This window comes from Nocardia sp. NPDC050793 (genome assembly GCF_040654065.1).
Lineage (GTDB): Bacteria > Actinomycetota > Actinomycetes > Mycobacteriales > Mycobacteriaceae > Nocardia.
Window position 1 is genome coordinate 631,388 of sequence record NZ_JBFAHG010000004.1, and the last position, 57,671, is coordinate 689,058.

Below are 57,671 nucleotides of genomic sequence, written 5' to 3' on the forward strand. Positions count from 1 at the left end.
CCGTCGAGTTCCTCGTCGTGGAACAGCGGATCGAAGCCGGGCGCGGATTCGCCCGCCGCCTCGACCATGCGCGGATTGGCGGCCACCGCTTCGGCGAGATCGGCCGCGGTGGCCACCCGGCCCGCGGACTGGAGCAGCACCTCGGCGCCGTGCTCGGCGAGCTCCGCGGCGGCGGGGGAGTCGCCTGCCAGCACGATGCCGCGCTGCTGCATGCGCGCGGCCAGCGTCTTGGCGGGGTTGTGGAAGACCTCGTTGTGCGGCCCGTCGCGTAGCGCCTCGGCGTCGAGTACGTCGGCCAGTTCGGTCAGGTCGGGCACGGCCGTGCCGGTGCGCGCGGGGTCGACGATGCGCAGCACGGCGATCCCGGCCGCGAGGAAACGCAGCAGGCGGTTGTGGTCGAGTACCGGAACCCGTGGCTCGAGCAACGCGGCACGGCCCGCGGCCGCCGCCCGCAGCGGTCCCTCGTGCGGTGCGGCGACGACCACCTCGGCGCCGCGGCGCAGCGCGCGGTCCACCGCGTCGATCAGGCGGGGATCGCCCGCGTCGTCGCCTGCGACCAGTACCACGTCCAGCGGCCCCACCCAGGGCGGCAGCGCGGCCGCTGGCACCACGGGCAGGCCTGCGCGGTCGCCGAGGGCGGCGACGAGCAGACTCGCGGCGCGGGCGGCGCGGCCGGACCCGGAGACCAGCACCACGCTGCGTGGGCGGAGATCGGCGAGCCGGGCCAGCGCGTGTTCGGCGATGGCCGCCGCGGTGGCGCGCACCTGAGCGCCACCCGAGGCGGCGGAGCGCAGGGCGCCGCCGCTGTCCGCCGCCTCGAGCGAAGCGGCATCATCGAGGTCGAGCACCGGTGTTCCAGCGATCATCGGGCGTCCCACCTCCCCTCATCGCGCTGCGTCCGGATCGTCCACTGAGCTTCCACTATTCCAGTCGGGAGTGGACGATGCTCGGGATCTCGCGTCGAGCAGAATCGTCTGCTTTTCCGGTCGAATCCTGAGCGTGTGATTCCATTCCGTCGTATCTCCACTATCCCAGTCAGGACCGGACGATGCTCAGAATCTCGGTTACGAGTGCGTCTACTTCCTCCGGCGATCGGGCCTCGACGTTCAGCCGCAGCAACGGCTCGGTGTTCGAGGCGCGCAGGTTGAACCAGGCGTTGTCGGCGAGCTGAACGGTCACCCCGTCGAGCCGGTCCACCGACTTGGCGCGATCCTCGAACGCCTCGACCACCGCCAGCATCCGATCCTTGGCGTCGGCCACCGTCGAATTGATCTCGCCCGAGGCGGCATACGTCTCGTACGACGACATCAGCTCGGAGATCGGCCGGTCCTTCTCGCCGAGCGCGGCCAGCACGTGCAGCGCCGCGAGCATGCCGGAGTCGGCGCCCCAGAAGTCGCGGAAGTAGTAGTGCGCGGAGTGCTCGCCGCCGAACACCGCCCCGGTGGCGGCCATCTGCTGCTTGATGAACGAGTGGCCGACCCTGGTGCGTACCGGGGTGCCGCCGAGCTCGTGCACCAGCTCGGGCACCGCACGCGAGGTGATCAGGTTGTGGATGATGGTCGCGCCCGGCTCCTTGGCGAGTTCGCGCTCGGCGACCAGCGCGGTGATGGCCGAGGGGGAGACCGGCTCGCCGTTCTCGTCCACCACGAAGCAGCGGTCGGCGTCGCCGTCGAAGGCGAGACCGATGTCGGCGCCGGAGGTGCGGACCAGCTGCTGGAGGTCGACCAGGTTCTTCGGATCGAGCGGGTTGGCCTCGTGGTTGGGGAACGAGCCGTCCAGCTCGAAGTAGAGCGGGACGACAGTCACTCCCGGCAGCGTGCCCAGCACCTCGGGCACGGTGTGCCCGCCCATGCCGTTGCCCGCGTCCACCGCGATGGTGAGCGGGCGGATGTTCTCCAGGTCGACCAGCCCGCGCAGGAACTTCGCGTAATCGGCGAGCAGGTCCACCTCGGTGGCGCTGCCGCGCGGTCCGTCGAATTCCGGCACGCCGGTGACGAGTTCGTCCTTGATGGCGCCGAGACCGGTGTCCTGGCCGACCGGCAGCGCGTTGGCGCGGCACAGCTTGATGCCGTTGTAGCGGGCGGGGTTGTGGCTCGCGGTGAACATGGCGCCGGGGCAGCCGAGGTGGCCGGAGGCGAAGTACAGCTGGTCGGTGGAGGCCAGGCCGATGTGCGTCACGTCGAGGCCCTGCGCCTGCACACCGTCGGCGAAGGCGGCGGCCAGCTCGGGGGAGGACTCGCGCATGTCGTGGCCGATGGCCACGCGGCTCGCGCCCTCGTCGCGCATCAGCCGCGCGAAGGAAGCGCCCACGTCCCTGACGAATTGCGCGTCGATCTGTTCACCGACCACACCGCGAACGTCGTAGGCCTTGATCACCGCGTTCACGAATTCGGCAGAGCGGGCGACTGTCATGGCCCCTACCCTAGTGGGCCCCGGCGCGACCGCGGGACCGCTCCCTACCCTCGGGCCCGATTTCCGCGCGTGGGCCCGGTACAGCGCGGTGGACGCCACGGCCGGCCACGGTCGGATCCTCGCCCCGGACAAACGGTTTCGTCGTGCCCGCGCGGCGGGATGGCCGCCCGATCGAGGACGCGTCCGGCAGTGGGTGAGCGTGAAGGCCGGCGGTGACCGATCCGAATGAGCCCGAAGCTCGGCTCCGGCGCGCGCTTGCGGCGGTTCGGAGCGAGTGCAACGCAGCCCGCCATGCTGACGCCGAGCGCGGCACGCTCCAGGTGGAACTCGGACCGGCCAGGCGTGATGATCGGCTCGCCGCCCGAGGCTGGTTCAGTTCGGCGGATCTGGCAGCACGCGCAGATGCCCGCGTCTGCCGGTGCGTGGGGTGCGCTGCGGCGCGGGCGCGTAGTCGCGGTAGCCGCGCTGCTCGGGTTCGGGGGGACGCCGCCGCAGACCGGCCTCGCGAACGGCTTCGGCCAGTGCGGTGAGATCGTCGTCGTCCGGTGTGGTGGAGAAGCCGCCTTCGTGGCGGACCAGCTCCCACCCCTTCGGCGCGGTGATCCGGGACGCATGGGTTTCACATAGGTCCCACGAGTGGGGCTCGGCCACCGTCGCGAGCGGACCGACCACCGCGGTGGAGTCGGAGTAGACATACGTGAGCGTCGCGACGGCCGGATTTTTGCAGCCGGGTCGGCAGCAACGACGCATGGGGATCACGCCGATGAGAGTAACCCCCCTGGCCTCCGGATGTGGATAGACACGCGCTAAGAGTCACGGCTCACACGCGCGTATCTCCGCCGCCTTCGCTCCGGCCATGCGCGGTCTTCGGGCGGACTTCGTCCGGCCGCGACTGGTCGGGCGGATCGCCCTTACTCCTCCTCCGCCTCCGGATCGATGACATCGGGGTCGACGCCGAGATAGGTGGCGATCTGCTGCACGAGCACCTCGCGGAGCAGATCCACGAGATCGTCGGGATCGCTCGCGCGGAGCTCGAGCGGTTTGCGGAACAGGACGACCCGCGCGCGGGTCGCCTGCCCGTGCCGGTCCACGCCCGCGGGGATCAGCCGGGAGAGCGGGACCGGTCCGTCGGCCACCACCTCGTCCGGCCAGGTGACCGAATCGGGGTGCAGCGGACGGATTTTCGGTACATCGTCGACGGCGATGTCGAGTTTGGTGAGCCGATCGTGCCAGCGGCTGTCGAGCGGGGCGAACGCCTCGAGCACGAGCCGGTCGAACTGCTGGCCCCTGGTGCGCCACGCGGGCACCGTCGGCGGCAGCATCGGCCCGCGCACCCCGCGGCCGCGTCGGATCACCGACCTGGCAGTGGGCGGGCGTCGATGGCGTGAACGGGACATACTCAAAATCTAGGTGAACTCGCACCGACCTCGTGCATCGAGGTCGGTGCGACACACCTACGTGTCAGCCGATGCCGCGCTTGAGGCGCCGGCGCTCCCGCTCGGAGAGACCGCCCCAGATGCCGAAGCGCTCATCGTGCGCGAGCGCGTACTCCAGGCACTCGTCGCGCACCTCGCAGCCCATGCAGATACGTTTCGCCTCGCGGGTCGAGCCGCCCTTCTCGGGGAAGAACGCCTCCGGATCGGTCTGCGCGCACAGGGCGCGCTCCTGCCACTGCTCTTCGATGGATTCGAACATCTCGTCGAAGCCCGTCACAACCAGGCTGAGCCGGGGTGTCGACACCGCGTCACCGCCGTCTTGCTCGCTCCGGCCGATGTCTGCGCAGACGCCACGTGCTGCGCCTGCTGTGGAATCGGGTTGCGAGACCATATCGTTGGCCATCGCTCCGCCTCCTCACTGTGTGTTAGCGCAGAATGATTCTTTCCGTCGGACCAACACGCACACCGACGGCCGTACCCCGCGACGTTGTCCCGCGGACATCCCCGAGCCCGTCACCCCGGCTCGAACATCTGTTCGAAAAGCTGTCCGCGCCTTGCACTCTCGCGCGAACCCGGAATGACACGACTGTGATTAGACACGCCGGACGCGTCGATGGTCAAGCCGTCGTCGCTATTCCGTTACTATCCGCGACGGTTTTCCGTGCTGATCTTGGTGTATGGCGTAGCAAATGATCAGCAAATACAGCCCCGGCACCGCTCTGTTCGGCAGCGCATAGGCTGTGCGGATGTGACTGGACAACAAGCGGACATCGCGCCCGCGAAGGGACCCAAGATCGCCGTCCTGGTCGGTGGAGTCGGCGGCGCGCGCTTCCTGCAGGGCGTGCGGGAACTGCTGCCGGAAGCCGACGTTTCCGCGATCGTGAACGTCGGCGACGACGTCTGGATGCACGGCCTCCGCATCTGCCCCGACCTCGATACCTGCATGTACACCCTCGGTGGAGGGATCGACACCGATCGCGGCTGGGGCCGGGTCGGCGAGACCTGGCACGCCAAGGAAGAGCTCGCGAAATATCACGCGCAGCCGGACTGGTTCGGCTTGGGTGATCGCGATATCGCGACGCACTTGATTCGCACCGAAATGTTGCGTGCCGGGTATCCGCTCTCCGCGGTCACCGAAGCGCTCTGCAACCGGTGGCAACCGGGTGTGAAACTCATCCCGGCAACCGACGATCGGTGTGAAACGCATGTGGTTGTCAGTGATGCTGAGAACCCTGGCGAACGCCGCGCGATCCATTTCCAAGAGTGGTGGGTTCGATACCGCGCGAACATCGACACCCATGGATTCGCCACAATCGGTGCGGATGAAGCCAAACCGGCCCCAAATGTGACCGATATCATAACGTCCGCCGACGCGGTGCTGCTGGCCCCGTCCAACCCCGTGGTGAGCATCGGCGCCATCCTCGCGGTGCCCGGCATTCGCGGCGCGTTGCGCACGACCGAGGCGAAGGTGATCGGCGTGTCCGGCGTCATCGACGGAAAACCGTTGCGCGGCATGGCCGACGAGTGCCTCTCGGTGATCGGCGTCGAGACCACCGCCGAGGCGGTCGGCCGCTACTACGGTGCGCGCTCGGCCACCGGCATCCTGGACGGCTGGCTCATCCACACCACCGACACCGCCGACGTGCCCGGCGTCGAGGTGCGCAGCGTGCCGCTGCTCATGACCGACCCGCCGACGACCGCCGAAATCGTGCGCGAGGCACTGGATCTCGCGGGGGTGAAGCCGTGACCTCGATCGACCACGCCGCGGGCGAGCTGAGCATCCTGCCCGTCACCGGCCTGCCGGAATTCCGTCCCGGCGACGACCTCGCCGAGCAGATCGCCGCCCGCGCGCCTTGGCTGGCCGACGGCGACATCCTCGTGGTGACGAGCAAGATCGTCGCCAAAGCCGAGGGCCGGATCGTCGCCGCGCCATCGGATCCCGAGGAGCGCGACACCGTGCGCCGTGCGCTGGTCGACCAGGAGGCCGTGCGGGTGCTGGCCCGCAAGGGCCGCACGCTGATCACCGAGAACAAGCTCGGCATCGTCCAGGCCGCCTCCGGCGTGGACGGCTCGAATGTCGAGCAGGGCGAGCTGGTGCTGTTGCCCGCCGATCCCGACGGCAGCGCCAAGGCGCTGCGGTCCGCGCTGGCCGAGCGGCTCGGCGTGACCGTCGCCGTCGTCATCACCGACACCATGGGCAGGGCATGGCGCAACGGCCAGACCGACGCCGCGATCGGCGCGGCCGGGCTGCGGGTACTGCACGACTACGCGGGTTCGGTGGACGGGCAGGGCAACGAACTGCACGTCACCCAGGTGGCCGTCGCCGACGAGCTGGCCGCCGCGGCGGATCTGGTGAAGGGCAAGCTGGGCGGTGTCCCGGTCGCGGTGGTGCGCGGGCTGCCGGTCGTCGACGACGGTTCGGGCGCAACGGATCTGCTGCGCCGCGGCGCCGACGACCTGTTCTGGCTCGGCACCGCGGAAGCCATCGAGCGCGGGCGGCGCGAGGCCGTGCTGCTGCGGCGATCGGTGCGCCGATTCGCCGACACCCCGGTCGATCCGGAGCGCATCCGCGCGGCCGTCGCCGTCGCGCTGACCGCGCCCGCGCCGCACCACACTCGGCCGGTCCGGTTCGTCTGGGTGCGCAAGCGGGGCCTGCGGGACCAGCTGCTCGAGGCGATGGCCGACAAGTGGCGCGCCGACCTCGCCGCCGACGGGCTCGACCACGAGCGGGTGGAGCGACGGGTGGCGCGCGGCCGGATCCTCTTCGACGCCCCCGAGGTGATCATCCCGTTCTGCGTGCCCGACGGCGCGCACGACTATCCGGACGAGCGCCGTCGCGCCGCCGAGCGGACCATGTTCACCGTGGCGGTGGGCGCGGCGGTGCAGGGCCTGCTCGTCGCGCTGGCCACCGACGGGATCGGCAGCTGCTGGATCGGCTCGACCATCTTCGCCCCGGAGATAGCCAGAGACGTGCTCGGCCTGGAGGCGGACTGGAATCCGTTGGGCGCCATCGCCATCGGTCATCCGCTGGAGGAGCCGAGCCCGCGTCCGGTGGCGGGTCCAGGGGCCGGGCTGGTCGAACTGTGACCGCCGAGTCGCTGCACGCGTCGGCCACCGAGCTGCTCCGGACCTGGACTCCCGCGGCCGATCACGATCGGTCGCTGCGCGAGGCCATGCTCGCGTTCCTCGGTTCGGCGCCGCGCGGCTGTCTGCGCGAGCACGCCGCGGGACACATCACCGCCTCGGCGGTGGTGTTCTCGCACGACGCGGGCGAGGTGCTGCTGACCCTGCATCCGAAGGTGGGGCGCTGGATTCAGCTCGGCGGACACTGCGAGGAGGGCGACGAGACGGTCGCCGATGCCGCGCTGCGTGAGGCGACCGAGGAGTCGGGCATTCCGGGGCTGCGGATCGAGCCGGGCCTCTACGGCGCGCAGGCGCATCCGATCACCTGTTCGCTCGGCGTGCCGACCCGGCATCTGGATCTGTTGTTCCGCATCACCGCGCCCGTGGGCGCGGTTCCGGTGCGCAGCGTGGAGTCGACCGACCTGCGATGGTGGCCGGTGGACGCGCTGCCGGAGGATGCCGAGGTCCTGCTGTACTGAAGGCACTTCACGACTGACGCCTTTCACGAAAGGCGGCTCATGACAACAAGACGCCCGGTCGGCGCTTCGTTCCGACCGGGCGTCTTTTTGTTATGACGTAACATCTTTACAAATCATCTGTTTTGTATAGACACGAGACAGTTATCGTTCTACTGTCCACATCAGAAGTACTGTGCGTCACACCCCGGTGTGCGCCGCGCTGATGGGAGACATCGATGTCCACTGATGCCCACGCGCCGCAGCGCCCGGTCGAGGCTCCGGCCTGGCGGGATCGCAAGCGTTATCTCTGGCTCTGGGGGCTGTTCGCGCCGACCGGCTTGTTCACGATCGGGCTCCCGCTGATCTGGGCGTTCAACGAACTCGGCTGGCATCGCCTCGCGCAGGTGCCGTTCTGGCTCGGCCCGATCCTGGTCTACCTGGTGATCCCGCTGGCCGACATCTTCTTCGGACCGGACGGTGAGAACCCGCCCGACGACGTGATGGAGTACCTGGAGAACGACAGGTACTACCGCTACCTGACCTACCTGTACCTGCCGTTCCAGTACGCCTCGCTGATCATGGCCTGCTACCTGATCAGCGCCGACGACGTGAGCTGGCTCGGCATCGACGGCGGGCTGGGCGTCGTCGACAAGATCGGCCTGGCCATCACGGTCGGCATCATCGGCGGCATCGGGATCAACACCGCGCACGAACTCGGCCACAAGAAGGTCGATCTGGAGCGCTGGCTCTCCCGCATCGCGCTGGCCCAGTCGTTCTACGGTCACTTCTACATCGAGCACAACCGCGGCCATCACGTCCGCGTCGCCACGCCGGAGGATCCCGCGAGTTCCCGTGTGGGCGAGACGTTCTGGGGCTTCTGGCCGCGCACCGTGTTGGGCGGCCTGAAGTCCTCGTGGCGGCTGGAGAAGGTGCGGCTGGGGAGGCTCGGCAAGAAGCCATGGTCGCTGCGCAACGAGGTGCTCTCGGCCTGGCTGATGTCGGTGGTGTTGTACGCGGCGCTGGTCGCGGTGTTCGGTCCCGGCGTGCTGCCGTATCTGGCACTGCAGGCATTGATCGGCTTCAGCCTGCTGGAGGCGGTCAACTACCTCGAGCACTACGGTCTGGTCAGGCAGCGCACCGCCACCGGTCGCTACGAGCGGCCCGCCCCGGTGCACAGCTGGAACAGCGACCACATCGTCACCAACATCTTCCTGTACCACCTGCAGCGGCACAGCGATCATCACGCCTATCCGACCCGCCGCTACCAGACGCTGCGCAGCTGGGACGGCGCGCCGAACCTGCCGAGCGGTTACGCGAGCATGATCCTGCTCGCCTACTTCCCTCCGCTGTGGCGCAAGGTGATGGACAAGCGGGTGCTCGCGCACTACGGCGGCGACATCACGCGCGCCAACATCCACCCGGGCAAGCGGGACCGGGTGCTCGCGCGGTATGGGGCGGAGGCGCGGGCATGAGCGAACGCAGTGAGCGAATCGTGTGCCAGCGCGCTTCGCGCATGCCGGAGCCGAGCGTCAGCGAGGCGCAGGCATGAGCGCGTATCGCTGTCCGGTCTGTGATTACATCTTCGATGAGACCAAAGGCGCTCCGCACGAAGGCTTTCCGGCCGGCACCGCGTGGACCGACGTGCCCGACGACTGGTGTTGCCCGGACTGCGGCGTGCGCGAAAAGATCGACTTCGAACCGTTAGAGGTGACCAGGTGACCGAATACAAGCTGTACCAGTGCATCCAGTGTGGCTTCGAATACGACGAGGCCAAGGGGTGGCCGGAGGACGGCATCGCGCCCGGCACCCGATGGGACGACATCCCGGACAACTGGACCTGCCCGGACTGCGGCGCGGCCAAGGCCGACTTCTTCATGGTCGAGATCGAGCGGTCGTGAGATTTTGACTGCGGCGGACGCCCGTGACAACCTCGCGGGTATGCCGCGCAATGGACCGAGGGTTCCGTATCAGGAGGCGGCGCGGGAACTCCTGCGCACCTCCGTCCTCGACGCCATGCGCGAACTGCTGACCGAGCGGGACTGGTCCAAGATCACGCTCGGCGACGTCGCCGGCAGGGCCGGGGTGAGCAGGCAGACGCTCTACAACGAGTTCGGTTCGCGCGCGGGCTTGGCGCAGGCGTACGCGCTGCGCCTGGCGGACGACCTGGTCGACCACGTCCGCAGCGCCATCGCGGGCAACGAGGGTGACGTCCGCGCCGCCTTCCGGGAAGCGCTGTCCGGCTTCTTCCTCGACGCGGCCGCCGATCCGCTGGTGCAGTCGCTGCTCGCGGGCGAGGTGAAGCTGGATCTGTTGCGCCTGATCACCCTGGACGCCGCGCCGCTCGTCGAACACGCCACCGAGCGGCTCGCCTCGGTGTTCCAGCACAGCTGGGTGGACGCGACGGAGGAGGAGTCGGTGGTGCTGGCGGCCGCGTTGGTCCGCATCGCGCTCAGCTACATTCCGACACCACCCGCGCCGGGTCGCGACGCGCCCGCCGATCTCGCCCAACTCCTCGGTCCCTATGCCGAGGCGATCTTGGCCGCCCGTGAATTGGGCTGAACGGCTGCCTCGGATTCGCTCGGATAGGGGATCGCGCCCAGGGGGATGGGGGCTTCGGCCGTCCTGGTTAGGGGATCCTTAGGGGCGTATCCCCGATTTGCGGAATGTATGCCGTGACTGGTATCACATGAGAAGACGCTGAAAAACCGACCGCCACGCTTGTAACGGTCGACACGTTTGGTCCACGAACATCGGTGTAACGAGCGTCATCTCTGTAAGTATTCTCATTCATCGGAGTCAGGATTTTTATTTAGCGGGGCAAACGTGCAATCGGTTGGCAAACCGTCGGGATCCGCCGATCCCAAACGCCATCTGTGGGTTCTCGGCCTGATCGCGCCGGCCTCCGCGTTGCTGCCCTCGCAACTCGTATTGCATACGGGCGCCGCGGTGTTCTGGTGGATCGGACCGATCATCGTGCTGGTGATCATCCCGGTACTGGATTGGGCGGTCGGCGACGACGGCAGCAATCCGCGCGACGAGGACTACGAACTGCTGTCCAACGATCGCTACTACCGGTGGTGCACCTACCTGTTCCTGCCTATCCAGCTGATCGGCTTGATCATCGCCGCCCACATGTGGGCGGGCGACGAACTCGGCCTGCTCGACAAGCTCGGCCTGGCCGCCACCCTCGGCTTCGTCAGCGGCATCGGCATCAACGCCGCGCACGAGCTCGGCCACCGCGTCGAGCACATGGAGCGCTGGCTGGCCAAGATCGCGCTCGCACAGTCCGGGTACGGGCACTTCTTCGTCGAACACAACCGCGGCCACCACGTGCGCGTCGCGACACCGGACGACCCGGCGAGCGCGCGACTAGGGGAGTCGCTGTGGGAATTCCTGCCGCGCAGTGTCGCGGGCGGTTTCCGTTCCGCGCTGGCGCTGGAAAAGGAACGGCTGGCGCGCAAAGGCCTGCCCTGGTGGACCGTGCACAACCACGTGCTGCAGGCGTGGGCGATGACGCTGGCGCTGTTCGGCACGCTGATCGCCGCCTTCGGCATCGCGGTGCTGCCTTGGCTGCTGTTGCAGGCCGTGATCGGCGCGGCCCTGCTGGAGACGGTCAACTACGTCGAGCACTACGGTCTGCTGCGCGAACGCAGGCCGAACGGCAGCTGGGCCCGCTGCTCGCCGCGCGACAGCTGGAACAGCGACCGGCTCGTCACCAACATCTTCCTGTTCCACCTGCAGCGGCACAGCGACCATCACGCCAATCCGGGACGGCGGTACCAGACCCTGCGCAGCTCGGAGCACGCGCCGCAGCTGCCCGCCGGCTACGCGAGCATGATCGTCTTCGCGGCCATCCCGCCACTGTGGCGCTCGATCATGGACCACCGGGTGCTCGCCCACTACGACGGCGACATCACCCGCGCGAACATCCAGCCGCGCAAGCGCACGCGGATCCTCGCGATCTACCGGGCGACCGCCTGAGGCGGGCGCCGCGAGGCCGGGACGGGCGCGCGGTGCGTTTCCCTGCGCTCAGCGACTAGCCTGGCACCGGTACAGCCGACCATGGAGAGGCAGATGACGACCTCAGAACTTCCCGCACGCACGTCCCTTACCCCCGATGTCCGCAACGGCGTCGACTACAAGGTGGCGGACCTGTCGCTGGCCGAGTTCGGCCGCAAGGAGATCCGCCTCGCCGAGCACGAGATGCCGGGTCTGATGGCGCTGCGCCGCGAATACCACGACGTGCAGCCGCTGAAGGGCGCGCGCATCTCCGGCTCGCTGCACATGACGGTGCAGACCGCCGTGCTGATCGAGACCCTCACCGCGCTCGGCGCGCAGGTGCGCTGGGCCTCCTGCAACATCTTCTCCACCCAGGACCACGCCGCGGCCGCGGTCGTCGTCGGCCCGCACGGCACGATCGACGAGCCCAAGGGCACCCCGGTCTTCGCCTGGAAGGGCGAGACCCTGGAGGAGTACTGGTGGGCGGCCGAGCAGATGCTGACCTGGCCGGGCGAGCCGGCCAACATGATCCTCGACGACGGTGGCGACGCCACCATGCTGGTGCTGCGCGGCGCGCAGTTCGAGAAGGCCGGCGTCGTGCCGCCCGCCGACGAGGACCACTCCGCGGAGTACACGGTCTTCCTGAACCTGCTGCGCGAGCGCTTCGAGACCGACAAGGGCAAGTGGAGCGCGATCGCCGAGAGCGTCAAGGGCGTCACCGAGGAGACCACCACCGGCGTGCTTCGCCTGTACCAGTTCGCCGCCGCGGGCGAGCTGGTGTTCCCGGCGATCAACGTCAACGACTCGGTGACCAAGTCGAAGTTCGACAACAAGTACGGCACCAGGCACTCGCTCATCGACGGCATCAACCGCGGCACCGATGTGCTCATCGGCGGCAAGAAGGTGTTGATCTGCGGCTACGGTGATGTGGGCAAGGGTTGCGCGGAATCGCTTGCCGGGCAGGGCGCTCGGGTGCAGGTCACCGAGATCGATCCGATCAACGCGTTGCAGGCGCTGATGGACGGCTACGACGTGGTGACCGTCGAGCAGGCGATCGGCAACGCCGACATCGTGATCACCTCGACCGGCAACAAGGACATCATCACCCTCGAGCACATGAAGGCGATGAAGGACCAGGCGATCCTCGGCAACATCGGTCATTTCGACAACGAGATCGACATGGCGGCGCTGGAGCGTTCGGGCGCAACGAGGTTGAACATCAAGCCGCAGGTCGATCAGTGGACCTTCGGTGAGAGCGGCAAGTCGATCCTGGTGCTCTCGGAGGGGCGTCTGCTGAATCTGGGCAATGCGACCGGACATCCGTCGTTCGTGATGTCGAACAGCTTCTCCAACCAGGTGATCGCGCAGATCGAGCTGTGGACCAAGCCGGAGGAGTACGACAACGAGGTCTACCGCCTGCCCAAGCACCTGGACGAGAAGGTCGCCCGCATCCACGTCGAGGCGCTCGGCGGCACGCTGACCAAGCTCACCAAGGACCAGGCCGAGTACATCGGCGTCGACGTCGAAGGCCCCTACAAGCCGGACCACTACCGGTACTGAGCCTTCGCTCGGCCAGAGTGGCCCGGCAACCCGCGCGGTTGCCGGGCCGCTCGTCGTAAGCCCTTGTCGCGCAAGCACGCCGACGCGCACGGTGCGGTCCGGCGATCGGCGGCAGAACCGGCGGGCGAGCCAGCCGTCCCCGGCGCTCGCGTACCCCGTGTGCGCACCACCGGTGGCGGTGGACGCGGCCAAGCCCGCGATCGGTACTGTGACCTGCCATGGGTGCCCTGATCGCGGTGGAAGGTCTGGACGGCGCCGGGAAGCGCACGCTGACCGACGCCGTGATCGCCGCGCTCGCCGAGCGCGGGCTGCGGACGGCCACGTTGGCGTTCCCGCGCTACGGGCGATCGGTGCACGCCGATCTCGCCGCGGAGGCGCTGCGCGGCGCGCACGGTGACCTCGCCGACTCGGTGTACGCGATGGCCTTGCTCTTCGCGCTGGATCGCGCCGAGGCGCGCGCGGAGCTGGCGAAGCTCTTGGCGGACAACGACATCCTCATCCTCGACCGATACGTCGCCTCCAACGCCGCCTACAACGCGGCCCGCCTGCACCAGTCCGCGGAGGGTGAGATCGCCCGCTGGACAGCCGATTTGGAGTTCGGCCGGTTCGGTCTGCCGAAGCCGGACGTGCAGGTGTTGCTGGACGTCTCCACCGAGGTCGCCGCCGAACGTGCGCGCCTGCGCGGCGAACTCGACGAGTCACGGGCGCTCGACGCATACGAACGCGACGGCGAGCTTCAGCGCCGCACCCTCGAGGTGTACCGTGAGCTGGCCGAACGGAACTGGCACGGCCGGTGGTGGACGTTCCGATCCGGTGACGATCCGGCATCGCTGGCCGCGCGCATCGCCGAAATTGTTGCCGGATAGGGTTGGATGTGCGGCGGGTTCGCACCAGTGTTGGCGTGGCGGCCCGATCCTGGCCTGGGAGATGACAACATAGTAATTATGAAGCCGAAGATTCTGGTCGTCGACGACGATATGGCACTCGCTGAGATGCTCACGATCGTCCTGCGCGGGGAAGGGTTCGACCCGCATGTGGTCGGCGACGGTACGCAGGCACTGGCGGCGGTTCGCGAGATCCGCCCCGATCTGGTGTTGCTGGACCTGATGCTGCCCGGCATGAACGGCATCGATGTGTGCCGTGTGCTGCGGGCCGATTCCGGAGTCCCGATCGTCATGCTCACGGCGAAGACCGACACGGTCGACGTCGTGCTCGGTCTGGAGTCCGGTGCCGACGATTACATCGTCAAGCCGTTCAAGCCGAAGGAGTTGGTCGCCCGGGTGCGCGCCCGCCTGCGCCGCACCGAGGAAGAACCCGCGGAGCTGCTGTCGATCGCGGACATCGTCATCGACGTGCCCGCGCACAAGGTGAGCAGGGGCGGTCAGCAGATCTCGCTGACCCCGCTCGAGTTCGATCTGCTGGTGGCGCTGGCCCGCAAGCCGCGCCAGGTGTTCACTCGAGAGGTGTTGCTCGAACAGGTATGGGGCTACCGCCACGCGGCCGACACCCGCCTGGTGAACGTGCACGTGCAGCGGCTGCGCGCCAAGGTCGAGAAGGATCCGGAGAATCCCGAGATCGTGCTCACCGTCCGAGGCGTCGGCTACAAGGCCGGACCGCCGTGACCGAAGGCGATGCCGCGCCTCCGGACGCTCAGCGCCCGCAAGACGATGCGCCTGCCGCGGGTGACCGCGCGGGCGCATTGCGCGCGATGTTGGCACGTCTGGAGCGCACGCTCGCCCCGGTGATTGCCTGGTTCAAGGAGGCAGGCACCGCTCTCGGTCATATCTGGCGACGGTCGCTGCAGCTGCGCGTCATCGTCTCCACGCTGACGCTCTCGCTGATCGTGATCACGATCCTCGGCGTTGTGCTGACCAGTCAGATCACCGACCGGCTGCTCGACGCGAAGATCAACGCCGCGGTCGAGGAGATGGATCGCGCCCGCAACACGGTGGAGAGCCAGCTGGCGGGCGTGCAGGACATGGGCACCCAGGAGCAGCGTCTCATCGACGCGCGCAACGCCCTGTCCAACCGCGGCGGCACCGGCCAATCCACCGGCGCCGCAGGCAGTTTCGATTCCGCGCTGACCGTCGTCGGCGGCATGCCGCAGCAGCAGATCGCGACCGGCCCGATCGCGGAGGTGCCGGAGGAACTGCGCCGGTTCGTGCAGCGCAACCAGGTCAGCTACCAGTTCGCCACGGTCGAGGACCCGGACGGCTACCAGGGCCGCGCGCTGGTCATCGGCAGCCCGAGCGCCGAGGTGCCGACCCTGGAGATGTACCTGATTTTCCCGTTGGCCAACGAGGAGCGCAGCCTGGCGCTGATGCGCGGCACCATGATGATCGGCGGCCTGGTGCTGCTGGTCCTGCTCGCGGCGATCACCGCGCTGGTCACCAGGCAGGTGGTGCTGCCGATCCGCTCCGCGGCGCGGATCGCGAGCCGCTTCGCCGACGGTCGCCTCAAGGAGCGCATGCTGGTGCGCGGCGAGGACGACATGGCGCGGCTGGCGCAGGCGTTCAACGAGATGGCCGAGAGCCTGTCCAACCAGATCACCCAGCTCGAGGAGTTCGGCAATCTGCAGCGGCGCTTCACCTCGGACGTGAGCCACGAGCTGCGCACGCCGCTCACCACCGTGCGCATGGCCGCCGACCTGATCCACGGCAGCAGCGAAGACCTGGATCCCGCGCTGGCGCGCAGCGCCGAGCTGCTGGTCACCGAGCTGGACCGGTTCGAGGGTCTGCTCAACGACCTGCTGGAGATCAGCCGCCACGACGCGGGCGTCGCCGAACTCCAGGTCGAGTCGCTGGACGTGCGGATGTGCGCGCGAGCCGCCATCTCGACCGTGCGGCACCTGGCCAAGGAGTCCGGCGTCGAGGTCGTCATCGACCTGCCGGAGGACCCGCTGGTCGCCGAGGTCGACCCGCGCCGCGTCGAGCGCGTGCTGCGCAACCTGCTCGCGAACGCCATCGACCACAGCGAGGGCAAGCCGGTGCTGATCCGCATGCGCGGCGACGCCGAGGCCAATGCCGTCGCCGTCGTGGTGCGCGACCAGGGCGTCGGCCTGCGGCCCGGCGAGGAGAAGCTGGTCTTCAACCGGTTCTGGCGTTCGGACCCGTCGCGCATGCGGCGTTCCGGCGGCACCGGTCTCGGCCTTTCGATCAGCGTCGAGGACGCCAATCTGCACGAGGGCAGGCTGGACGCGTGGGGCGAGGTCGGCGTCGGCGCCAGCTTCCGCCTGACCCTGCCTCTGGTGCGCGGCCGCAAGCTGGGCCCGAGCCCGCTGCCGCTGGAACCCGCGTTGCGCAGGACCCCGCAGCGTCCGCCCGAGCCCGACGAGTCGCCGACGGTGCCGTTCCCGCACGGCGATCCGAGCGCGCTCGGCGAATCGGTCGGTGCGGCATTTAACGGGACGGCGTCGCCGGGCGCCACGGCCATCGGGACCGCGAACGGTGTGGTCGAGAACGCGGAAGCCGCCGACGGCTCCGCTGAGCGCGCCGCGGCGACGGACGGTACCGGAGAGCCCACCGTGGCGCGCAATGGCGTCAGCGAGGCCGAGAAGGGGTCGGACGCGGCCGGTGCGGACGGGTCCGGGAGGGTGCTCACCGAGCGCGGAGACGTACAGTCATGAGCATGCGGGCTGCCAGATCCTCCCGACTCGCCGCGATGGGCGCGGTGCTGGTCACGGCACTGCTGGCGATCAGCGGATGCGCGAGCCTGCCGGAATCGTCGGCCCCGCAGGCGCTGGGCACGCTCAATCAGGAGCCCACCACCGAAGGTCCACCGCCGCCCATTCAGGGCCGTGATCCCGATCTGCTGCTGCGGGACTTCCTGCAGGCAACGGCTGACCCCGCGAACCGGCACCTGGCCGCCCGCCAGTTCATGACGCCGTCGGCCTCGGCGCAGTGGGAGGACGGTGCGAGCACGACGATCGTCGAGAAGCCGGACACCCTGCGCGAATCCCGTATCGGCGACAAGGCCACCTATGTGATCCGGGCGCAGAAGGTCGGCGAGCTCGCGCCGGACGGCGGTTACCGCGCGGTCGAGGGGATCGTCGAGAACAAGATCGAGATGAGCCGGGTCGACGGCGAGTGGCGCATCGAGGAGCTACCGGACGGCGTCGTCATGGACCGGTCGGCGTTCACCAAGTCCTACCGTCGCCACGTGCTCTACTTCGCCGAGCCGGGCGGCTCCTCGGTAGTGCCGGATATGCGGTGGATCTCGGTGTCCAAGAACCAGCTCGCCCAGCGTTTGCTCACCCTGCTCACCGAGGGCGCCCAGCCCGAGCTCGCCTCGGTGGTGCGCAACCAGCTGGCGCAGCCGGTCTCGCTGCGCGGCCCGATCACCAAGGCCAATGGCGATCCCGAGGAGGTCGGCGTCGGGCTCGGCGGCGTGCGCATCGACTTCTCCGGCGCCTCCGGTCTCAACCCGCGCGACCGCGAGCTGCTCGCCGCGCAGGTGGTGCTGACCTTCGCAGGCGCCGACGTCCTCGGCCCGTACATGCTGCTCGCCGACGGCAAACCGCTGGACGACCGATTCGCCGCGAACGGCTGGTCGGTCGCCGACGTGGAACAGCTCAGCCCCGCGCTGTACGCCCAGAACCGGATCGGACTGCACGCCCTGCGCGGCGGTGCGCTGGCCCAGGTGAGCGACAACGGCGTGTCTAACGCGCCCGGCTACTTCGGGTCGGTGAACAACCTGCAGTCGGTGGGGCTCTCACCCGATGGGCAGCTGGTCGCCGCAGTCGCCGCCAACGGACGGCCCGCGCCCGAGCCGCCGCGCACCCTGATGGTCGGCACCTACGGCGGCAACGCTTTCCCGGTCGCCGAGGGCGAAACGATCAGCAGGCCCTCCTGGACGGCCGACGGCAGCGCGGCATGGGCCGTGGTCGACGGCGACCGGGTGATCCGGGCGGTCAACGATCGCGGCACCGGCAACGTCTCGGTGCAGGACGTGGACACCTCGGCGTTGCACGAGTCGTGGTCCGGTCCCGCCTTCCGCGGTCCGATCACCGAACTGCGCGTCTCCCGCACCGGCGTGCGTGCCGCCCTCATCGCCGACGGCAAGGTGTACGTGGCGGTGGTGGAGCGGCGGCCGGACGGCAAATACGCGCTCACCTCGCCGTTGCCGCTGGCGGTCGACCTGAGCACCCGCGCGCTGTCGCTGGACTGGCTCGGCGGCGACGCGATCATCGTGGCGCGCGAGGGCAACGTCGACCCGGTGCTCACCGTGGCCATCGACGGTTCCGATCAGTTTCCGCTGACCTCGCAGAACCTCACGGCCCCCGTGCGCGTGGTGTCCGCCTCCCCGACCACGCAGTACGTGGCCGACTCGCGGGGAGTGCTCGAGCTGACCAGCAAACCGACCAGCGAACTCCGCTACTGGACCGAGATTCCCGGCCTCGGCTCCGACACCGCGCCGGTGCTGCCCGGCTGATCCGAGCGTCGAATGTCGGTGGCCCGGTGCACACTTCGGCCATGGGAGCCGCCGAGCACATCGCCGCCCTGCTGGACTTGGTGCTGCCCGCCGCGTGCGCGGGCTGCGGTGCGGCGGGCGTCGGATGGTGCCCCGGCTGCGCCGCGGCGCTGACTGACGGTCCGACGCGGGTGCGCCCGCGCACCGATCCCGGCGTGCCGTGCTGGGCGCTCGCGCCATACGCCGGTCCGGCGCGCCGCGCGGTGCTCGCGGTCAAGGAACGCGGCAGGCGCGATCTGTCCGAACCGCTCGGGCTGGCGATGGCGCGCGGTCTGGCTCGTTTGCGTACGCCGGGCCGTCCCCTGATGCTGGTCCCCGCGCCCAGTCGCGGCGGCTCCGCGCGGCGGCGCGGCGGTGACCCGGTGCTGCGGACGGCGCGGGCCGCCGCGGGATGGCTACCGGATTGCCAGATGGTGCCGATGTTGCGGGTGTGGTGGGGTGTGCGCGATTCGGTGGGCTTGACACCCGGTGAGCGCCAACACAATCTGCGGGGCAGGATATCGGTGCGGCACGGGCCACTCGTGCGGCTGGGCGGCCAGGGGAACGCCGAGGTCGTCGTGGTCGACGACGTGCTGACGACCGGCGCGACGGCCCGCGAATCGGTGCGGGCACTAGGCCTGGTCGGAGTCGAAACAAGTGCCGTCCTGGTGACGTGTTCGGCTTGACTCCGGGAAATTTGCGTGAACACTGGCGGACCGCCCGTTGGCGTACTACCGTCGCGATCACACACCCGAACCGAGAGTTTGGAGGTGGCGCCTCGGACAACTTCGTGTCGCGCGATTCCCCGGTGTGAGCCAAGCCCGAAGGCGTCAGCCTGTCTGACAACGAACGGGCTCTCGCGCACCCTCGACCCCGGATTTCGCACGGCGCGGCTCAATCCCGCCGCACGGGAAATCGGTCCGTGCGGCCAGATCCGGGAGGTACGCGTGACGACTTCTTCACGTCCTTCAGTGAAAGACGCAGATCCTTCGGTGCTGGATGCCGGCGCCTTGGATGCGACAGAGCAACCCGCAGCGGACGAACCACGGGCCACTCGCGCCGACATCGTGGTGAAAGGCCGCAACGTCGAGGTTCCCGATCACTATCGAATCTATGTCGCGGACAAACTCTCCCGTCTCGAACGCTTCGATCCGTCGATCTTCCTCTTCGACGTCGAGCTGTTCCACGAACGCAACCGTCGTCAGCGCAAAGCCTGTCAGCGCGTCGAGATCACCGCGCGCGGCAAGGGCCCGATCGTCCGGGCGGAGGCCTGCGCGGACAGCTTCTACGCCGCCTTCGAGTCGGTGACCGCCAAGCTGGAGAGCCGACTGCGCCGCACCAAGGATCGGCGCCGGGTCCACTACGGGGAGAAGACCCCCGTCTCGGTCGCCGAGGCCACGGCCGACTTGGTCGACGATTCGCTGTTCACTTTGACGAACGGCGTCTCCGCGGTGCACGAGCACCCCGGTGAGCGCGGCGAACAGGAGCCCGAGTACGAGGCCGGTCCTGGCCACATCGTGCGGACCAAGGTGCACACCGCGACCCCGATGACCGTCGACGACGCCCTGTACCAGATGGAGCTCGTCGGTCACGACTTCTTTCTGTTCCAAGACAAAGAGACCGATCGACCGTCGGTCGTCTATCGTCGTCACGCTTTCGACTATGGCCTGATCAGGCTCGCATAGCCAAGCGCCGAAACCATCCGGCCGACGCCCAGGAGGGCGTCGGCCGATTCGTCTCGGCGTCGACCGCGGCCCGCGCGGCAGGCCACACGCGGGCCAGCTCCAGCAGCTGTCGCAGCTCGGAATCGAGGTCGCGGGACTCGGGCGTGCCGGTACGGGGCGCGGCGTGCACGGGACCGCGGCCCTCGGCCTTGGCGTGGATCGCGTACGCGATCCGCATCGCGTAGCTCTGCACCGGTCCGGCCGCAGCCGGTATCGGAAGGTCGTGTGGCGCATACCTGTTCAGATGCAGCAGAGCGTCGCGGATCTCGACGGTCATCCGGATCAGCCGGACCTCCGGCTCGTCGCGTCCGGTCGACGCGGGATCGAGCACGATCTCCGGCACCGCGCCCGTCACGTCCGTCCAGAGCGGGGCGAGCCGACGACAACAGCGCCGGGACCGATCCCAGCCCGCGCGCGTCGCCAGCACGCCGAACAGCGGCACGGCGAGCAAAGCGGCGGTGAGCACGATGACGGTGCAGTTCGGCCATGCCCAGCGGATCAGGTCCGGATCCTCGATGTGCACCCAGCCGCCGAACAGCAGCGCCGAGAACGGCAAGCTGCTCGCGCCGACGGCCAACGCCGTGAGCAGCGCGCCGTAGACGAGTCGCTCCCGGCGGGTGGTGTTCGCGTCGACCAGTTCGCGGTACAGCACCTGTGCCATCCGGCGGCCGCACGCGATCGCGGGCAGGCAGAACGCCAGCGCGGAGGCCGCCGACCAGATGTCCGGCGCCTCGCCGAGCAGCGTGCCTTGCTCCCTGGCAGGCGTGCCGACGATCAGGATGACGACGCTGCAGGCGGCGGCGATCAGGTCGTAGCGGCGCTGGCGCACCCGCGCGCCGTTCGGGTCGGCGCCCGCCCACAGCGTGGCCGCACCGTAGGCGCTCATGATCGCGAAGAGCATGCACCCCATGGAGAGTTGGTGCATCAGGCTGCCGAACTGCGGCGCGATCCCGCGCTCCAGCAGCAGCATCCCGGCGCCCGCCCACGCCAGCGCCCGGTTGAGCAGCCGATCGGTGACGGTCTGGTGCAGCAGCGCCCACCGCCCGAGCGTCACGATGGCGACGAACCCGATCAGCGGCGCCGCGACGACGCCGGGGACGGGCGAGTTCACCTGCGTCGGTCGCGGAAGAACGTGCGGTGCAACAGGGAATCGCGGCGCGGCGGGCGCATCGCCTGCAGCATCACCATGTCGGCGAAGGTCTCGGCGTCGCGTTCTCTGCTGGTGCCGTAGTCGGTGCGACCGAGCACGTGCGCAATGGATTCCGGTGAGATCGATGGCAGCAGCTCGGCCACGGCGGCGTGGGTGTGCGCGGTCCGGTCGCTCGGTGCCGGCTCCGATTCCGGGCCGTGCCCGAGCAGCATGTGCCCGAGTTCGTGAGCGATGATGTGCTCGGCGTGCCATTCGGTGGTGTCGGCGCCGTACACGATGACATCGCTGTCCCGCTTGGCGATCCACAGTCCGCTGCCGGTGCCGCAGCCCGCGCCCGCGAGCACCGCGGTGTCCACCGGCTGCAGGGTGATCGGGCGGTCACGGAACTCGGCGACGGAGTCGAGATAGGTAGTCAGATTCCACGGATGCGGTATCGGTACGTTTCGGGAAAGTTCCCGGAACCGGGTGTCCATACCGGCCATGCGATGCGCTCTCCTACAGCAAGTTCCGCGGTCCCGCCCCGTGTAGCTGACGATGGTACCCAGGATGGTGCGCCGTGGGCGACCCCGCGGTCGGCGCCTGCTTTCCGATGACGGATCAGCGCGGCAGGTCGCTCGATTCGGCGGCAGCGTCGTCGGTGCCGCGGATCAGCCGGGCGAGCATGGCCCGGTCCACGTCGGAGCCGCGCAGCGCGATGCTGGCGACATTGGCGTCGCGCATGGTGGCCAGCAATTCGAGTTCCCTGTCGATGCTCGCGGCGGCCTGCCCCGTGGTGGTCAGGTACCGCGGCGCGACGCCGAAGCAGGAGGCGATCGCCGCCAGCAGTTCGAATTCGACTGCCGCGGCGTCGTGTTCGTCGTCGAAGCGACCGTCGCGCAGCTGCTCGAGGTAGCTGGCGGCCACCGCCCGCCGCAGCTGGCCGCTGACCTGTTCGGCAACGGATTCGGTGCTGCGTTCCGGCGCGGAGCGCGGGTGCATCACCGCGAAGAGTCTGTTGATCTTGTGGCTCAGCGGTAGGCGGGTGGCCTCGGTCATGTCGATCACCTCAGTGCTTGCCGTTGCGATTCGGCGCGGTTGTGCTGTTGGCGGCCAGCCACCTGGCCCGGAACTGAGCCTCGGTCCCGGGGCTCACGTTCTCGGTGCGGCCGGCCAGCCAGCGTCGATAGCGGCGTTCCTCGAGTTCGGTCGCGTCGTCGGTGTCGGCGGGGACCTCGAGCAGGTGCGCGAACGCCATCTCCACCAGTGGGTGCAGCTGGCGGCCCGGTCCGCCGTTGCGCTCCAGCATGACGGTCGCGTACCGGGCGGAGAGCCGGGACACCACGCGGTTCAGGTCCGAGATCGCCTCCACCACCGAGGATTCGGTGGTCTGGCCGCGTTCGACGGCGTCGGTCAGCCGGCCGGTGGCGGCGAGTAGTCCGGTGAGGTCGGAGATGTCGAACCGGATCGAGGTCGGGCCCGCCACGATCGACTCGTCGCCCGCGTGTTCACCCCCTGTTTCCTTCGGCGCGGGCGAGCCGCCGGCGTAGGTGCGCGCCGCACTGCCCGGCAGCCAGCGCAGCGGGGCGTCCAGCTTGTTCAGCGTGTGGGTGCTGATCGCGGCGTCGCCGTCCTCGATCTTCCGGATCGTCGGCGCGGAGGGCCCACCCAGATCGCCGATCTGCAGCTGCGTGAGGCCGAGCTCGTCTCGGCGTTCCTTGATGATTCGGCCGAAGCGCTTCTGCCGCGACAGCTCCGAAGGGCTTCTCATAGTGGGGGTCATCGTATGCCGAACTCCGGCCGGATGACAACTTCATAGAAAAGATTTGAAAAATCAGTGGAAAGAACGCTACTGTTCTTTCTGTGCCGGATGCGCGGTGCTGGCACTCGAAGCGGTTCCGGGACGAGCAGGGGCGTTCGACGGAACGGGCGCCCCAGCCTGCGGCGCAACGGCGCGCCGCAGGCCGGCTCAGCGGCATCTGGAGGGGATCGCTGAGCCGCCTGGGGCTCGCGCCGTTCGTCGTGCGGGACCGAACCGGGGTCGTGGGGGACGGAAAGCCTGCCCGCCCGGTGGGGTGCGGGGAGGCGCTTCCCCGTCCGTTGGCGTGGACCGAAAACTTACTTCGGAGTAAGTTTGTGTTCTACGTCTCTGGAAAGGAATTCGCATGGCTACCGACGCCGCTCGCCGTGCCGTTGTCGTGTCCGGTGCGCGCACCCCGTTCGTGCGGGCGTTCACCGACTTCACCCGGATGGACTCCATCGCGCTGGCCGACGCCGCCGTCCGAGGTCTGCTGGAGCGCACCGGGCTGCCTGGCGCGCAGGTGCAGGCCATCGTCTGGGGCGGGGTGATCCTGCCGAGCGCCGCACCCAACATCGCCAGGGAGATCGCCCTCGACCTGCGCCTCGACCACGGCTGCGAGGGCTACACCGTCACCAGGGCGTGCGCGTCCGGTCTGCAGGCGGTGACCGCCGCCGCGGCCGCGATCGAGCGCGGCGAATACGACATCATGATCGCGGGCGGCAGCGATTCCACCAGCAACGCCGAGGTGAAGCTGCCGCAGAAGCTGGTGCACGCGGGCGCCCCACTCGCACTCGGCAAGCCGAAGCTGAAGGACTACCTTTCGGCGGCAGCGCAATTGGCGCCGTTCACCGACATCCTGCCGAGCAGGCCGAAGATCGCCGAGCGCACCACCGGTGAGGTGATGGGCGAGTCGGCGGAGAAAATGGCTCGCATCCACGGTGTCGGCCGGGCCGAGCAGGACGAGTTCGCGGCCCGCTCGCATCAGCGCGCGGCGGCGGCCATCGCGTCCGGGCGCTTCGACGACGAGGTGCTGCGGGTACGCACGCCCGACGGCGCGGACATCGAGCGCGATGGACTGGTCCGCGCCGACACCAGCGTCGCGAAACTGGCCAAGCTCAAGCCGGTGTTCGCCGAGGAAGGCACCGTCACCGCGGGCAACGCCAGCCCGCTCACCGATGGCGCCTCGGCGGTGCTGTTGATGAGCGAGCAGAAGGCGCGCGAGCTCGGCTACCGGCCGCTGGCCGCGTTCCGATCCTGGAGCTACGTCAGCGTCGACCCCACCGACCAGGTGCTCATCGGCCCCGCCATCTCCATGCCGCGCGCGCTCGACAAGGCCGGAATGTCGTTGTCGGACATCGACTTCGTCGACATCCACGAGGCCTTCGCCGCCCAAACCCTGTCGGTGCTCAGCGCGCTCGCCAGCGATGAATGGGCCAAGACTCGACTGGACCGCGACACGGCCGTCGGCACCGTGGACATCGACAAGCTCAACGTGCACGGCGGTTCGGTCTCCCTCGGCCACCCCTTCGGCGCCACCGGCGCCCGCATGGTCACCACGATGGCCAACGAGCTGGCGCGCACGGGGAAGAACGCGGCGCTGCTCGGCATCTGCGCGGCGGGCGGCATCGGCGCGTCGGCGGTGCTCGAGCGGGTCTGAGCGGGTCGCCGGTGTGGACGGCTGATCCGTACCGGCGACCCTCCGCCCTTCGCGGCGCCCGCCGATCGTGTTTTCCCGCAACGAAATCGGGATGTCGCAGTCGGCAGGGCACGACGTGGTGTCCGTGCGGACTGCCCGGTCATGCTTCGCGGCAACGGTTTCAGGATGCGTCGGCCGTCAGGTGCGTGGCGGTGGTACCACTCGCGCATTCGTCGTCGACGGTTCGGCGTTGAAGCCGGTCTCGCCGAACGTTTCCCGGTGCACTGCCTCCGACAGCGGGCGTCCGGTGCGCCACCCGAAGCGTTCCAGGTCCGGGACCGTTTGGAATTCGCGCACCGGTCCGACGCACAGCCACGCGATGGGCCGGATACCGGTCGGCAGTCCGACCAGCTCGGCGAGGAACTCCGGATCGTAGAACGACACCCAACCGACGCCGACGCCCTCGGCGGTGGCGGCCAGCCACAGGTTCTGGATCGCGAGAACCGCTGAGTAGACGCCCGTTTCGGGGACGGTGGCGCGGCCGAGCACCTGCGGCCCGCCGCGGTCGTGGTCGTAGCCGACGACGATGCCGGTGCCGCTCTCCACGATGCCCTCGATCTTGATCGGCTCGAACGTCGCGGCCCGCTCGGGCGGCAGCGCGTCACGAAACTCGACGCGCTTGCCCGCCACATGATCGGCGAAGCGGCGCAGCGTCACCGGATCGCGCACCACAACGAAATCCCACGGCTGCGAATTGCCCACACTGGGCGCCCGATGCGCGGCATCCAGAATCCGCCACAGCGTGTCCTCGTCGACGGGCGCCCCGGTGAACTCGGCGCGCACGTCGCGGCGCAGCCGGATGGCCTCGTAGACACTCAGGCGATCAGCACTCACCCGGCCAGTCAACCAAAGCGGACCGGCGGGTCTACACCCGCCGGTCCGCTTCGAAGGTTCGCTAGTGCGCCGCCTCGATCGCTCGCGCACGCACCGCGTTGTCGTTTCGCGCGCTCATCGAACCAGCTGGAGTGCGGGCTCCTGCCGCGCCGCGCGCCGCGCAAACCGCCGCTTACCTTCGGCCAGCGCCGTGCGCAGACCGCGGCGCTTGCCGGTGACCGGGTCGATGGTGGTGACGGCGTTGCCGCCGAACCTGCGCTCGGAGGAGGTCTCGGGGGCGTCGTCGGCCGTGTGCCGCAGGTACTTGTTCGGCAGTGCGAGTTTGAGGATGGTGCGCCACGCCTTGAAGTACTGCACCGGCAGCGAGCCCGTGGTGTAGGGCAGGTCGTACTTGTCGCACAGCGCGCGCACTCGCACCGCGATGTCGGCGTAGCGGTTGCTCGGCAGATCGGGGAACAGGTGGTGTTCGATCTGGTGGCTCAGGTTGCCGGTCATGAAATGCATGACAGGACCGCCGGAGATGTTCGCGCTGCCGAGCATCTGGCGCAGGTACCACTGGGCCTGGGTCTCGCCGTCGATGTCGGCCTTGGTGAACTTCTCCGCGCCGTCGGGGAAGTGGCCGCAGAAGATCACCGCGTTGGACCACACGTTGCGGATCATATTGGCGGCCAGGTTCGCGGTGAGCGTGGAGAAGAACAGGGGACCGGTGAGCGCGGGGAAGACCACGTAGTCCTTGAGCGCCTGCTTGCCGACCTTGTTCAGCACCTCGCTGCGCTTGCGCTCGAACTCGGCGCGCTCGGGGCTGCCCGGCTTGTATCGGCCCGCGGCCAGCTTGCCGAGCTCGAGGTGCTGGATCGCCACGCCGTACTCGAAGAAAAGCTGCAGCAGCAGGTTGTAGACCGGGTTGCCCAGGTTGAACGGCTTCCAGCGCTGGTCGCGGGTGACCCGCAGCAGGCCGTAGCCGATGTCGTCGTCCATGCCGAGGACGTTGGTGTACTTGTGATGCAGGTAGTTGTGGGTGTGCTTCCAGTGCTTGGACGGGCCGGTGTTGTCCCACTCCCACGAGCTGGAGTGGACCTCTGGATCGTTCATCCAGTCCCACTGCCCGTGCATGACGTTGTGCCCGATCTCCATGTTCTCGATGATCTTGGCGGTGCCGAGCAGGGCGACGCCCGCGAGCCAGGCGGGCGGCAGGAAACCGGCGTAGAGCACCGCGCGCCCGCTGATCTCCAGCGCGCGCTGCAGCCTGATGACATTGCGGATGTACCGCGCATCCGATTCACCGCGCGAGGATTCGATTTCCCGCCGGATCGCGTCGAATTCCGCGCCGAGCGCCTCCACATCGGCGGCGGTGAGGTGCGCGTACTCCTTGACATCCGAGATCGCCATGCGGTTACAGTACCGTAAGTTACGACACCGTAGGTTATGTGATTCGAGTCCTCGCTGTGGCAAATCCCGCATTGCCAGCGTGGCCGCCGAATGTTATATCAGGCGCGCCGCCAGCGTGCGCGGAAGCCCTTCTCCCACACGCTCTTCCGCCGCAGTGCCGCCCGCTCGGCGCGGGCCTTCTCCTGCAGGGTGAGCTTGGCCTCGCGCAGCAGCTCCTTCTCCTGCGCGGCCTTCTCCTTCAGCGTCCGCTTGGCCTCACGCAACACCTCTTTCTCGTGCCGCGCCTTCTCCTCCAGCACCACCTTCGCCTCGTGCAGTGCCGAGCGCAGGCCGCGCCGCTGCCCGGTCTCCGGATCGGTCAGCAGCCAGTTGTTGTCGGCCCAGCGCTCGGTGCTCGGCAGCGTGATGCCGGCGAACTTGCGCTCCGAGGAGGTCTCGGGGGCATCGTCGGCGGTGCGCTTGAGGAACCGGTCCGGCAGCGCCAGCTTGTGGATGGTGCGGAAGGCGAGCAGGTACTGCTTGGCCAGCGAGCCCGTGGTGTAGGGCAGGTCGTACTTGTCACAGAGTTCGCGCACCCGCGCGGCGATCTCCGGGTACCGGTTGCTCGGCAGGTCGGGAAACAGGTGGTGCTCGATCTGGTAGCAGAGGTTGCCGCTCATGAAGGCCATCGCGGGCCCGGCCTTGAAGTTCGCGCTCCCGAGCATCTGGCGCAGGTACCACTCCGCGCCGGTCTCGTCCTCGAGCTGCTCGATGGTGAACTTCTCCGCGCCGTCGGGGAAGTGGCCGCAGAAGATCACCGCGTAGGCCCACAGGTTGCGCACCAGGTTGGCGGTGGCGTTGGCCTTCAGCGTCGACTTCCACGCGGGCCCGGTCAGCGCGGGATAGATCAGGAAGTCCTTGGCGACCTGGCGCGCGATCTTGCGGGCGAACTCCCGGTTCGGCGCCGACCGCAGCTCCCGCCTCGGAGTGTCCGTCAACTCCTTCTCGATGCTCCAGTCGTGCAGCGCGATGCCCCACTCGAAGGTGGCGGCCAGCAGCAGGTTGGCCAGCGGCTGCACCAGGTGGATCGGGCGCCACTCCTCGTCGCGGGTCATCCGCAGGATGCCGAAGCCGAGATCCTCGTCCTTGCCGAGGACGTTGGTGTAGGTGTGATGGGAGTAGTTGTGCGCGCGCCGCCACTGCGACGACGGCCCGGTCATATCCCACTCCCAGGTGCTGGAGTGGATCTCCGGATCGTTCATCCAGTCCCACTGCCCGTGGCTGACGTTGTGCCCGAGCTCCATGTTCTCGATGATCTTGGCGACCGAGAGCAGCGCGGTGCCCGCGAGCCAGGCCCAGCGGTTGCGGCTGCCGAACAGCACCGCGCGCCCGGCGACCTCGAGGCCGCGCTGGGCCGCGATGGTGCGGCGGATGTATTTCGCGTCGCGTTCGCCGCGGGAAAGTTCCACGGACCGCCGGATGCTGTCGAGTTCCTGCCCCAGGGTCTCGATATCGGCGGCCGTGAGGTGGGAGAACGTCTGGATATCGGTGATGGCCACCGGAGTCCCTTCTCTGCTCGACTTATGCGGTCGAGGGTACCTGCGTCTCAGGCGGTATGGATGCTGTCTTCGACGGGCCCGGCGCCGTCACGCTGCGCTACCGCCTCCGGGCCTGACCGTCTCAGCGGTGTCGGATTGTGTCCGAGGCAGGGCCCTGCGTGGTTACGCTGCGCTGCCTCCTCCGGGCCTGACCGCCTCAGACATCGAGGGTGCAATCACCGGCGGCGGCCGAAATGCAGGTCTGCACCTTGTCGCCCTCGCGGCGCTCCTCGCCGTTGCGGAGGTCCCTGGCGTGTCCGGAACTCAATGTCACCACACAGGTCTGGCAGATGCCCATCCGGCAGCCGAACGGCATCTGAATCCCGGCCGACTCGCCCGCCTCCAGCAGACTGGTCGCGCCGTCGACCTCGACGCTGCGGCCGGACTTGCCGAAGCTGACGGTGCCGCCCTCGCCGATCGCCGAGCGTTCGATCTCGAACCGCTCCACGTGCAGCCGGTCGGCGATGCCCGCCGCGCGCCAGTGCTGTTCGATCTCGTCGAGCATGGCGGCGGGGCCGCAGGCCCAGGTGTCGCGTTCGCGCCAGTCCGGGAACTTCGCGTCCAGGTCGGCGAGGGCGAACTTGCCCTGCTCGCCGGTCAGGTGCAGGTGCGACTGGAAGCTCGGCTGCCGGTCGTGCAGTGCGCGCAGCTCCTCGCCGAACATCACGTCCTCGGCGGTGCGCGCCGAATGCAGATGCACCACGTCGGACACCACGCCGCGCCGGTCCATCGCCCGCAGCATCGACATCACCGGGGTGATGCCGCTGCCCGCGGTGAGGAACAGCACCTTGGCGGGCGGCGGATAGGGCAGCACGAAACCGCCCTGCGGCGCCTGCAACCGGACGATCGTGCCCGGCTTCACGCCTCCGACGATGTGACTGGACAGGAAGCCCTCCGGCATCGCCTTCACGGCGATCGAGATGACACGTTTGCCGCCGTGCTCGGGGGCGCTCCAGTCCGGCGGGCAGGTCAGCGAGTACGAACGCCAGTGCCAGCGGCCGTCGACCAGCAGGCCGATGCCGATGTACTGGCCCGGCTGGAACTTGAAGTCGAAACCCCACCCCGGCTTGATCACCAGGGTCGCCGAATCCGCGGTCTCCTCGCGCACGTCGATGATCCGCCCGCGCAGTTCGCGCGCCGACCACAGCGGGTTGGCCAGGTGCAGGTAGTCGTCGGGCAGCAGCGGCGTGGTCACCCGGGCGACGGCCCCGCGCAACACGTTGAGCCGACCACCGCGATCGGCGACGCTCGCCGCGGGCGCTTCGAGCCAGTCGCGGACATTTTTGAAGACCATCGGTGCCGTTCGTCTTTCTGTAAGAGGTGGCGACCGCCGTCGGGGCCGCTCTCGGCTAGGTTACGGCATCGTAGGTTAGCGGGCATCGGCGACCGCGCGCCGCTTTCCCGCCCGCGGCCTCGAAGCGGTTCCGGCCCAGCGTGATTCGGCCCTGAGCGATTCGACTCGGTGCCTTCGGCCTCAGCGCCGTTCAGCGCAGTCGCATTCGATTCGATCGCCGATCGAACTCAGCGCGAAAACGAGCTCAGAGCAGTTCGAGCAGGAACGGCAGTTCCTGCGCGGCGTACCAGGCGAGCTGGTGGTCCTCGGCGTCGCCGAGCACGAATTCGGCGTCGGCGTCACCGAGATCGGCCGCGTCGATGACGTCCACCGCCTTGGCCACCTCCGGCTCGGCCTCGGCCAGGTCGACGTGGATCGAGGCGATCCGCGCGTAGCCGATCGGCCCCGCGAGCTTGACCACCGCGTCGTCGAGATCGGGCCGCAGCTTGGCGCCCGCGACGTCCGCGGCGATCACGGCCCGCCGGTACACCGGACCGCCGGATGGCCGCGCGGCCGCGGGTTCCCCGTCCTCGATGTCCTCGATGATGGCCTCACGTTCGGCGGCGAGCAGGCGCAGCGAGGCGCGGGCCGCTTCCAGCATCGCGACCTCTGCCAGCTCCTCGTCGTCGCCGGACGCGTAGGCCTCGCGCAGCGCGGGCGTGACCGCGAAAGCCGTGCCGCCGATCGGGAGGATCTCCCGCTCCTCGACCAGTGCGCGCAGCATCGGCACCGTCGCGGGCACATACACCCGCAGGATGTTCTTCTGATCAGGCGCAGGCACCGAGCATCTCCTCCATGGACTCGTGCACCGCGGCGGCCAGCACCTCGATGTCGGCCATCGCGTCGCGGTCGGCGTTGAGTCCGTAGAAGACGCGTCCGTCGTAGGACGTGATCCCGATGCTCGAGGCCTGATTGCGCAGCAGCGGCGACACCGGATACATCTCCAGCATCCGCGCGCCGCCGATGTACATCGGCGTCTGCGGACCCGGCGCGTTGGTGATCACCAAGTTGAACGTGTGCTCTGCGAACGTACTCGCCGCCCGCACGCTCATCGCATGCAGGCTGGCCGGAGCGAACCCGGCCATGTGCACCAGCGTGCGCGCACGCACCCCGCGCCTCGCCTTGCTGTTGGCCTCGGTGGCGTGCGCGATGTGCGAGAGCCGCATCACCGGGTTGGGTTCGCCGACCGGCAGATCCAGCAGGAACGAGGACACCTCGCTCGCGGGCTCGAGCCGATCCCGGTCCGGGCCTTCGACGTACACCGACATCGGCACCACCGCGCGCAGCGTGGTCGACTCGATCAGCGCCTCGCCCCGGGAGAGCAGCCAGTTGCGCAGCGCCCCGGTGACGACGGCGAGGATCGCGTCGTTGGTCGCGCAGTCGAAGCGGTGGCGGATCTTGCGGTAGTCCTCCAGGTCGGTGCGCACCACGTCGAAGCGGCGGCTGCGCGAGGTGCGCGCGTTGAGCGGACTGTCCGGCGCGCCGATGGCGGCGGTGCGCACTGCCGAGACGACCGAGTCGACCGCGCGGCCCGCAGCGCCGATCATCGCGAAGGCGTCCGCGCTCGCGTCGCGGGCCACCTCCAGCGCCTCGCGTGGCTGGGCGGCCAGATGGGTGAGCGCGCCGACCAGCAGCTCCACGTCGGTGGGTTCGCGCGGCGCCACCCAGGCGTCGTCGGCGAGACCGCGCGGCGACGGGCTCGCGTCCAGGATGACGTGCCCGATCTCCAGCGCGCCGACACCGTCCACCAGCGCCGAATGGGTCTTGGTGAAGATGGCGCTGCGGCCCTCGGTGAGCCCTTCGATCAGGTACATCTCCCACAGCGGCTTGCTCTGGTCGAGTGGCCGCGAGGCCAGCCGCGCGACCAGGTCGTGCAGCTGTTCGTCGGTGCCGGGACTCGGCAGCGCGGAGCGGCGAATGTGATAGGTGATATCGAAGCGGCTGTCCTCCACCCACACAGGCCTGCCGAGCGCGAACGGGATCTCGCGCACTTTGCGCCGGTAGCGCGGGACAAGGGAGAGCCTGCTCTCCACCAGATCGACGAGCCGGTCGTAGTCGAGGGGCGATTCGCCGTCGAGGAGGCCTTCGCCGGTGTTGCGGACGATCGCGAGCGAGCCTATGTGGATCGGGTTGCTGCTCGACTCGAGCCGATAGAACGCCGCGTCCTGCGGCGTCAAACGCGTGATCACGCTGCCCGGTGCTCCTTCCGATGCCGTGTCCCCGCCTCATTGTCGTTCGCGACAAGGAAAAGGTGGTGGATCCTGTGGCATATCCAGCGAAATCGGTACAGATATTTACCCGTGAGAGCCCGCGTGGCAGGGTTGTCCGCGCTCGTTCGAGCGGGGTGGGCTTTGAAGAGGGGTAGGGACTGCACAGTCGGCGACCGTCGCTTTCGCTCGCTCCGCATCAGGGAATCACGAGCCGCACTGCCCTTGCCGTCCCGCGCGTATGCCGCTGCCACCGGCGCGTCGGACCCCTGCCATCGTATGGCACCGGCCTGCGAAGCGGCTCGGCTCGCGCGTGATTCGCCCCCGGTTTGCGGCGCGACCGACCGACGCAGAGGCGCTGACCCGCGGATTCACGCCCGCCGCGGCCGTCGCGCGCACGGCGAGGCGAGTACGGTGATAAGCGACGCCCCGCGGCCGCCGCGGCGATGGCGCCGAGTAAACACAGCCGGACGCGGTGCGTTCCGAGCCCGCGCCCACGGCCAGGGCGAACGCGGACGTCGCTAGCATGGTTGCAGCATTACCATGAGGCGTGCTGCGGATTCCGCCGTGCCCGGCGGAAGATGTGGGGGCCCGACATTTGACACACCGACCAGAGGACTGACGAGACCCGTGCCTGCGCTGACACTGACGAGGTTGCTACGGATCGGTGAGGGTCGCACCGTCAAGCGGCTCGCTCATCTGGCCGACGAGGTCCTCGCGCTCGACGCGGAGCACGAGCAGCTCACCGACGCCGAGCTGCGCGCGAAGACCGACGAGTTCAAGCAGCGCTACGCCGACGGCGAGAGCCTCGACGACCTGCTGCTCGAGGCGTTCGCGGTGGCGCGCGAGGCGTCTTGGCGGGTGCTCAACCAGAAGCACTACAAGGTCCAGGTGATGGGCGGCGCCGCGCTGCACCTCGGCAACATCGCCGAGATGAAGACCGGTGAGGGCAAGACCCTGACCTGTGTGCTCCCCGCCTACCTCAACGCGCTGTCCGGCGACGGCGTGCACGTCGTCACCGTCAACGACTACCTGGCGAAGCGCGACGCCGAGTGGATGGGCCGCGTGCACCGCTTCCTCGGCCTCGAGGTCGGCGTCATCCTCGGCGGAATGAGCCCGGCCCAGCGCCGCGTCGCCTACAACGCCGACATCACCTACGGCACCAACAACGAGTTCGGCTTCGACTACCTGCGCGACAACATGACGCACTCGCTGGACGACTTGGTGCAGCGCGGGCACAACTTCGCCGTGGTCGACGAGGTCGACTCCATCCTGATCGACGAGGCCCGCACCCCGCTGATCATCTCCGGCCCGGCCGACGCCTCCTCGAAGTGGTACGCCGAGTTCGCGCGCATCGCGCCGCTGCTGAAGAAGGACCTGCACTACGAGGTCGACATCAAGAAGCGCACCATCGGCGTGCACGAGGCGGGCGTGGAGTTCGTCGAGGACCAGCTCGGCATCGACAACCTGTACGAGGCCGCCAACTCGCCGCTGGTCAGCTACCTGAACAACGCCATCAAGGCCAAGGAGCTCTACCAGCGCGACAAGGACTACATCGTCCGCGACGGCGAGGTCATCATCGTCGACGAGTTCACCGGGCGCATCCTGGTCGGCCGCCGCTACAACGAGGGCATGCACCAGGCGATCGAGGCGAAGGAAGGCGTCGAGATCCAGCCGGAGAACCAGACGCTGGCCACTATCACGCTGCAGAACTACTTCCGCCTCTACGACAAGCTCTCCGGCATGACGGGTACCGCCGAGACCGAGGCGGCCGAGCTGCACCAGATCTACGGGCTCGGGGTCGTGCCGATCCCGACGAACCGGCCGATGGTGCGCGCCGACCAGTCGGACCTGATCTACAAGACCGAAGAGGCCAAGTTCTCCGCCGTGGTCGACGACGTCACCGAGCGGCACGAAAAGGGCCAGCCGGTGCTGATCGGCACCACCAGCGTCGAGCGCTCGGAGTACCTGTCCAAGCAGTTCACCAGGCGTGGCATCCCGCACAACGTGCTGAACGCGAAGTTCCACGAGAAGGAAGCCGAGATCATCGCCGAGGCGGGCAGGCCGGGCGCGGTCACGGTCGCCACCAACATGGCGGGCCGCGGTACCGACATCGTGCTCGGCGGCAACCCGGACATCATCGCCGACATCCTGCTGCGCAAGCAGGGCCTCGACCCGGTCGAGACGCAGGAGGAGTACGAGGCCGCATGGCATCCGGCCCTGGAGCAGGTCAAGCAGCAGACCGAGGAGGACGCGGAAGCGGTTCGCGAGGCGGGCGGTCTGTACGTGCTCGGCACCGAGCGGCACGAGTCCCGGCGTATCGACAACCAGCTGCGCGGTCGCTCCGGCCGCCAGGGCGATCCTGGTGAGTCCCGCTTCTACCTGTCGCTGGGCGACGAGCTGATGCGGCGCTTCAACGGCGCGGCGCTCGAGGCGATCATGACCCGGCTCAACCTGCCCGACGACGTGCCGATCGAGGCGAAGATGGTCTCCAAGGCGATCAAGAGCGCGCAGACCCAGGTCGAGCAGCAGAACTTCGAGATCCGCAAGAACGTCCTCAAGTACGACGAGGTGATGAACCAGCAGCGCACCGTCATCTACGGCGAGCGCAACCGGATCCTGCGCGGTGAGGACATGGAGGGCCAGGTCCAGAACATGATCACCGACGTGATCACCGCCTACGTGGACGGCGCCACCGCCGAGGGCTACGTGGAGGACTGGGATCTGGACAAGCTGTGGACCGCGCTGAAGACCCTCTACCCGGTCGGCGTGGACCACAAGGAGCTGACCGGTGAGACCGGCATCGGCGAGGCGGGCGATCTGACTCGCGACGAGCTGCTCGACGCCCTGCTCGACGATTCGCACGACGCGTACGACAAGCGCGAGCAGGAGATCGACGGCCTGGCCGGCGAGGGCTCCATGCGCAATCTCGAACGGCAGGTGCTGCTTTCGGTGCTGGACCGCAAGTGGCGCGAGCACCTCTACGAGATGGACTACCTCAAGGAGGGCATCGGCCTGCGCGCTATGGCGCAGCGGGATCCGCTGGTCGAGTACCAGCGCGAGGGCTTCGACATGTTCGCGGCGATGCTCGAGGGCCTGAAGGAGGAGTCGGTCGGCTTCCTGTTCAACCTCCAGGTCGAGGTGCAGCAGCCGCAGCCCGCCGGCGTCGCCGTCGACCCCGGCCTGCGCTCCCCGGTCGGTGCCATGTCCGGCGCCCCCGCCCCGCTGCCCACCCAGGAAGCGCCCGCCGCCAACGGCGCCCCGGCCGCCCTGCGCGCCAAGGGCATCGACGAGCGCACCACCCGCGGCTTCAGCTACTCGGGGCCGGGCGAGCGCGGTGGCGCCGAAGTCCACAGCGACGCCGAGGAGTACGGCTCCGAATCCGGCGCCCACACCACGCGTCGCGAACGCCGCGAAGCGGCGCGCGCGGAGAGCAAGGGCAAGCGCGCTCCGAAGTCGCGTCGTCGGCACTGATCGACCCGAACATCGAAGGCGCCCAGGGTTTCCCTGGGCGCCTTCGGCGTTATCTGGCTCGAAGTGCTCATTCGACTCGGATTCGCGTGATCAGGGAGGAACTGCCTTCGGTGCCGTTAGTCAGGGCTCACAAGTAGTGTGTGCTGGTCGAGCCGCGAGAGAGGAGACTCCAGCGGCCAGGAGGGGAAGGACTTGCAGTGCGTTACTTCAATACCACGGGGCCCTGCGACCCGAAACGGCATTACATGCTTCCGGCCGCCGAGCGGCTGACCGATGCCCGCCAGCACATCGACCGTGGGCAATACTTCGTCCTGCACGCGCCGCGACAGTCGGGGAAGACGACGAGTATGGCGGACCTGGCGCGGGAGTTGACCGAAGAGGGGAAGTACCTTGCGCTGCGCTTCTCTTGCGAGTCCGCCGAACCCTTCGGCGACGACGTCGACGTCGTAGAGCAAGTCTTGCTGGATGTGATACGTAAGCGAGCTATAGCGCGTGGGTTCGCTCCCGAGTTGTTGCCCCCCGACCCGTGGCCTGAGGCGAAGCTGGGCAACCGCCTCACTTCCGCACTCACCGCGTGGACCGTCCGTTGTCCTCGGCCGCTGGTTTTATTCTTCGACGAGATCGACGCTATCCGGGGCGAGAGCCTGCGCAGCGTGCTACGGCAACTCCGGGACGGCTACACCGATGAACCGGACGAATTCGTGCACGCGGTCGTGCTGTGCGGGCTGCGCGATGTCCGAGACTACAAGGTGGCTTCCGGAGGCGACCCATCGCGGCTCGGATCCGCCAGCCCGTTCAACATCAAGGTCGAGTCGGTGCGGCTCGGCGACTTCACCCATGCCGAGGTGGCCGAGCTGTATGCGCAGCACACCAAGGAAACCGGGCAGGAATTCACCTCCCGCGCAGTTGATCTCGCCTATTTCTACACCCAAGGCCAGCCCTGGCTCGTCAACGCCCTTGCGGCCGAGGTCATCGACAAGATGCGGGTGCGAACCACGATCACCGACGACCACATCGACGAAGCCAAGGAACGGTTGATCGTCGCGCGCGCCACCCACTTGGATTCGCTGGTCTCGAAGCTGAGTGAGGAGCGTGTGCGGATGGTCATCGAACCGCTGATTGCGGGCACGCTACTGGATGCGGATCTGACCTTCAACGATGCTGTCGCGTATGTCCGGGATCTCGGCCTGATCGCCGACGATCGAACGGTCCGGATCGCGAACCCGATCTACAAGGAGGTCATCCTCCGGGTACTGGGTTCGGCGATCGAGAACAACGTGCTCCTCGAGCCGAGCAGCTTCCGGCTTACGGACGGGCGCCTCGACTTCCCCCGTCTACTCACCGAATTCGCCGCGTTCTGGAAACTGAACGGCGAGGTCCTCGCCGCCCAGCAGGGCTACCACGAGGCGGCCGCGCAACTGGTGATGATGGCGTTCCTGCACCGAATCGTCAACGGCGGCGGCTATATCGACCGAGAATACGGAGTCGGTCGCGGCCGTATCGATCTGCTTGTCCGCCAGCCCTACACAGACGCCGACGGCCGCCGAGCGTGGCAGCGCGAGGCATTGGAGCTGAAAGTCTGGCGGGACAGGGAAGCCGATCCGCTCCCCGTCGGACTCGGCCAACTCGACGGCTACCTGGACCGGTTCGAATTGAGCACCGGAGTACTGGTGATCTTCGACCGCCGCTCCGGAGCCGAGCCGATCGACCGGCGTACCGCGTTCTCCGAGGCGACCACACCGGCTGGCCGAACGGTCACCGTCCTACGCGCCTGAGTTTCCAGCCCCCCACCAGTGCTGTGTTGAGGTCCAACTCGGCCGCGGTGTCGTCTGTGTAGAGACGTCCTTGGTCGTGCACCAGTTCCTGGTCGTCGCCGAAGTAGGTCTGCGCCCGCGCTTCGACAATCCGATTTCGGGCTGGCACCAGGACGTCGCCGAAAGCCGCGCAGCGCTTCGCGTAAATCCGGCGGTCCTCGGAGTACGGTGCGGGGCATGGATCGCGATACGGTTCGCGCATGGGTGACGGCCTACGAACGGGCCTGGCGCACGCCCGGCACCGACGCGCTCGCCGAACTGTTCGCCGCCGACACCCGCTATGTGGTGTCCCCCTGGGCGAACCCGATCGTCGGCCGCACCGCGCTGGCCGAGTTCTGGGAAGCAGGTCGGGACGGACCGGACGAGCCGTTCACCATGACTTCCGACCTCGTCGCGGTGGACGGCGACACCGCGGTGGTCCGGGTCCAGGTCGAATACGAGCGCGACGATCCCGCCCGCTGGCGCGACCTGTGGATCATCCGCTTCGACGATTCCGGCCGCTGCGTCCACTTCGAGGAGTGGCCGTTCGCGCCGGGGCAACCCGACGGTCACTGACAGCGTCTACGAGCCAGTCGGTTTCGATCCGAACAACCGCTTCGGTTTCAGCGCGCGATTCACGCGCTGTACTGGAGTATTTCGCCGACGAGCGCGGCCGCGGTCGCGTGCGCCTGCGGTAACCGGTCGGCCCACGCGTCCTCCGCGTCCCCGAGGTAGACCGCGCGGGCGTGCGCGAGCGCGGGGCGGTGTTCGGCGGGAAGCCGGTCGACGGCCCAGCTCGCGGCTTCGGATTTGGCGCGAATCTCGCCCGTTTCCAACGTCATCCAGACGCGGGCCAGGCGGAGCAGCACGTTGCGGGTATCGCTGTCGAGCTCGGCGAGCAGGTCGGTGACGCCGTCGAGCAGCACACCGCGCAGATGCTCGGGCGGTACGGGGTCGAGCAACTGCGCGGGCGGCGGCCCGAGCAGGGGCGAGTCGGCCTGGAGGGTCATCGTGACCAAGACGGCGAGGTCCGGATCGGGTGCCGCGGTGGGCAACATGCCGCGTTCGTAGTCGTCGCGCAGCCATTCGCCGTACTGGAAATCGAGGGTCGGCGGGAACTGCCACGGCCGCACATCGGCCTGGGCGACCGTACTGAGTTCGACCGGTCGCCGCGCGCCGGGTACGCGCGGATCGCCGGAAACGGTGAGCAGCCCGTCGACCAGCGCCCGGCGCTGCGAATCGTCCAGATGCCCGTCTGTCACGACGAGAACGTCGAGGTCGCTGTGCGGACGCAACCCGCCGAGCGCGGCCGAGCCGTGGCGGTAGGCGCCGAGCAACCGGGGCCCGAGTGCGGAGCGGAGCAGATCGGCGACGGCGGCTTCCTGAGTCACCCGCTCCACCCTACTGCCGCCGGGCGCGTCAGCAGGGAAGCGCTACCAGGGATCGTTGGAGTTCAGCGCCACCAGCAACAGGCGGATGGCGGCCACCCGACGCTCCTTGTCCGGCAGGCTGTCCAGCGCGCATTCGGGATCGGCGGGCGGCCCGAGGTGGGTGCACCCGCGCGGGCAGTCCTCGATCGCCTCGGCGAGATCGCTGAAAGCCAGGATGACGTCGTCCGGGGTGATGTGGGCGAGGCCGAAGGAGCGCACGCCCGGGGTGTCGATCACCCAGCCGCCGCCGGGCAGCGGCAGCGCGATCGACTGGGTTGAGGTGTGCTTGCCCTTGCCGACGCCGGAGACCTCGCCGACCGCCCGATCGGCGTCCGGCACAAGGCGATTCACCAGGGTCGACTTGCCGACGCCGGAGTGCCCGATGAACGCGGTGAGGTGGTCGGTCAGCAGGTCGAGGACCGGATCGAGCGGATCGCCGATGCCGCCGTAGACGATCGTGAGATCGAGATCGTCGAAGGCAGAGGCGAATTCGGAGTCGGCGGCCAGATCGTGCTTGGTGAGGCACAGCACAGGACGCAGCCCGCCGACGTACGCGGCGACCATGCACCGTTCGACGAAACCGGTGCGCGGCGGCGGGTCGGCGAGCGCCACCATGATGAACAGCTTCTCGGCGTTGCCGACCACGATCCGCTCGAACGGGTCGGTGTCGTCGGCGGTGCGGCGCAACACCGTCCGGCGGTCGCCGACGCGCACGATGCGAGCCAGGGTGTCGGGTTTGCCCGACAGATCGCCCACGACATCCACCTGGTCGCCGACCACGATCGGGGTGCGGCCGAGTTCGCGCGCCCGCATGGCCACGATCCGGCGTTCGGGGTCGCCGTCGAGCACACAGCCCCAGCGGCCGCGGTCGACGGAGACCACCATCGCGGACTCGGCGTCGTTGTGCTGCGGACGAGTCTTGGTGCGGGGACGCGTACTTCGACCCGGACGAACCCGTACATCGGATTCGTCGTAGCCCGCGGCGGAGCGTCGTGGCCGGCTCAGTGCGCGGCTCCGTCGTCCAGCATCCGCTCCCACAGCGCGACGAAATTCGGCAGCGTCTTGGCGGTGGTGCCGATGTCCTCGATCTGCACGCCGGGCACCCGCAAGCCGAGGATCGCGCCCGCGGTGGCCATCCGGTGGTCGGCGTAGGAGTGCCAGGCGCCGCCGTGCAGCGGTGCGGGCACGATCTCGAGCCCGTCCTCGGTCTCGGTGACCTTGCCGCCGAGACGGTTGATCTCGGTGGCCAGCGCGGCCAGCCGGTCGGTCTCGTGCCCGCGCAGGTGCGCGATGCCGCGCAGCCAGGACGGGGAGTCGGCCAGCGCGGCCAACGCGGCGACGGTGGGCGTCAACTCGCCGACGTCGTGCAGGTCGATGTCGATGCCCGCCAGCCGTTCCGGTCCGCGCACGGTGAGCACACCGTCGAAGACCCTGGCCTCCGCGCCCATGCGCACCAGGATCTCGCGGATCACGTCGCCGGGCTGGGTGGTGAGACGCGGCCAGTGCGGAATCCGCACCTCGCCGGCGGTGACGGCCGCCGCGGCCAGGAACGGCGTCGCGTTGGACAGGTCAGGTTCCACGTCCCAGTCGACGGCGCGAATCGGGCCCGGCTCGACCACCCAGGTCTGCGCCTTGCGGCTGTCGGCGGGCGCCTGCACTCGAACGTCGGCGCGGCGCAGCATCTCCACGGTCATCTCGATGTGCGGCATGGACGGCAGCGCTTTGCCGTCGTGGTGCACGCTCACGCCCTCGTCGAAACGGGCGGCGGAGAGCAGCAGCCCGGAGACGAACTGCGAGGATCCCGAGGCATCGATGGTGACCGGGCCGCCGCGCAGCGCGCCCGTGCCGTGCACGGTGAACGGCAGCGCGTCGCCGTCGATGTCGGCGCCGAGCCCGCGCAGCGCGTCCAGGATGGTGCGCAGCGGCCGCACCCGAGCCTGGGCGTCGCCGTCGAAGGCCACATCGCCGATGGCCAGCGTCGCCACCGGCGGCAGGAACCGCATCACGGTGCCCGCGAGGCCGCAATCGACCGCGCCGCCGCCGAGCTTCGCCGGGGTGACGCGCAGCGTCTCGGCGTCACCCGCGATCTCCGTGCCCAGCGCGCGCAGCGCGGCGATCATGAGATCGGTGTCGCGGCTGCGCAGCGCCCCCGTGATCGTGGAGGGTCCGTCGGCGAGGGCGGCGAGGATCAGTGCGCGATTGGTGATCGATTTGGATCCGGGCAGGGTGACGGTCGCGTGTACCGGGACATCGACGTGGGGCGCTGGCCAGAAAGTCACCAGTCCATCTTGGCCCATCGGCGGATCGGACACACCGGCGGTCGCGAACTGCGGCCGAATCGGTGCCGGGCGGACGGGCTCGCGGGTATGCGCGAACCCGTCGTCCGCGGTGGCGGGTTCGCGCATACCCGGTGTTGCCTACTTGTGCCGTCCGTGCAGGAACGGAACCAGCTTGCGCAGCAGCTTCATGGTCGAATCGGTGCGGGTGTAGCTGAGCAGCGCCATACCGGGAACCGTGAAGCGCTGCACCGCGATCGAATGCGGCCGCACGAACTCCCGCAGGCCCGGTTCGCCGTGGATGCGGCCGATGCCGGAGTCGCCGACCCCGCCGAACGGCAGTCCGGGAATGGCGGCGAAGGCCAGCACCGAGTTCACCGAGGTGGCGCCGACGCGCAACCGGCGCGCGATGTCCAGGCCGTTCTTCTTCGAGTACACCGCCGAGGACAGGCCGTACTTCGACTTGTTGGCCAGTTCCACGGCCTCGTCCACGCCGTCGACGGTGCGGATGGTGACGGTCGGCCCGAAGGTCTCCTCGGCCACCGCCTCGGAGTCCTCGTCCACGTCGACCAGCACGACCGGCTCGATGAACGGACCCTTGATCGACTCGGGCCCGCCGAGCACAGCGGTGCCGCCCTTCTTCAGCGCGTCCTCGATGTGCCTGCGCACGATGTCGATCTGGCTCGGCATGGTCATCGGGCCGTAGGCGGCCTTGTCGTCGGAGCCGGGCTTGATGTCGGAGAGGATCCGCTTGACCTCGGCGACGAATTCCTCGCGCACCGAGCGATCGACGTACACCCGCTCGACGCCCGCGCAGGTCTGGCCGCTGTTGGCGGTGGCGCCCCAGGCCACCGCGTCGGCCGCGGCCTTGATGTCGGCGTCGCCCGCCACGATCACCGCGTCCTTGCCGCCGCACTCCAGCAGGACCGGGGTGAGGGTCTCGGCGGCCGCGGCCATGATGCGCTTGCCGGTCGCGGTGGAGCCGGTGAAGGCGATCTTGTCGACGCCGGACTTCACCAGCGCCGCGCCGGTCGCGCCGTAACCGTTGATGGTCTCGAAGACGCCCTCGGGCAGTTCGGGGTTGGCTTTCTTGAACGCGTCGGCGAGGAAATTGCCGATGCCCGTGGAGAATTCGCTCGGCTTGAACACCACGGTGTTGCCCGCGGCGAGGGCGTAGGCGATGGAGCCGTTCGGAGTGTAGACGGGGTAGTTCCACGGTCCGATCACGCCGATGACGCCGAGCGGGCGCTGCTCGAGGCGGGCGGCGAAGTTCGACATCAGCACGCCGGGGGAGACCGTCTTCGGCGAGAGTAGCTTCTTGGCGTTCTTGGCCGCCCATGCGATGTGCTCGAGCGCGAGCATCAGCTCCAGGAACGCGTCGTCGAGCGGCTTGCCGTTCTCCTGGTGGATCAGCGCGGTGAATTCGTCGGAGTCGGCGACCAGGCGGCTCGACCAGCGCAGCAGATGCTTACGGCGTTCGTCGAAGCTGAGCGCGCCCCAGGTGGCGGCGGCGGTACGGGCTTTGGCGACGGCCGCGCGCACCGCGTCCTCGTCGGCGATCGGGTAGGTGGCGATGACCTCGCCCGTGGCCGGGTCGACAGACTTCAGCAGTGTGTCGGGTGCGGCGGGGGTGGTCTCGGTGGTTGTCACGTGGGCTCTCCTCTTGCCTCTACGGTGGCCGGTCGGTGCGCGTTCCAGAGCGGATGGGTGTGATGGCCGTCCCATCCGTTGAGAGAATGCTAGGTCAAAACTCTCACCAGGTCACCACTCGGTATCGATTGTCCCCGAGGTTGTCGGTGTGGAGTGGGAGTATCGGAGATATGTGCGGACGATACGCGACGACGACGAACCCGGCCAGGCTCGCGGTCGAGCTGGACGCCATCGACGAGACCGGCAGCGAAAACGATGCTCGCGCAGGCGGTTTCGAGAACTATAATGTGGCGCCGACGAACCGGGTGCTGACGGTGGTCGAGCGGCACGACCACGACCACCCCGACGACGATCCGAAGCTGCGCATCCGCCGAATGCGCTGGGGACTGATCCCGACCTGGACGAAGGCCGCCGAGCCCGGCGTCCCGGCAAAGGGCAAGCCGCTGTTCAACGCCCGTGCGGACAAGGCGGCGACCACACCCTCGTTCCGCGACGCCGTGAAATACCGGCGCTGCCTGGTGCCGATGGACGGCTGGTACGAGTGGCTGACGGAACCCGACCCGATCGGCGGCGCGAAGGGCAAGGCCGTCAAGCACCCGTACTTCATGGCCAACGCGGACGGCTCCCCGCTGTACATGGCCGGACTGTGGTCGGTGTGGCGTGACCGTTCGGTGCGCGACAGCGAGCCGCTGCTGTCCTGCACCATCCTCACCACCGACGCGGTCGGTGACCTCACCCGCATCCACGACCGGATGCCGCTGCCGATGCCGCGCGAACACTGGGACGCCTGGCTCGACCCGGATCACCCGGCCCCGGCGGAACTGCTCGAGACGCCGAGCGTGAACGAGGTGGCGGGCATCGTCGCGCGACCGGTGTCACCGCTGGTGAACAGCGTGAAGAACAACGGTCCCGAACTGCTCGCCGAGGTGTCGGGTGGCGGCGGCGCGGAGAAAGCCGGGCAGATCAGCCTCTTGTGATCGCCCGGCCTTCATCCTCCCGCCGGCTCGTGTGGCTCACAGCTTGCATTTCACCGAGTCCGTGGCGATGTTGAGCCCGCACTTGATGACGTTGGCCAGCAGATCGATGATCGCGGTGGTGACGCCGCCGCTGTTCTCCTCGGCCTTGTCCGCCCGATCGTCCATCTCCTTGTCGAGGTCGGACTTCCTGCCGGAATCCCCACCGGACAATCCGGCGAAGGGATTGTCGTCGGAATCTCCACCGGACAATCCGGCGAAGGGATTGTCGTCGCCCTCGTCATCGGCCAGCCCGGCGAAGGGGCCGTCGATCCGAGTCGCGGACGGGCCGCCCGGCGCGGCGGCGGCCTCGGGCGCCTGCAACGCGGCGGAACCGACGGTCAGCAGGGCGGCTCCGGCGAGGGCGACGATCGCGGTGCGCAGACGGTAGTGCTGGGACATTTCGCATCACATCCTCGGGTCGGTCGAATCGGACCTTGCTCGGTAACGCGGAAATCAGCGACATGGAGCGGGTGACGCACAGATCAGTAACGCACAGAAGCGCGGCGCGCCCGGTGGTTTCGCGGTGTTGTCGCCTGAGGCGTTACACAGAGCAATTCGACGCCACCCGCGCGCCGGCTGTGCGCCCTTCGCCCCGCGCGCGGGAGACGCGGTCTGGTCGTGGCCTCGACATGTCCCGGGGCCGCTGCCGATCGGAGCCGACCGGAAGCGCCGCTCGGGCTGCGATGGACGCGGTTCGTTCGCGCCCCTTCAGGCCGTGATGGACGCGGTGACCGCCGACGCGGCGCGGATGAGGTCGGCGGGCGAGAGCTCGATCTCCAGTCCCCGCTTGCCCGCGCTGCACAGCACGCGGTCCCAGCTCAGCGCCGAGTCGTCGATCACGGTCGGCAGCAGCTTGCGCTGTCCGAGCGGGGAGATGCCGCCGAGCACGTAGCCGGTAGTGCGTTCGGCCTTGGTCTTGTCGGCCATGGCCGCCTTCGGCGCACCCAGCGCAGCGGCGGCGGCCTTGAGCGAGAGGGTGTTCGGCACCGGAAGCACCGCTACCGCGAGCGCGCCCGTCGACACCTCGATGACCAGCGTCTTGAAGATCTGCGCCGCGGTCACGCCGAGCTCGGCGGCCAACGCGTCGACGGCCTCGGCGCCGTAGGAGTCGGCGCGCGGATCGTGGGCGTAGGAGTGCACGCGGTGCGCTACGCCTGCCTTGGCCAGGGTGCGGATCGCGGGGGTCGAGGCGCCTGCCATGGGCGACAGATTAACGGCGCGCGCCGCTCCCGCCGCAACTCGATTTCCGGCCCGTTCCCGAGCCGTTCGTCCCCGCGGGAACCGCGACGCACCGCGTGCGGGAACACAGCGTGAGTCGGGCATGTTGCATGCGGTAACAGGCGCGGCGGACCACCGTCGCGCCGGACGAACAGCACGATGGACGACGTGAAGGAGATGTCGGTGTCCGTACTGCTCGACGAACGTCCGGTGTGGACCGTCGCGTCGCCGACGGAAGCCGGTTTCCCCTCGGAGCTGGACTTGCCGGTAGATTTGGCAGGTACAGCTATCGAAGGGACAGGTGTGACGAGCGACGAAGGCGTGGTGCGCGACGACGGCGAGGTCGGCACCGCGGTCGGTGAAGCCGAGCTGGCGCAGCGATTCGAGCGGGACGCGCTCCCGCTGCTCGACCAGCTCTACGGCGCGGCGCTGCGTATGACCAGGAACCCGGCCGATGCCGAGGACCTCGTGCAGGAGACCTACGTCAAGGCGTTCCAGGGGTTCAAGTCCTTCAAGGAGGGCACCAACCTGCGGGCCTGGCTGTACCGGATCCTGACGAACACCTACATCAACTCCTACCGCAAGAAGCAGCGCCAGCCCGCGCAGTACCCGACCGACGAGATCACCGACTGGCAGCTGGCCGCGACGGCGGAGCACACCTCCACCGGTCTGCGCTCGGCCGAGGTCGAGGCGCTCGACGCATTGCCGGACGACGACATCAAGGCCGCGCTGCAAGAACTGCCGGAAGAGTTCCGTATGGCGGTGTACTACGCGGACGTCGAAGGCTTCCCGTACAAGGAAATCGCCGACATCATGGGCACTCCCATCGGTACGGTGATGTCCCGGCTGCACCGCGGCCGCAAGCAACTGAAGGGTTTGCTCGCCGACGTGGCGCGCGAACGGGGGTTCAACCGTAGCGAGCGCCAGGAGGTCAAGCAGTGAGTGTGGAGCGGGACCCCGACATGGACCTCGACTGCACGGCGGTACTAGCCGACGTCTGGCTCATGCTGGACGGCGAATGCGACGACGCGACCCGCGCTCGCCTGCAGCATCACATGGATCACTGCTCGCCGTGTATCGAGGCGTACGGCATCGAGGAGAAGGTCAAGAGTCTGCTCAGCCGCAAGTGCGGCGGCGACAAGGCGCCGGACTCGTTGCGCGACCGGCTGACTCTGGAGATCCACAAGTCGATCACGGTGATCAAGTCCGAGAGCGAATAGTTTGTGCGGGCAGCGTTCTCACTGGTCGCTGCCCGGAAACGACTGAGCGGCACGCTCTTCCCTTCGGAGGAGCGTGCCGCTCAGTGTTTGTCAGCGAACCGGCTCAGGCGTTGGGCCGCTTGCCGTGATTCGCGGCGTTGCCCTTGCGGCTGCGCTTCTTACGTCCACGCTTACCCATCGGTAGTCTCCTGGCTCATCCCCGCCACCGCGGGGAACACGTCTGAATTGAACACATCTGATTGAAGGCCATTGTTTCATATGTGGTTGGCTGTACCTTCAGCGGATACAGGCGCGGTGCGGCGTCGCCGCCGAGGTCCGGCGGAGCCGCCCGATCAACCGAGTGAATGAGGTGTCATGGCTGAGGAAGTGCGCGCGGAGATGGTGTCCACGGTCATTACCGTCGACGTGGCCGTTGGCGATCATGTCGAGGTCGATCAGACGCTGATCCTGCTGGAGTCGATGAAGATGGAGATCCCGGTTCTCGCCGAGCAGGGCGGCGAGATCACCGCCGTCGCGGTGGCGCCGGGCCAGGTCCTACAGCAGGGCGATCTCATCGCCGTCATTTCCTAGCGCGAAGCGGTAGACCGAACGTGGCGACACTGAGCGAGCTTCTTGCCGAGCACACCGACCTCCCCGGCGTCGCCGTGGATCATCTGCAACGGGTGGTCGGGGATTGGCAGTTGCTCGCCGATCTGTCTTTCGCCGATCTGCTGCTGTGGGTCGGCGCGGGGCCGGTCGTCGAAGGCGCGGACATCGTGTGCGTCGCCCAGTGTCGCCCCACCACGGCGGCCACCGTGCACGTGGAGGACCTGGTCGGTACCACCGCCGTCCAGGCCGATCACCCACAGGTCTTCGACGCCTTGATGACCGGCAAGATCGTGCGCGCCGACAGCGATGTGGAGGCGCAGGGCGTCTATCACCCGCACCCGGTGCACGCCATCCGCGAGGCCATCCCGGTGCGCTGCGGCGACGATGTGATCGCGGTGCTCTCCCGCGACACCGATATGCAGCGCTCCCGGGTCCGCAGCACCCTCGAAATCGCCTATGTCGCGTGCGCGGACGACCTGTGCCAGATGATCGCCGACGGTAGTTTCCCGACCACCGAGGACCGAGCCGCCACGCACTCCAGCCCGCGCGCGGGCGATGGCTTCATCCGGCTCGACACCGACGGCACGGTCGTCTACGCCAGCCCGAACGCGCTCTCGGCCTATCACCGGATGGGCTTGCAGAGCGATCTGGCCGGACAGGATCTGGCCGTCACCACCCGCTCGCTGATCACCGACCCGTTCGACGCCCAGGAGGTCGTCGGCGACATCCAGGCCGCACTCGCCGGACGCACCGGACGGCGCATGGAGGTCGAAGCGCGCGGCGCCACCGTGCTGCTGCGGACCCTCGTGCTGCGCCCGCACGGTGAACTCGCCGGCGCCGCGGTGCTGGTCCGCGACGTCACCGAGGTGAAGCGGCGCGACCGCGCACTGCTGTCCAAGGACGCGACGATCCGCGAGATCCACCATCGGGTGAAGAACAATCTGCAAACCGTCGCCGCGCTGCTGCGTTTGCAGGCCCGGCGTACCGAGAACGAGGAGGCGCAGGTCGCGCTGACCGAGTCGGTGCGCAGGGTGACCTCGATCGCCTCGGTGCACGAGATGCTGTCGATGTCGGTGGACGAAGAGGTCGATCTCGACGAGGTCGTCGACCGCCTGCTGCCGATAATGGCCGACGTCGCGACCGTGCACACCACCCGGATCAAGGTGCGCCGTGCGGGCTCGCTCGGCGTGTTCTCCGCCGAACGCGCCACCCCGCTGGTGATGGTGCTGACCGAGTTGGTGCAGAACGCCATCGAGCACGCCTTCGACTCCGGCCAGACCGGCACCGTGACGATTCGTTCCGAGCGCTCCGCACGCTGGCTCGACGTGATCATCAGCGACGACGGCCGCGGTCTCCCACCCGGTTTCAGCCTGGAAGCCTCCGACCGCCTCGGCCTGCAGATCGTGCGCACCCTGGTGACCGCGGAACTCGGCGGCTCCATCGGCCTGCACCCCGGCGCCGATGTGGGCACGGACGCCGTCCTTCGCGTTCCGCTCGGCCGCCGTTCGGGCCGCTGACCTGCGCTTCTCGTCGGCGTTGACGCTCTTTTCGAAGAGCGAAACCAGGTCAATCCACCCGGCGCGCGGCTACCGTCATGTGACGAAGATCTCCCCACATGTCGGCGTGTCCTGGCGCACCTCCGGCGTGTCAGCGTCCGCCGCCCCGTAACCACCACAATTAGCCTGTCCAACAACAGGTTTCGAGCGAAGCGAGAACGTCCATAAAAGTTCGCGGCCGTCTCGCGCCCGAGCGACCGAAGCGCACGCGACGCAGTCGCAAGTCTCGGTCGCTCGGGCGCGAGACAAAAGGGGCCGCGAACCGCCGCGACGAAGTCGCGGCAAAAACAATAGAGCCCGGCACCTCGGGGGTGCCGGGCTGAATGCTTTACCGGGCCGGGCTGAGAGGGCCCGGTAAGGCCGGTCGTCTTGTCAGACGACAGTGCGGGTGCGGGTGCGCGCGTTGCGCCGCTTGAGCGCCCTGCGCTCGTCCTCACTCATACCACCCCACACGCCGGCGTCTTGTCCGGACTTCAGGGCCCAGGACAGGCAGTCGGCAGTAACGGGGCAGCGAGCGCAGACCAGCTTGGCATCGGCAATCTGCGCGAGCGCAGGACCACTGTTACCCACCGGGAAGAACAGTTCGGGGTCCTCATCGCGACAGATGGCCTTGTGGCGCCAGTCCATTCCTCTGCTCCTTTGCTGGGCGCCGCACAGGGCGCCTGTCGTTAGTGGATCGTTCACTTGTGCGACTCGAATGTTTCCGCACGGTTGCTTGTGAATGCTTTCACGAACACCGTAGATGTCAATAGGTATCGGGTGCACCGTGGGGAAGCTCACGCCATCGAGGTGGCCCCAGGGGGGACCTGCCCGGTCCTTTGTACTCGCTCCAGGTGGTTTTCGCAGCACAACCGCGAGTTTTTCGCGGCGTTTCGTCAGCGACGAGGCTGTGGCGCGACCACTTCGAGCACGTCGGGGACCGCCGTGAAATCCACCACGTTGCGCTTCCCGATAAAGTCGCCATCGATTTGCAGGCCGATGGGCTCCTTGGTCTCGATATGTACCGAGGGCACATCGTCTTCGCGAAACAAATTGCGGGACTTGGGATTTCCGTTCGCGGACAAGAGTTGCCGGGCGAGCATCAGTGTCGGCAGCACCGCCATGGACTTGACGGCGAACACGCCGAGCCCTGTTTCGAAGCTCGTGCCGGGGTTGGTGCGCACCGGCGTGGCGTTCAGGTATGTCCACGGACTGGCATTCGTGACGAACGCGTAGTGCACTCCGTCAACTACTTCGTGGCCCGGAATTTCGATGCGAATGTCCGGTTCTCGGCGCTTTGCGCGAAAGAATTGTCGCACAGTTGTTCGAATATAACGACCGGGAGTGGCGGCATTGCCTTTGGCGCGGCTGGCGTCGATGGCCTCGCACACGTCGGCGTCCAGCCCGACGCCCGCGCTGAAGGTGAACCAGCGGTCGTCGGCGAGGCCAAGGCCGATAGTGCGGTCGTGTTCCAGGGTCAGCAGGTCGATCAATTGGTTGGTCGCGGTCACCGGATCGGGGGAGATGCCGAGCGCTCTGGCGAACACGTTGGCCGAGCCGCCGGGGATCACGCCGAGCCGGGGAATCCACGCCTGCCCGTCGTTCAGTTCGGGCAGCGGCAGAAAACCGTTGATGGTCTCGTTGACCGTCCCATCGCCACCGTGCACGACGATCAGGTCCATCTCGTTGGTCGATGCCCACTGGGCCAGTTCGGCGGCGTGGCCGCGATGCTGGGTGTGCGCAACGGTCAGCTGAGTGCGGCTCTCCAGAGCGTGGGCCAGTAGGTCTCGGGTCGCCGGTGTGGTCGAGGTGGCATTCGGGTTCACGATCAGCAACGTCCGCACGTTCGCAGCCTAGTAGGCGCGGCGGAGCGGGTTCGCCGGCAGCGGGTACACGGCTGGAGCGCGGCCCGCGGCGTCGGCGGGCGCGGCCGTGACCGGGCGCACTCTACGACGCGTCGTAGGCTTGGCGCGTGGCGGACAGCGACAAGGCAGAGGTTTCGGCGGACGCGGTTCCCGCGACGGTGCGCGGCGCGGGCGGACTGGTCGCGCTGGAGGGCGCGGTCGCGGTGACGGCGGCGATCGTGCTCGTGGTGCGCGGGCTGCTCGGTCACGACCAGTCGCAGGCCAGCGGCTACGGCACCGCGGCGTGGTTCGGCATTCTCGGCGGCGCGGTGCTGGCCGCGGGCATCGGGCTGCTGCTCGGCCAACGCTGGGGACGGGCCATCGCCGTCATCGCCCAGATCCTGCTACTTCCCGTGGTGTGGTCGCTGCTCACCGATTCGCATCAGCCGGTCTACGGTGCGCTGCTCGGCGTCGTCGTGGTCGCCGCGCTGATCCTGCTGTTCGTGCCGTCCTCGACGCGCTGGATGGCCAGGGACTATGGGGTGGCGCCGGACTAGCGGGGCGCCGCACGGCACTACCGCGCGGCCGCGATCGCCGCGCGCAGCGCCTGCCGACACAGGGCGTCCGCCCTTCGGGTGGTTTCGGGTTGGCGGTACTGCGGCGTGAGCGCGAGCACCTGCGCGCAGGCGGTGTCGAGATCGATCAGGTGCCCGACCGAGACGAACACCGGCTTCACACCCGTCCTTGTCCGCAGCGCCCTGCCGACCACCTCGCCGTCGATGACCAGATCAGACGCGTCGCCGCGCCGCGGCCCCGGCTCGGTGTAGTCGCCCCACGCGTTCTTCGCGACTCCGATCGTCGGCACCCCGGCCAGCACGCCGACGTGGCAGGCCAGCCCGAAGCGGCGTGGATGCGCCAAGCCTTGGCCGTCGCAGATCAGCAGATCCGGTGCGGCGCTGAGCCGTTCGAGTACGCCGAGGGTGGTTGGCAGCTCGCGGAAGGCCAGCAGACCCGGCACATACGGGAAGCTCACCGGGCCGTGCGTGACCGCGGTGTCGACGGTCGTGAGCGTCGCGGCTTCCAGCGCCACGGCGGCCGCGGCGACCACTCCGCTCTCGTCGTCGTAGGCCGAGTCGAGCCCCGCCACCGTACGGAACGCCGGGGGACGGGGATTCGCCGCGACGACTAGCGGTCGCAGCGCGTCCTGGATCGCCATCGCCTCCTCGGCGTCGGCGGGCCAGCGATCGGGTGTGTCGATCAGCACCGGTCCTCCGCGCGGCTCAGGACGCTTCGGCGGCCAGCTTCACCAGCTCGCCGCCCGCCAGCCGGTACCCGACCCACTCGTCCTGTTCGACGGCTCCGAGCGAGCGGTAGAAGTCGATGGACGGCGTGTTCCAGGTGAGCACCGACCAGGAGACGCGGCTGTAGCCCTTGTCGACGGCCTCCTTGGCCAAGGCCGCGATCAGCGCCTTGCCGTAGCCCTTGCCCCGCGTCTCGGGCTTGACGTACAGGTCTTCCAGGTAGATGCCGTGCACGCCGTCCCAGGTGGAGAAGTTCAGGAACCAGATCGCGCAGCCGACCACGCCGGTCTCGTCCTCGGCCACGTGCGCGAACAGCGCGGGCGCGGGCCCGAACAGCGCCGCGCGCAGCTGCTCCAGCGTGAGCGTGCACTCGTCGCGCGCCTTCTCGTACTCGGCGAGGTCGTAGACGAGGTCCACCAGCGCCGGGACGTCGGCGGGGGTGGCGCGGCGAATCCGGTCGGTGGTCACTTGGCTCCCTCGATGGTCGAAACGATGTTGTGCGCGTGGATGGTTCGCTCGTCGTGCTCGTAGCCGAGCAGGCTGATGGCGGCGGTGGACATGGCGAAGCGGCGGCCCTCGACGACCTCGAACTCGGCCCACCGCGCGATCAGTACGCGGGAGAAGTGCCCGTGGCCGACCAGCACCACATCCCGCTCCGGCAGGACGGTCTCGACGGCCGCGAGCACCCGGTCCGCCCTGGCGCGGACCTGTTCGGCCGTCTCGCCGCCGGGCGTCACGCCGGTCCAGATGGTCCACCCGGGCGCGGTCTCGCGGATCTCCTTGGTGGTGGTGCCCTCGTAGTCGCCGTAGTCCCACTCGGCGAGGTCGTCGGCGACGGTGGACTCGGGGAGACCGGCCAGCGCGGCGGTGCGTACCGCCCGCTGCCGCGGGCTGGTCAGGACGAGCGGATCGCGCAGCTTCAGCTCGGCGAGCACCTGTCCCGCGGCCTCGGCCTGCCGCTCGCCGTGCTCGGTGAGCGGCAGATCGGTGCGACTGGTGTGCCGCAGTTCGCGCGACCAGGTCGTCTCGCCGTGCCGGAGCAGAACCAGCCGGGCGTCGTTGTGTGCGGACATGTTCTCCATCATGGTCACGCGGTCACCTCGCCGCCCACCCGGTGCGTCAGCCGAGCGCGTGCAGCTCCCCGCCGCGCAGTTCGAGCACCGTGGTGCCGAGGACGGCCAGGGAGATCGGACCGCCCTGGTAGCCGGGCCGCTCGACCGGGATGCGTCCCACCTCGGCGCCGGAGGTCGTGTCGAGGACGGCAAGGCCGTCCGTGACCGGCATCAGCACCCGTCCCGCCATCAGCGCGGGCGAGCCCAGCGCGTTGGGCGCGGCCCACAGCGGGTCGAAAGTGCTTGCGTTCAAGGCGATCAGGCTGTTGCCGGTGAACACCAGATAGGACGAGCCGATCCGGGTGGTGGTCGCGTTCTCCGATAGGGGAGCGGAAAGCTGATGCACCACAAGGGGATTGCCGGTGCTGTCGTACACGGCGAGGCGCGGCGGTGCGGATTCGCCTGTGCCGGAGGCGGTTCCGGCGGGGAGATAGATCACGATCCGGCTGTCCGACACCGCGATCACCCTGGCGTCGTTCGCATCGCCGCCGGGACCGGTCAGCACGTGCGAGCCGTACTCCTCGGGCACCGTGTTGTCCTTGGGCGCCGGATTGAGCACCGTCAGCCGGGCCGCTGGATCATCGGGGCAGCGTTCCAGCACGGCGAGGCGGGACGAGCTGGAACCGGCCGAGAGCAGCGTGCAGCCTTTGCGCGGTTGGGTTTTCACGTTCACCGGCGCGTCGACGTAGCCGTACTCCAGCGTCCGCACCAGATCCGAGCGCCACATCTCCAGCCGCCGCTCGCCCTGCGCGAGCACATAGGTGCCGTCCACGGAGAGACGCACGCTCGGATCCATGTAGCTGCTGCGCGCGGTGCGCCGTTCCCCGGTGTCGCCCGCCAGCAGGGTGGCCTGACTGCAGCCGCGCTGGTCCCGATACACCGCGATCACCATGCCGAACTGCGACTCCACCCCGCACAGCGGCATATCCCGCCGGTAGCGCCACAATTCGGCGCCGGTGACCGGATCGCGTCCGGTGACGGCGCCGTCCGACCCGGTGATCACCGCCCCACCGGAGACCAGCGCGCGCGCGGAGGCGTCGTCGGGCGCGTGCCACAGCTCCCGCAGGTTCGCGGGCAGCTTGTCGGCCGTCGGCGGGGTGGTCACCGGGGTCTGCGCCGTCACCGATTCGGTGCCCGTCGCGTCGCCGCGCGCCCACACCACCAGCGCCGCGACCACCACGAGAACGGCGATCGCGACTGCGGAGATGATGTCGGCGCGCGTCCGCCGCTCAGGTGCGAGCACGATTGCGAGACTAGCGGATCCGCCGAACTACGCCGAAGCAGCCGTTCCCGCCGTAGCCGCGACGGCCTCGCTCGCCTCGGTCTCGTCGGCCTTGCGCCTGCGTCGCCGCACCGGCTTCTCGGCGACTTCCGCGTCGGCGGGAGCGTCGCCGTTCCCGTCGACCGCCGCGGCGGCCGGCTTGCGGGTGCGGCGGCGCTTGGCCGGTTCGGCGGCGGTCTCGCCGTTGCCGTTCTCGGTGGCGCCGTTGTCCGCGGACTCGGCCGTGGCCGTCTTGCGGGTGCGTTGGCGCTTGGCCGGTTCGGCGGTCTCGCCGTTGCCGTTCTCTGCGGCGCCGTTGTCCGCCGACGCAGCCGATGCCGTCTTGCGGGTGCGGCGGCGCGCGGGCTTCGCGGGCGCTTCCTCGGCGGTCGCCTCGGATGTCGCCGTTTCGATGGCCGCAGGCGTCGCGTCCTCAGCTGCGACAGGTGTCGTGGATTCGGCAACCGTGGGTGTCGCGGTTTCGGGTGCGTCGGATGCCGCGGTTTCGGCTGCCACGGGTGCCGAGGTTTCGGACGTCGCGATTACGGCTGCGGCGGGTGCCGCAGTTTCGGCTGCGACAGGCGACGTGGACTCGGCCGTGACCGCCGTCGTGGTTTCGGCCGCGGTGGGCGTCGCGTTGTCGGTCGCGGTGTTCTCGGCCGTCACAGGTGCGGCGTCCTCGGCCGCGACGGGCTCGGCGTTCTCGGTCGCCTGGACGGTTCCCGCAGCGCCGTTCTCGTCCGCCGGCTTGCGACGACGACGCCTGCGCCGGGCCGGAGCCTCGGCGGTCTCCGCCTCGACGCCGCTGTCGGCGGCCTCCGCCTCGACGCGCTCGCCGGAGTTCTCGGTCGGCTCGCCTTCGGCGCTCGTTTCCGTCACACCGTTGGCGGCGCCTTCGGCCCCGCCGGAGCGGCGGCGACGGCGGCGACGGCGGGACTTGCCCTCCTCCGCGTTCGGCGCCTCGGCGGTCTGCTCGACGTCGCTTCCGTCGCCATCGACCGTCGACTCGGTGCCGACCTCGGCCCCGTCGACCGGCTTGCCGCCACGGGTGCGCCTGCGGCTGCGCTGGCGCGGGGTGCGCGCCTCTCGCTCGACCACCACGTCGTCCTCGTCGCGGGCCGGGCGCGCCTTGCGCACCGTGCCGGTGACGCCCTCGGGGATGCCGAGGTCGCTGAACAGGTGCGGCGAGCGCGAGTAGGTCTCCACCGGATCGGGGATGCCGAGGCTGAGCGCGTTGTCGATGGCAGACCAGCGGTTGAGCTCGTCCCAGTCGATCAGCGTCACCGCGACGCCGGTGCGGCCGGCACGGCCGGTGCGGCCGATCCGGTGCACGTAGGTCTTCTCGTCCTCGGGGCACTGGTAGTTGACGACGTGCGTGACGTCGTCGATGTCGATGCCGCGGGCGGCCACGTCGGTGGCGACCAGCACGTCGACGGTGCCCTTGCGGAACTTGGTCAGCGCCTTCTCGCGGGCGATCTGACCGAGGTCGCCGTGCACCGCGCCCACCGCGAAACCGCGCTCGGCCAGGTCGTCGGCGACCTTCTGCGCCGTGCGCTTGGTGCGCGTGAAGATCATGGTGGCGCCGCGGCTCTCGGCCTGCAGTACCCGCGCGATCAGCTCGGCCTTGTCCAGCGCGTGCGCCCGGTACACGAACTGCGCGGTGCGGTCGTGCACAGCGGAGTCGTGCGGCTCCTCGGCCCTGATGTGGGTCGGGCGGGTGAGGAAGGTGCGGGCCAGTGTGATGATCGGGCCGGGCATGGTGGCCGAGAACAGCATCGTCTGACGCTTCTCCGGCACCATGTTCAGGATGCGCTCGATGTCGGGCAGGAAGCCGAGGTCCAGCATCTCGTCGGCCTCGTCCAGCACGAGCACGCCGATCTTGCCCAGGATGAGATGGTTCTGCTTTGCCAGGTCCAGTAGTCGGCCCGGGGTGCCGACCACGACGTCGACGCCCGCCCGCAGCGCCGCGATCTGCGACTCGTAGGGGCGGCCGCCGTAGATCGAGGCGACCTGCAGCTTGCCCTGGTGGTTGCTCAGGTACTTGCTCGCGTTCTCCAGGTCCTCGGTGACCTGGATGCACAGCTCGCGGGTCGGCACGATGACCAGCGCCCGCGGCGTGCCGTCCAGCGGCGTGGTGCCGGAATCGGCGGTGGCGACGCGGTGCAGCAGCGGCACGCCGAATCCGAAGGTCTTGCCCATGCCGGTGCGGGCTTGACCGATGAGATCCTCGCCGGCCAGCGCCAGCGGGAGGGTCAGTTCCTGAATTGCGAAGGTGCGTTCGATGCCGATCTCGGCGAGCGCGCGGACGATTTCCTCGCGCACCCCCAATTCGGCGAATGTCGGGGCGGTATGCGTCGCGTCCAGTTCGGCCGTCAACAGCGTGTCCGCCACACCGGGTTCCTGCTCGACAGTGATCTTGCTCAGGTTCGTGCCTTCCTCGTTATCGCGTCACGCGCGCACGAGGCGTGGGGCGGACCGGCCGGTCCGCGACGACCACGTATCCGCCGGTAATGCTCGCCGCAGCCGGATGTCGTCGGGTGCCGTCTGTCGACAGCAACTACCGGGGAACATCGGCGCAGCGTAGTCGCGGTGCGGATCTGGTGCGCGCACATTTTCCTGGACATCGGAGCCCCAGCGCCACACCGGACGGCGGACGCGCGGGGAACGAAAATTTCCGTTGTCCGCAGTGATTGTAGCGTGATATTGTGCACGGCTCGAATTGCCGTCGCCGTTATTGCGCGGGAAAAGTCCGGTTTCCATCGCGCTCATGCCGACCGGCGCTGCGCGACTTGACAATTCATCGCCGCGCTCGAATCCGTCACAGTCTCCGAAATGCTACCGGCCGGTGCCATAGGCGCGTGCCGCGCGCGGCCGGTCGCGCGGGTCGGCAGCCGCGGCGGACAACGGGCGGGAAATCTCGCAAAACGGACTTGCCTGTTACCGTCGGTACTCCACTGTGAGACATTCTTGTGGTGAGCATCGCAGAGACCGTAACCATCGCGGCCCGCAACGCTTGGGCGCTGACCTTCGGCTCGGGCGTCGAGGCGCCGAACCCCGCGCCGTCCACGGTCCTCTGGGACGAGCCGCACCGCCTGCTTCGCCGCTACGACGGAGGTGACTCGGACGGCGCGTCCGCGGTGCTCCTCGTGCCGCCGCTCGCGGCGCCCGCCACCTGCTTCGACTTGCGTCCCGACCAGAGTTTGGCGCGCTTCCTGCGCGACTCGGGCCGCGCCACCTACCTGGTCGACTACGGCGAGATCACTTTCGCCGACCGCAGGATGGGCTTCGAGGACTGGATCGACGACATCCTGCCGGAGGCGATCATGCGCACGTCCGCCGATATCGGCGGCAAGCCGGTCGACCTCGTCGGCTGGTCGATCGGCGGAACGCTGGCGCTGCTCACCGCCGCCGCGCACGCGCACCTGCCGATCCGCTCCATCACCGCCGTCGGCTCCCCGCTGGACTACGACAAGATGACCGGCATCCCGCAGCTGCGCGCGGTCGCCAAGCTGACCGGGGGCATCGCCACCTCGACCGCCGTCAGGGCGGCGGGCGGCATCCCGGCTCGGCTCACCCGCGCGGCGTACCGGGTGACCGCGTGGGATCGTGAACTCACCAGGCCGTGGTTCGTGGCGAGCAACATCGCCCGCACCGAGACGCTGGCCAAGATGGAGTCCATCGACCGGTTCATGGCCGCGATGCCCGGTTATCCCGGCCGCTTCTACGGCCAGCTGTGGGGCCGCCTGATCCTGAACAACGACATCGGTCGCGGCGTCGTGCGGCTCGGCGATCGGCGCATCGCGCTCGCAGGCGTGACGGCGCCGGTGCTG

The 57,671-nt window shown here is 68.9% G+C and carries 53 protein-coding genes and 1 pseudogene (2 of these 54 running past the window's edge); 26 read left to right on the plus strand and 28 right to left on the minus strand.

The genetic code is table 11. From position 1 onward, the window contains the following. The 5 genes from AB0H50_RS17530 to AB0H50_RS17550 form a co-directional block, all read right to left on the minus strand. Window positions 1-866 carry the 5' portion of a tobH protein gene (locus AB0H50_RS17530; protein ID WP_357453128.1) on the minus strand. Its footprint begins 355 nt before the window's first position, so 866 of the gene's 1,221 nt are visible here — the first part of the coding sequence; the start codon lies at window positions 864-866; the stop codon falls past the left edge of the window. Between the two features lie 169 nt (window positions 867-1,035). Continuing rightward, window positions 1,036-2,412, minus strand: coding sequence for a phosphomannomutase/phosphoglucomutase (locus AB0H50_RS17535; protein WP_357453130.1), 1,377 nt, complete (start codon window positions 2,410-2,412; stop codon window positions 1,036-1,038). Between the two features lie 372 nt (window positions 2,413-2,784). After that, window positions 2,785-3,171 (minus strand): DUF3499 domain-containing protein, encoded by a 387-nt coding sequence (locus tag AB0H50_RS17540; protein ID WP_218024159.1) that lies wholly within the window; start codon window positions 3,169-3,171, stop codon window positions 2,785-2,787. 152 nt (window positions 3,172-3,323) lie between these two features. Then, window positions 3,324-3,809: a metallopeptidase family protein gene (locus tag AB0H50_RS17545; protein WP_357401579.1), complete on the minus strand. Its 486-nt coding sequence runs from the start codon at window positions 3,807-3,809 to the stop codon at window positions 3,324-3,326. A 64-nt stretch (window positions 3,810-3,873) separates the two neighbouring features. Then, window positions 3,874-4,107 (minus strand): WhiB family transcriptional regulator, encoded by a 234-nt coding sequence (locus AB0H50_RS17550; protein ID WP_029901515.1) that lies wholly within the window; start codon window positions 4,105-4,107, stop codon window positions 3,874-3,876. Between the two features lie 510 nt (window positions 4,108-4,617). Between AB0H50_RS17550 and cofD the strand changes: the two genes are divergently transcribed. The 15 genes from cofD to raiA all read left to right on the plus strand — a co-directional run bounded on the left by cofD (window position 4,618) and on the right by raiA (window position 20,121). Next, a complete protein-coding gene (cofD, locus tag AB0H50_RS17555) occupies window positions 4,618-5,595 on the plus strand; it encodes a 2-phospho-L-lactate transferase (protein WP_357453481.1) in 978 nt (325 codons plus the stop codon). After that, complete coding sequence (locus AB0H50_RS17560; protein ID WP_357453135.1) at window positions 5,592-6,935, plus strand: coenzyme F420-0:L-glutamate ligase; 1,344 nt, start codon at window positions 5,592-5,594, stop codon at window positions 6,933-6,935. The genes cofD and AB0H50_RS17560 overlap by 4 nt, the downstream gene beginning before the upstream one ends. Further along, entirely contained in the window at window positions 6,932-7,450 is a 519-nt protein-coding gene (locus tag AB0H50_RS17565) for an NUDIX domain-containing protein (RefSeq protein ID WP_357453138.1), read from the plus strand. Before AB0H50_RS17560 ends, AB0H50_RS17565 begins: the two co-directional genes overlap by 4 nt. Before the next feature lie 215 nt (window positions 7,451-7,665). Continuing rightward, window positions 7,666-8,901: an alkane 1-monooxygenase gene (locus tag AB0H50_RS17570; RefSeq protein ID WP_357453141.1), complete on the plus strand. Its 1,236-nt coding sequence runs from the start codon at window positions 7,666-7,668 to the stop codon at window positions 8,899-8,901. A 73-nt stretch (window positions 8,902-8,974) separates the two neighbouring features. Then, complete coding sequence (locus AB0H50_RS17575; RefSeq protein WP_357453144.1) at window positions 8,975-9,148, plus strand: rubredoxin; 174 nt, start codon at window positions 8,975-8,977, stop codon at window positions 9,146-9,148. Then, window positions 9,145-9,327: a rubredoxin gene (locus AB0H50_RS17580; protein WP_068061951.1), complete on the plus strand. Its 183-nt coding sequence runs from the start codon at window positions 9,145-9,147 to the stop codon at window positions 9,325-9,327. The genes AB0H50_RS17575 and AB0H50_RS17580 overlap by 4 nt, the downstream gene beginning before the upstream one ends. 40 nt (window positions 9,328-9,367) lie before the next feature. After that, window positions 9,368-9,988: a TetR family transcriptional regulator gene (locus AB0H50_RS17585; protein ID WP_357453147.1), complete on the plus strand. Its 621-nt coding sequence runs from the start codon at window positions 9,368-9,370 to the stop codon at window positions 9,986-9,988. Window positions 9,989-10,252: 264 nt separating this feature from the next. Further along, on the plus strand, window positions 10,253-11,410 hold the full coding sequence (locus AB0H50_RS17590; RefSeq protein WP_357453150.1) for an alkane 1-monooxygenase: 1,158 nt from the start codon (window positions 10,253-10,255) through the stop codon (window positions 11,408-11,410). A gap of 93 nt (window positions 11,411-11,503) precedes the next feature. Continuing rightward, the gene (gene ahcY, locus AB0H50_RS17595) at window positions 11,504-12,988 is read left to right on the plus strand and encodes an adenosylhomocysteinase (protein ID WP_357453153.1); all 1,485 of its coding nucleotides are present in this window, start codon (window positions 11,504-11,506) and stop codon (window positions 12,986-12,988) included. A 218-nt stretch (window positions 12,989-13,206) separates the two neighbouring features. Next, entirely contained in the window at window positions 13,207-13,854 is a 648-nt protein-coding gene (locus AB0H50_RS17600; RefSeq protein WP_357453156.1) for a dTMP kinase, read from the plus strand. Between the two features lie 69 nt (window positions 13,855-13,923). After that, a complete protein-coding gene (mtrA, locus tag AB0H50_RS17605; RefSeq protein ID WP_174553503.1) occupies window positions 13,924-14,610 on the plus strand; it encodes an MtrAB system response regulator MtrA in 687 nt (228 codons plus the stop codon). Between the two features lie 86 nt (window positions 14,611-14,696). Next, window positions 14,697-16,613, plus strand: a complete 1,917-nt coding sequence (gene mtrB / locus AB0H50_RS17610) for an MtrAB system histidine kinase MtrB (RefSeq protein WP_357453484.1) — start codon at window positions 14,697-14,699, stop codon at window positions 16,611-16,613. Continuing rightward, on the plus strand, window positions 16,610-18,418 hold the full coding sequence (gene lpqB / locus AB0H50_RS17615) for an MtrAB system accessory lipoprotein LpqB (RefSeq protein ID WP_357453159.1): 1,809 nt from the start codon (window positions 16,610-16,612) through the stop codon (window positions 18,416-18,418). Before mtrB ends, lpqB begins: the two co-directional genes overlap by 4 nt. Window positions 18,419-18,459: 41 nt before the next feature. After that, window positions 18,460-19,122, plus strand: coding sequence for a ComF family protein (locus AB0H50_RS17620; RefSeq protein WP_357453162.1), 663 nt, complete (start codon window positions 18,460-18,462; stop codon window positions 19,120-19,122). A 324-nt stretch (window positions 19,123-19,446) separates the two neighbouring features. Further along, window positions 19,447-20,121 (plus strand): ribosome-associated translation inhibitor RaiA, encoded by a 675-nt coding sequence (raiA, locus tag AB0H50_RS17625; protein ID WP_357453487.1) that lies wholly within the window; start codon window positions 19,447-19,449, stop codon window positions 20,119-20,121. Here the strand turns inward: raiA and AB0H50_RS17630 are convergent. From AB0H50_RS17630 to AB0H50_RS17645, 4 genes are all read right to left on the minus strand, one after another. After that, the gene (locus AB0H50_RS17630) at window positions 20,108-21,271 is read right to left on the minus strand and encodes an MAB_1171c family putative transporter (RefSeq protein WP_357453165.1); all 1,164 of its coding nucleotides are present in this window, start codon (window positions 21,269-21,271) and stop codon (window positions 20,108-20,110) included. The genes raiA and AB0H50_RS17630 overlap by 14 nt on opposite strands. Beyond that, on the minus strand, window positions 21,268-21,792 hold the full coding sequence (locus AB0H50_RS17635; protein ID WP_357453168.1) for a hypothetical protein: 525 nt from the start codon (window positions 21,790-21,792) through the stop codon (window positions 21,268-21,270). The genes AB0H50_RS17630 and AB0H50_RS17635 overlap by 4 nt, the downstream gene beginning before the upstream one ends. A gap of 115 nt (window positions 21,793-21,907) precedes the next feature. Further along, on the minus strand, window positions 21,908-22,345 hold the full coding sequence (locus AB0H50_RS17640) for a hypothetical protein (protein WP_357453171.1): 438 nt from the start codon (window positions 22,343-22,345) through the stop codon (window positions 21,908-21,910). 10 nt (window positions 22,346-22,355) lie between these two features. Next, window positions 22,356-23,057 carry a helix-turn-helix transcriptional regulator gene (locus AB0H50_RS17645; protein ID WP_357453174.1) on the minus strand — a complete coding sequence of 234 codons (702 nt, stop codon included), beginning with the start codon at window positions 23,055-23,057 and terminating at the stop codon, window positions 22,356-22,358. Window positions 23,058-23,451: 394 nt separating this feature from the next. On the opposite strand from AB0H50_RS17645, the gene AB0H50_RS17650 reads away from it, so the two are divergent. Then, window positions 23,452-24,744, plus strand: coding sequence for an acetyl-CoA C-acyltransferase (locus tag AB0H50_RS17650; protein ID WP_357453176.1), 1,293 nt, complete (start codon window positions 23,452-23,454; stop codon window positions 24,742-24,744). A gap of 177 nt (window positions 24,745-24,921) precedes the next feature. Here AB0H50_RS17650 and bluB read toward each other — a convergent pair whose 3' ends face one another. From bluB to AB0H50_RS17680, 6 genes are all read right to left on the minus strand, one after another. Further along, window positions 24,922-25,617: a 5,6-dimethylbenzimidazole synthase gene (gene bluB / locus AB0H50_RS17655; protein WP_357453179.1), complete on the minus strand. Its 696-nt coding sequence runs from the start codon at window positions 25,615-25,617 to the stop codon at window positions 24,922-24,924. Window positions 25,618-25,731: 114 nt separating this feature from the next. Further along, window positions 25,732-27,006 carry a fatty acid desaturase gene (locus AB0H50_RS17660; protein WP_357453182.1) on the minus strand — a complete coding sequence of 425 codons (1,275 nt, stop codon included), beginning with the start codon at window positions 27,004-27,006 and terminating at the stop codon, window positions 25,732-25,734. Window positions 27,007-27,104: 98 nt separating this feature from the next. Further along, window positions 27,105-28,544: a fatty acid desaturase gene (locus AB0H50_RS17665; protein ID WP_357453185.1), complete on the minus strand. Its 1,440-nt coding sequence runs from the start codon at window positions 28,542-28,544 to the stop codon at window positions 27,105-27,107. 196 nt (window positions 28,545-28,740) lie between these two features. Then, on the minus strand, window positions 28,741-29,877 hold the full coding sequence (locus tag AB0H50_RS17670) for a ferredoxin reductase (protein ID WP_357453188.1): 1,137 nt from the start codon (window positions 29,875-29,877) through the stop codon (window positions 28,741-28,743). Window positions 29,878-30,121: 244 nt separating this feature from the next. Next, on the minus strand, window positions 30,122-30,673 hold the full coding sequence (locus tag AB0H50_RS17675; protein WP_357453489.1) for a hypothetical protein: 552 nt from the start codon (window positions 30,671-30,673) through the stop codon (window positions 30,122-30,124). Between the two features lie 10 nt (window positions 30,674-30,683). After that, window positions 30,684-32,105: a wax ester/triacylglycerol synthase family O-acyltransferase gene (locus tag AB0H50_RS17680; protein WP_357453191.1), complete on the minus strand. Its 1,422-nt coding sequence runs from the start codon at window positions 32,103-32,105 to the stop codon at window positions 30,684-30,686. 648 nt (window positions 32,106-32,753) lie between these two features. On the opposite strand from AB0H50_RS17680, the gene secA reads away from it, so the two are divergent. The 3 genes from secA to AB0H50_RS17695 all read left to right on the plus strand — a co-directional run bounded on the left by secA (window position 32,754) and on the right by AB0H50_RS17695 (window position 37,966). Beyond that, the gene (gene secA / locus AB0H50_RS17685; RefSeq protein WP_357453194.1) at window positions 32,754-35,597 is read left to right on the plus strand and encodes a preprotein translocase subunit SecA; all 2,844 of its coding nucleotides are present in this window, start codon (window positions 32,754-32,756) and stop codon (window positions 35,595-35,597) included. A gap of 197 nt (window positions 35,598-35,794) precedes the next feature. Beyond that, window positions 35,795-37,372 carry an ATP-binding protein gene (locus AB0H50_RS17690; protein WP_357453197.1) on the plus strand — a complete coding sequence of 526 codons (1,578 nt, stop codon included), beginning with the start codon at window positions 35,795-35,797 and terminating at the stop codon, window positions 37,370-37,372. A 216-nt stretch (window positions 37,373-37,588) separates the two neighbouring features. Continuing rightward, complete coding sequence (locus tag AB0H50_RS17695; protein WP_357453200.1) at window positions 37,589-37,966, plus strand: nuclear transport factor 2 family protein; 378 nt, start codon at window positions 37,589-37,591, stop codon at window positions 37,964-37,966. 59 nt (window positions 37,967-38,025) lie between these two features. Here AB0H50_RS17695 and AB0H50_RS17700 read toward each other — a convergent pair whose 3' ends face one another. The 4 genes from AB0H50_RS17700 to AB0H50_RS17715 form a co-directional block, all read right to left on the minus strand. After that, window positions 38,026-38,781 carry an aminoglycoside adenylyltransferase family protein gene (locus AB0H50_RS17700; protein ID WP_357453202.1) on the minus strand — a complete coding sequence of 252 codons (756 nt, stop codon included), beginning with the start codon at window positions 38,779-38,781 and terminating at the stop codon, window positions 38,026-38,028. A 42-nt stretch (window positions 38,782-38,823) separates the two neighbouring features. After that, window positions 38,824-39,825 (minus strand): ribosome small subunit-dependent GTPase A, encoded by a 1,002-nt coding sequence (rsgA, locus tag AB0H50_RS17705; RefSeq protein WP_357453492.1) that lies wholly within the window; start codon window positions 39,823-39,825, stop codon window positions 38,824-38,826. Continuing rightward, the gene (gene aroA / locus AB0H50_RS17710) at window positions 39,822-41,117 is read right to left on the minus strand and encodes a 3-phosphoshikimate 1-carboxyvinyltransferase (protein WP_357453204.1); all 1,296 of its coding nucleotides are present in this window, start codon (window positions 41,115-41,117) and stop codon (window positions 39,822-39,824) included. Before aroA ends, rsgA begins: the two co-directional genes overlap by 4 nt. Window positions 41,118-41,237: 120 nt before the next feature. After that, a complete protein-coding gene (locus tag AB0H50_RS17715; protein WP_357453206.1) occupies window positions 41,238-42,746 on the minus strand; it encodes an aldehyde dehydrogenase family protein in 1,509 nt (502 codons plus the stop codon). 170 nt (window positions 42,747-42,916) lie between these two features. On the opposite strand from AB0H50_RS17715, the gene AB0H50_RS17720 reads away from it, so the two are divergent. After that, the gene (locus AB0H50_RS17720) at window positions 42,917-43,723 is read left to right on the plus strand and encodes an SOS response-associated peptidase (protein WP_357453208.1); all 807 of its coding nucleotides are present in this window, start codon (window positions 42,917-42,919) and stop codon (window positions 43,721-43,723) included. Window positions 43,724-43,759: 36 nt separating this feature from the next. On the opposite strand, the gene AB0H50_RS17725 is transcribed toward AB0H50_RS17720, so the two are convergent. Both AB0H50_RS17725 and ybaK read right to left on the minus strand, forming a co-directional pair. Next, window positions 43,760-44,161, minus strand: a complete 402-nt coding sequence (locus tag AB0H50_RS17725) for a hypothetical protein (RefSeq protein WP_357453211.1) — start codon at window positions 44,159-44,161, stop codon at window positions 43,760-43,762. Window positions 44,162-44,470: 309 nt separating this feature from the next. Next, a complete protein-coding gene (gene ybaK, locus AB0H50_RS17730; protein WP_357453214.1) occupies window positions 44,471-44,962 on the minus strand; it encodes a Cys-tRNA(Pro) deacylase in 492 nt (163 codons plus the stop codon). A gap of 177 nt (window positions 44,963-45,139) precedes the next feature. Here ybaK and AB0H50_RS17735 point away from each other — a divergent pair, with 177 nt between their 5' ends. From AB0H50_RS17735 to AB0H50_RS17750, 4 genes are all read left to right on the plus strand, one after another. Then, window positions 45,140-45,922, plus strand: coding sequence for a sigma-70 family RNA polymerase sigma factor (locus AB0H50_RS17735; protein ID WP_097244798.1), 783 nt, complete (start codon window positions 45,140-45,142; stop codon window positions 45,920-45,922). A gap of 20 nt (window positions 45,923-45,942) precedes the next feature. Beyond that, window positions 45,943-46,200, plus strand: a complete 258-nt coding sequence (rsrA, locus tag AB0H50_RS17740) for a mycothiol system anti-sigma-R factor (protein WP_357453494.1) — start codon at window positions 45,943-45,945, stop codon at window positions 46,198-46,200. A 354-nt stretch (window positions 46,201-46,554) separates the two neighbouring features. Next, window positions 46,555-46,770 carry a biotin/lipoyl-binding carrier protein gene (locus AB0H50_RS17745; RefSeq protein WP_357453217.1) on the plus strand — a complete coding sequence of 72 codons (216 nt, stop codon included), beginning with the start codon at window positions 46,555-46,557 and terminating at the stop codon, window positions 46,768-46,770. 20 nt (window positions 46,771-46,790) lie between these two features. Next, window positions 46,791-48,305 (plus strand): histidine kinase N-terminal domain-containing protein, encoded by a 1,515-nt coding sequence (locus tag AB0H50_RS17750; RefSeq protein WP_357401609.1) that lies wholly within the window; start codon window positions 46,791-46,793, stop codon window positions 48,303-48,305. A gap of 411 nt (window positions 48,306-48,716) precedes the next feature. Here the strand turns inward: AB0H50_RS17750 and AB0H50_RS17755 are convergent, their stop codons facing one another. Both AB0H50_RS17755 and AB0H50_RS17760 read right to left on the minus strand, forming a co-directional pair. Beyond that, window positions 48,717-48,971 (minus strand): WhiB family transcriptional regulator, encoded by a 255-nt coding sequence (locus AB0H50_RS17755; RefSeq protein WP_011211115.1) that lies wholly within the window; start codon window positions 48,969-48,971, stop codon window positions 48,717-48,719. A 248-nt stretch (window positions 48,972-49,219) separates the two neighbouring features. Further along, window positions 49,220-50,167 (minus strand): diacylglycerol kinase family protein, encoded by a 948-nt coding sequence (locus AB0H50_RS17760; protein ID WP_357453220.1) that lies wholly within the window; start codon window positions 50,165-50,167, stop codon window positions 49,220-49,222. Window positions 50,168-50,295: 128 nt separating this feature from the next. On the opposite strand from AB0H50_RS17760, the gene AB0H50_RS17765 reads away from it, so the two are divergent. After that, the gene (locus AB0H50_RS17765) at window positions 50,296-50,724 is read left to right on the plus strand and encodes a hypothetical protein (protein WP_357453223.1); all 429 of its coding nucleotides are present in this window, start codon (window positions 50,296-50,298) and stop codon (window positions 50,722-50,724) included. A gap of 17 nt (window positions 50,725-50,741) precedes the next feature. Here the strand turns inward: AB0H50_RS17765 and AB0H50_RS17770 are convergent, their stop codons facing one another. The 5 genes and pseudogenes from AB0H50_RS17770 to AB0H50_RS17790 all read right to left on the minus strand — a co-directional run. Further along, the gene (locus AB0H50_RS17770; protein WP_357453225.1) at window positions 50,742-51,431 is read right to left on the minus strand and encodes an endonuclease V; all 690 of its coding nucleotides are present in this window, start codon (window positions 51,429-51,431) and stop codon (window positions 50,742-50,744) included. A gap of 16 nt (window positions 51,432-51,447) precedes the next feature. After that, window positions 51,448-51,936, minus strand: a complete 489-nt coding sequence (locus tag AB0H50_RS17775) for a GNAT family N-acetyltransferase (protein ID WP_357453228.1) — start codon at window positions 51,934-51,936, stop codon at window positions 51,448-51,450. Continuing rightward, window positions 51,933-52,553 (minus strand): acid phosphatase, encoded by a 621-nt coding sequence (locus AB0H50_RS17780; protein WP_357453497.1) that lies wholly within the window; start codon window positions 52,551-52,553, stop codon window positions 51,933-51,935. The genes AB0H50_RS17775 and AB0H50_RS17780 overlap by 4 nt, the downstream gene beginning before the upstream one ends. Before the next feature lie 34 nt (window positions 52,554-52,587). Next, a complete protein-coding gene (locus AB0H50_RS17785) occupies window positions 52,588-53,823 on the minus strand; it encodes a hypothetical protein (protein WP_357453231.1) in 1,236 nt (411 codons plus the stop codon). Between the two features lie 1,038 nt (window positions 53,824-54,861). Beyond that, window positions 54,862-56,232 (minus strand): annotated as a pseudogene (locus AB0H50_RS17790) (DEAD/DEAH box helicase); the annotation flags it as partial. 581 nt (window positions 56,233-56,813) lie between these two features. Between AB0H50_RS17790 and AB0H50_RS17795 the strand changes: the two are divergent. Then, window positions 56,814-57,671, plus strand: partial view of an alpha/beta fold hydrolase gene (locus AB0H50_RS17795; protein ID WP_357453234.1) — the 5' portion only. It continues 189 nt past the right edge of the window; only the first 858 of its 1,047 coding nucleotides appear in the window; it begins with the start codon at window positions 56,814-56,816; its stop codon lies off the right edge, out of view.

Coding starts and splice junctions, on each gene's coding strand:
- AB0H50_RS17535 (WP_357453130.1), bottom strand. CDS start 2,412: ATGACAGTCGCCCGCTCTGCCGAATTCGTGAACGCGGTGATCAAGGCC.
- AB0H50_RS17545 (WP_357401579.1), bottom strand. CDS start 3,809: ATGTCCCGTTCACGCCATCGACGCCCGCCCACTGCCAGGTCGGTGATC.
- AB0H50_RS17550 (WP_029901515.1), bottom strand. CDS start 4,107: ATGTTCGAATCCATCGAAGAGCAGTGGCAGGAGCGCGCCCTGTGCGCG.
- AB0H50_RS17570 (WP_357453141.1), top strand. CDS start 7,666: ATGTCCACTGATGCCCACGCGCCGCAGCGCCCGGTCGAGGCTCCGGCC.
- AB0H50_RS17575 (WP_357453144.1), top strand. CDS start 8,975: ATGAGCGCGTATCGCTGTCCGGTCTGTGATTACATCTTCGATGAGACC.
- AB0H50_RS17585 (WP_357453147.1), top strand. CDS start 9,368: ATGCCGCGCAATGGACCGAGGGTTCCGTATCAGGAGGCGGCGCGGGAA.
- ahcY (WP_357453153.1), top strand. CDS start 11,504: ATGACGACCTCAGAACTTCCCGCACGCACGTCCCTTACCCCCGATGTC.
- AB0H50_RS17600 (WP_357453156.1), top strand. CDS start 13,207: ATGGGTGCCCTGATCGCGGTGGAAGGTCTGGACGGCGCCGGGAAGCGC.
- mtrB (WP_357453484.1), top strand. CDS start 14,697: ATGTTGGCACGTCTGGAGCGCACGCTCGCCCCGGTGATTGCCTGGTTC.
- lpqB (WP_357453159.1), top strand. CDS start 16,610: ATGAGCATGCGGGCTGCCAGATCCTCCCGACTCGCCGCGATGGGCGCG.
- AB0H50_RS17620 (WP_357453162.1), top strand. CDS start 18,460: ATGGGAGCCGCCGAGCACATCGCCGCCCTGCTGGACTTGGTGCTGCCC.
- AB0H50_RS17635 (WP_357453168.1), bottom strand. CDS start 21,792: ATGGCCGGTATGGACACCCGGTTCCGGGAACTTTCCCGAAACGTACCG.
- AB0H50_RS17640 (WP_357453171.1), bottom strand. CDS start 22,345: ATGACCGAGGCCACCCGCCTACCGCTGAGCCACAAGATCAACAGACTC.
- AB0H50_RS17645 (WP_357453174.1), bottom strand. CDS start 23,057: ATGAGAAGCCCTTCGGAGCTGTCGCGGCAGAAGCGCTTCGGCCGAATC.
- AB0H50_RS17650 (WP_357453176.1), top strand. CDS start 23,452: ATGGCTACCGACGCCGCTCGCCGTGCCGTTGTCGTGTCCGGTGCGCGC.
- AB0H50_RS17660 (WP_357453182.1), bottom strand. CDS start 27,006: ATGGCGATCTCGGATGTCAAGGAGTACGCGCACCTCACCGCCGCCGAT.
- AB0H50_RS17670 (WP_357453188.1), bottom strand. CDS start 29,877: ATGGTCTTCAAAAATGTCCGCGACTGGCTCGAAGCGCCCGCGGCGAGC.
- AB0H50_RS17695 (WP_357453200.1), top strand. CDS start 37,589: ATGGATCGCGATACGGTTCGCGCATGGGTGACGGCCTACGAACGGGCC.
- aroA (WP_357453204.1), bottom strand. CDS start 41,117: ATGGGCCAAGATGGACTGGTGACTTTCTGGCCAGCGCCCCACGTCGAT.
- AB0H50_RS17720 (WP_357453208.1), top strand. CDS start 42,917: ATGTGCGGACGATACGCGACGACGACGAACCCGGCCAGGCTCGCGGTC.
- AB0H50_RS17725 (WP_357453211.1), bottom strand. CDS start 44,161: ATGTCCCAGCACTACCGTCTGCGCACCGCGATCGTCGCCCTCGCCGGA.
- ybaK (WP_357453214.1), bottom strand. CDS start 44,962: ATGGCAGGCGCCTCGACCCCCGCGATCCGCACCCTGGCCAAGGCAGGC.
- AB0H50_RS17735 (WP_097244798.1), top strand. CDS start 45,140: ATGGACGACGTGAAGGAGATGTCGGTGTCCGTACTGCTCGACGAACGT.
- rsrA (WP_357453494.1), top strand. CDS start 45,943: ATGGACCTCGACTGCACGGCGGTACTAGCCGACGTCTGGCTCATGCTG.
- AB0H50_RS17745 (WP_357453217.1), top strand. CDS start 46,555: ATGGCTGAGGAAGTGCGCGCGGAGATGGTGTCCACGGTCATTACCGTC.
- AB0H50_RS17755 (WP_011211115.1), bottom strand. CDS start 48,971: ATGGACTGGCGCCACAAGGCCATCTGTCGCGATGAGGACCCCGAACTG.
- AB0H50_RS17780 (WP_357453497.1), bottom strand. CDS start 52,553: ATGATGGAGAACATGTCCGCACACAACGACGCCCGGCTGGTTCTGCTC.